Source organism: Sellimonas catena (assembly GCF_027924685.1).
Taxonomy (GTDB): domain Bacteria; phylum Bacillota; class Clostridia; order Lachnospirales; family Lachnospiraceae; genus Sellimonas; species Sellimonas catena.
Map to the genome: position 1 here is coordinate 55,126 of NZ_BSBO01000001.1, position 57,671 is coordinate 112,796.

General features: G+C 45.4%; 49 protein-coding genes, 1 pseudogene and 1 riboswitch (1 of these 51 running past the window's edge). Of the genes and pseudogenes, 2 read left to right on the plus strand and 48 right to left on the minus strand.

Annotated elements, in window-relative coordinates:
- Together Selli1_RS00335 and Selli1_RS00340 are read right to left on the minus strand one after the other, a co-directional pair.
- Positions 1 to 1,701, minus strand: the 5' portion of a protein-coding gene (locus Selli1_RS00335) for an alpha-amylase family glycosyl hydrolase (protein ID WP_281845694.1). Its footprint begins 30 nt before the window's first position; only the first 1,701 of its 1,731 coding nucleotides appear in the window; its start codon is at positions 1,699 to 1,701; its stop codon lies beyond the left edge, outside the window.
- 27 nt (positions 1,702 to 1,728) lie between these two features.
- Positions 1,729 to 2,730, minus strand: a complete 1,002-nt coding sequence (locus tag Selli1_RS00340; RefSeq protein ID WP_281872007.1) for a substrate-binding domain-containing protein — start codon at positions 2,728 to 2,730, stop codon at positions 1,729 to 1,731.
- Between the two features lie 156 nt (positions 2,731 to 2,886).
- On the opposite strand from Selli1_RS00340, the gene Selli1_RS00345 reads away from it, so the two are divergent.
- Positions 2,887 to 3,183, plus strand: a complete 297-nt coding sequence (locus Selli1_RS00345; protein ID WP_087167809.1) for a DUF1292 domain-containing protein — start codon at positions 2,887 to 2,889, stop codon at positions 3,181 to 3,183.
- Here Selli1_RS00345 and Selli1_RS00350 read toward each other — a convergent pair.
- The 18 genes from Selli1_RS00350 to Selli1_RS00435 all read right to left on the minus strand — a co-directional run bounded on the left by Selli1_RS00350 (position 3,155) and on the right by Selli1_RS00435 (position 25,019).
- Positions 3,155 to 5,023: an ATP-dependent helicase gene (locus Selli1_RS00350; protein ID WP_281872009.1), complete on the minus strand. Its 1,869-nt coding sequence runs from the start codon at positions 5,021 to 5,023 to the stop codon at positions 3,155 to 3,157. The genes Selli1_RS00345 and Selli1_RS00350 overlap by 29 nt on opposite strands.
- A 3-nt stretch (positions 5,024 to 5,026) precedes the next feature.
- A complete protein-coding gene (gene gltX, locus Selli1_RS00355; RefSeq protein ID WP_087252318.1) occupies positions 5,027 to 6,484 on the minus strand; it encodes a glutamate--tRNA ligase in 1,458 nt (485 codons plus the stop codon).
- 20 nt (positions 6,485 to 6,504) lie between these two features.
- Positions 6,505 to 6,831 carry a DUF3784 domain-containing protein gene (locus Selli1_RS00360; protein ID WP_158099210.1) on the minus strand — a complete coding sequence of 109 codons (327 nt, stop codon included), beginning with the start codon at positions 6,829 to 6,831 and terminating at the stop codon, positions 6,505 to 6,507.
- The gene (locus Selli1_RS00365; protein WP_281872010.1) at positions 6,825 to 7,316 is read right to left on the minus strand and encodes a threonine/serine exporter family protein; all 492 of its coding nucleotides are present in this window, start codon (positions 7,314 to 7,316) and stop codon (positions 6,825 to 6,827) included. Before Selli1_RS00365 ends, Selli1_RS00360 begins: the two co-directional genes overlap by 7 nt.
- On the minus strand, positions 7,313 to 8,086 hold the full coding sequence (locus tag Selli1_RS00370; RefSeq protein WP_281872011.1) for a threonine/serine exporter family protein: 774 nt from the start codon (positions 8,084 to 8,086) through the stop codon (positions 7,313 to 7,315). The genes Selli1_RS00365 and Selli1_RS00370 overlap by 4 nt, the downstream gene beginning before the upstream one ends.
- A gap of 139 nt (positions 8,087 to 8,225) precedes the next feature.
- Entirely contained in the window at positions 8,226 to 9,380 is a 1,155-nt protein-coding gene (grdD, locus tag Selli1_RS00375) for a glycine/sarcosine/betaine reductase complex component C subunit alpha (RefSeq protein WP_204863843.1), read from the minus strand.
- Between the two features lie 13 nt (positions 9,381 to 9,393).
- The gene (grdC, locus tag Selli1_RS00380) at positions 9,394 to 10,926 is read right to left on the minus strand and encodes a glycine/sarcosine/betaine reductase complex component C subunit beta (RefSeq protein ID WP_281872012.1); all 1,533 of its coding nucleotides are present in this window, start codon (positions 10,924 to 10,926) and stop codon (positions 9,394 to 9,396) included.
- A 114-nt stretch (positions 10,927 to 11,040) separates the two neighbouring features.
- Entirely contained in the window at positions 11,041 to 11,514 is a 474-nt protein-coding gene (grdA, locus tag Selli1_RS00385) for a glycine/sarcosine/betaine reductase complex selenoprotein A (protein WP_082136429.1), read from the minus strand.
- 108 nt (positions 11,515 to 11,622) lie between these two features.
- On the minus strand, positions 11,623 to 11,949 hold the full coding sequence (gene trxA, locus Selli1_RS00390) for a thioredoxin TrxA (protein ID WP_087167800.1): 327 nt from the start codon (positions 11,947 to 11,949) through the stop codon (positions 11,623 to 11,625).
- 24 nt (positions 11,950 to 11,973) lie between these two features.
- On the minus strand, positions 11,974 to 12,918 hold the full coding sequence (trxB, locus tag Selli1_RS00395) for a thioredoxin-disulfide reductase (RefSeq protein WP_087252314.1): 945 nt from the start codon (positions 12,916 to 12,918) through the stop codon (positions 11,974 to 11,976).
- 112 nt (positions 12,919 to 13,030) lie between these two features.
- Entirely contained in the window at positions 13,031 to 14,338 is a 1,308-nt protein-coding gene (grdB, locus tag Selli1_RS00400) for a glycine reductase complex selenoprotein B (RefSeq protein WP_087167798.1), read from the minus strand.
- An 18-nt stretch (positions 14,339 to 14,356) separates the two neighbouring features.
- Positions 14,357 to 15,637 carry a glycine/sarcosine/betaine reductase component B subunit gene (locus tag Selli1_RS00405; RefSeq protein WP_281872013.1) on the minus strand — a complete coding sequence of 427 codons (1,281 nt, stop codon included), beginning with the start codon at positions 15,635 to 15,637 and terminating at the stop codon, positions 14,357 to 14,359.
- A gap of 70 nt (positions 15,638 to 15,707) precedes the next feature.
- Entirely contained in the window at positions 15,708 to 16,091 is a 384-nt protein-coding gene (locus Selli1_RS00410; RefSeq protein WP_118636316.1) for a GrdX family protein, read from the minus strand.
- 113 nt (positions 16,092 to 16,204) lie between these two features.
- A riboswitch (glycine riboswitch) is annotated at positions 16,205 to 16,302 on the minus strand.
- Between the two features lie 154 nt (positions 16,303 to 16,456).
- Entirely contained in the window at positions 16,457 to 17,869 is a 1,413-nt protein-coding gene (locus Selli1_RS00415) for an alanine/glycine:cation symporter family protein (RefSeq protein ID WP_281872014.1), read from the minus strand.
- Between the two features lie 268 nt (positions 17,870 to 18,137).
- Positions 18,138 to 19,568: an adenylosuccinate lyase gene (purB, locus tag Selli1_RS00420; protein WP_281872015.1), complete on the minus strand. Its 1,431-nt coding sequence runs from the start codon at positions 19,566 to 19,568 to the stop codon at positions 18,138 to 18,140.
- 92 nt (positions 19,569 to 19,660) lie between these two features.
- On the minus strand, positions 19,661 to 20,425 hold the full coding sequence (locus tag Selli1_RS00425) for a hypothetical protein (protein ID WP_087252310.1): 765 nt from the start codon (positions 20,423 to 20,425) through the stop codon (positions 19,661 to 19,663).
- The gene (locus Selli1_RS00430; protein WP_087252309.1) at positions 20,400 to 21,695 is read right to left on the minus strand and encodes a DUF5716 family protein; all 1,296 of its coding nucleotides are present in this window, start codon (positions 21,693 to 21,695) and stop codon (positions 20,400 to 20,402) included. Before Selli1_RS00430 ends, Selli1_RS00425 begins: the two co-directional genes overlap by 26 nt.
- Before the next feature lie 15 nt (positions 21,696 to 21,710).
- Positions 21,711 to 25,019: a DUF5717 family protein gene (locus Selli1_RS00435; protein WP_281872016.1), complete on the minus strand. Its 3,309-nt coding sequence runs from the start codon at positions 25,017 to 25,019 to the stop codon at positions 21,711 to 21,713.
- Between the two features lie 135 nt (positions 25,020 to 25,154).
- Between Selli1_RS00435 and Selli1_RS00440 the strand changes: the two genes are divergently transcribed.
- Complete coding sequence (locus tag Selli1_RS00440) at positions 25,155 to 26,258, plus strand: pyridoxal phosphate-dependent aminotransferase (protein WP_281872017.1); 1,104 nt, start codon at positions 25,155 to 25,157, stop codon at positions 26,256 to 26,258.
- Positions 26,259 to 26,366: 108 nt separating this feature from the next.
- On the opposite strand, the gene Selli1_RS00445 is transcribed toward Selli1_RS00440, so the two are convergent.
- From Selli1_RS00445 to Selli1_RS00580, 28 genes and pseudogenes are all read right to left on the minus strand, one after another.
- Positions 26,367 to 26,720 (minus strand): cupin domain-containing protein, encoded by a 354-nt coding sequence (locus tag Selli1_RS00445; RefSeq protein WP_243272985.1) that lies wholly within the window; start codon positions 26,718 to 26,720, stop codon positions 26,367 to 26,369.
- A gap of 84 nt (positions 26,721 to 26,804) precedes the next feature.
- Positions 26,805 to 28,784, minus strand: a complete 1,980-nt coding sequence (locus tag Selli1_RS00450; protein WP_281872018.1) for an ABC transporter permease — start codon at positions 28,782 to 28,784, stop codon at positions 26,805 to 26,807.
- Positions 28,777 to 29,544, minus strand: a complete 768-nt coding sequence (locus Selli1_RS00455; RefSeq protein ID WP_087167789.1) for an ABC transporter ATP-binding protein — start codon at positions 29,542 to 29,544, stop codon at positions 28,777 to 28,779. The genes Selli1_RS00450 and Selli1_RS00455 overlap by 8 nt, the downstream gene beginning before the upstream one ends.
- A 133-nt stretch (positions 29,545 to 29,677) precedes the next feature.
- Positions 29,678 to 30,685 carry a sensor histidine kinase gene (locus Selli1_RS00460; protein ID WP_281872019.1) on the minus strand — a complete coding sequence of 336 codons (1,008 nt, stop codon included), beginning with the start codon at positions 30,683 to 30,685 and terminating at the stop codon, positions 29,678 to 29,680.
- A gap of 7 nt (positions 30,686 to 30,692) precedes the next feature.
- On the minus strand, positions 30,693 to 31,367 hold the full coding sequence (locus Selli1_RS00465; RefSeq protein WP_087167787.1) for a response regulator transcription factor: 675 nt from the start codon (positions 31,365 to 31,367) through the stop codon (positions 30,693 to 30,695).
- A gap of 87 nt (positions 31,368 to 31,454) precedes the next feature.
- Positions 31,455 to 34,655, minus strand: coding sequence for a carbamoyl-phosphate synthase large subunit (gene carB / locus Selli1_RS00470; protein ID WP_118636322.1), 3,201 nt, complete (start codon positions 34,653 to 34,655; stop codon positions 31,455 to 31,457).
- Complete coding sequence (locus Selli1_RS00475; protein ID WP_281845700.1) at positions 34,655 to 35,725, minus strand: carbamoyl phosphate synthase small subunit; 1,071 nt, start codon at positions 35,723 to 35,725, stop codon at positions 34,655 to 34,657. The genes carB and Selli1_RS00475 overlap by 1 nt, the downstream gene beginning before the upstream one ends.
- Positions 35,726 to 35,885: 160 nt before the next feature.
- Entirely contained in the window at positions 35,886 to 37,097 is a 1,212-nt protein-coding gene (locus Selli1_RS00480) for a transglutaminase domain-containing protein (RefSeq protein ID WP_158099209.1), read from the minus strand.
- 74 nt (positions 37,098 to 37,171) lie between these two features.
- Positions 37,172 to 38,434 (minus strand): peptidoglycan-binding protein, encoded by a 1,263-nt coding sequence (locus Selli1_RS00485; protein WP_087252398.1) that lies wholly within the window; start codon positions 38,432 to 38,434, stop codon positions 37,172 to 37,174.
- Between the two features lie 233 nt (positions 38,435 to 38,667).
- Positions 38,668 to 39,702: an RIP metalloprotease RseP gene (rseP, locus tag Selli1_RS00490; RefSeq protein ID WP_138372988.1), complete on the minus strand. Its 1,035-nt coding sequence runs from the start codon at positions 39,700 to 39,702 to the stop codon at positions 38,668 to 38,670.
- A gap of 8 nt (positions 39,703 to 39,710) precedes the next feature.
- Positions 39,711 to 40,853, minus strand: coding sequence for a 1-deoxy-D-xylulose-5-phosphate reductoisomerase (locus Selli1_RS00495; protein WP_281872020.1), 1,143 nt, complete (start codon positions 40,851 to 40,853; stop codon positions 39,711 to 39,713).
- Between the two features lie 21 nt (positions 40,854 to 40,874).
- The gene (locus tag Selli1_RS00500) at positions 40,875 to 41,714 is read right to left on the minus strand and encodes a phosphatidate cytidylyltransferase (protein ID WP_118636325.1); all 840 of its coding nucleotides are present in this window, start codon (positions 41,712 to 41,714) and stop codon (positions 40,875 to 40,877) included.
- Positions 41,707 to 42,426 (minus strand): undecaprenyl pyrophosphate synthase, encoded by a 720-nt coding sequence (locus Selli1_RS00505; RefSeq protein WP_281845943.1) that lies wholly within the window; start codon positions 42,424 to 42,426, stop codon positions 41,707 to 41,709. The genes Selli1_RS00500 and Selli1_RS00505 overlap by 8 nt, the downstream gene beginning before the upstream one ends.
- Before the next feature lie 73 nt (positions 42,427 to 42,499).
- Complete coding sequence (gene frr / locus Selli1_RS00510; RefSeq protein ID WP_087167779.1) at positions 42,500 to 43,051, minus strand: ribosome recycling factor; 552 nt, start codon at positions 43,049 to 43,051, stop codon at positions 42,500 to 42,502.
- 24 nt (positions 43,052 to 43,075) lie between these two features.
- Complete coding sequence (pyrH, locus tag Selli1_RS00515; RefSeq protein WP_087167778.1) at positions 43,076 to 43,771, minus strand: UMP kinase; 696 nt, start codon at positions 43,769 to 43,771, stop codon at positions 43,076 to 43,078.
- 127 nt (positions 43,772 to 43,898) lie between these two features.
- Complete coding sequence (locus Selli1_RS00520; protein WP_242958927.1) at positions 43,899 to 45,062, minus strand: DHHW family protein; 1,164 nt, start codon at positions 45,060 to 45,062, stop codon at positions 43,899 to 43,901.
- Between the two features lie 15 nt (positions 45,063 to 45,077).
- Entirely contained in the window at positions 45,078 to 46,469 is a 1,392-nt protein-coding gene (locus Selli1_RS00525) for an MBOAT family O-acyltransferase (RefSeq protein ID WP_281872021.1), read from the minus strand.
- 18 nt (positions 46,470 to 46,487) lie between these two features.
- Positions 46,488 to 46,982: a DUF4358 domain-containing protein gene (locus Selli1_RS00530; RefSeq protein ID WP_087167776.1), complete on the minus strand. Its 495-nt coding sequence runs from the start codon at positions 46,980 to 46,982 to the stop codon at positions 46,488 to 46,490.
- 2 nt (positions 46,983 to 46,984) lie between these two features.
- Positions 46,985 to 47,785 (minus strand): GDSL-type esterase/lipase family protein, encoded by an 801-nt coding sequence (locus Selli1_RS00535; protein WP_087167775.1) that lies wholly within the window; start codon positions 47,783 to 47,785, stop codon positions 46,985 to 46,987.
- Positions 47,786 to 47,846: 61 nt separating this feature from the next.
- Positions 47,847 to 48,932, minus strand: a complete 1,086-nt coding sequence (fliB, locus tag Selli1_RS00540; protein ID WP_087167774.1) for a flagellin lysine-N-methylase — start codon at positions 48,930 to 48,932, stop codon at positions 47,847 to 47,849.
- A 166-nt stretch (positions 48,933 to 49,098) separates the two neighbouring features.
- Positions 49,099 to 50,703 carry a phosphoenolpyruvate carboxykinase (ATP) gene (pckA, locus tag Selli1_RS00545; RefSeq protein ID WP_138372992.1) on the minus strand — a complete coding sequence of 535 codons (1,605 nt, stop codon included), beginning with the start codon at positions 50,701 to 50,703 and terminating at the stop codon, positions 49,099 to 49,101.
- 256 nt (positions 50,704 to 50,959) lie between these two features.
- Entirely contained in the window at positions 50,960 to 51,433 is a 474-nt protein-coding gene (locus tag Selli1_RS00550) for a low molecular weight protein-tyrosine-phosphatase (RefSeq protein WP_204864590.1), read from the minus strand.
- A 202-nt stretch (positions 51,434 to 51,635) separates the two neighbouring features.
- Positions 51,636 to 51,842, minus strand: a pseudogene (locus Selli1_RS00555) (tyrosine-type recombinase/integrase); the annotation flags it as partial.
- A gap of 121 nt (positions 51,843 to 51,963) precedes the next feature.
- Positions 51,964 to 53,541 (minus strand): recombinase family protein, encoded by a 1,578-nt coding sequence (locus Selli1_RS00560; RefSeq protein WP_055039874.1) that lies wholly within the window; start codon positions 53,539 to 53,541, stop codon positions 51,964 to 51,966.
- Positions 53,538 to 55,229, minus strand: coding sequence for a recombinase family protein (locus Selli1_RS00565; protein WP_109273680.1), 1,692 nt, complete (start codon positions 55,227 to 55,229; stop codon positions 53,538 to 53,540). The genes Selli1_RS00560 and Selli1_RS00565 overlap by 4 nt, the downstream gene beginning before the upstream one ends.
- A gap of 1 nt (position 55,230) precedes the next feature.
- Positions 55,231 to 56,922 carry a recombinase family protein gene (locus Selli1_RS00570; protein ID WP_055039876.1) on the minus strand — a complete coding sequence of 564 codons (1,692 nt, stop codon included), beginning with the start codon at positions 56,920 to 56,922 and terminating at the stop codon, positions 55,231 to 55,233.
- A 108-nt stretch (positions 56,923 to 57,030) separates the two neighbouring features.
- Complete coding sequence (locus Selli1_RS00575; protein ID WP_015568866.1) at positions 57,031 to 57,279, minus strand: DUF6870 family protein; 249 nt, start codon at positions 57,277 to 57,279, stop codon at positions 57,031 to 57,033.
- Positions 57,260 to 57,640 carry a type II toxin-antitoxin system PemK/MazF family toxin gene (locus tag Selli1_RS00580; RefSeq protein ID WP_015568867.1) on the minus strand — a complete coding sequence of 127 codons (381 nt, stop codon included), beginning with the start codon at positions 57,638 to 57,640 and terminating at the stop codon, positions 57,260 to 57,262. The genes Selli1_RS00575 and Selli1_RS00580 overlap by 20 nt, the downstream gene beginning before the upstream one ends.
- Between the last annotated feature and the right edge of the window lie 31 nt (positions 57,641 to 57,671).

Genomic DNA, 57,671 nt, shown 5'->3' on the forward strand with positions numbered 1-57,671 from the left:
TGCCTCCCCTGTAAATACCGCTATGGATCTCGCTTCAATCACTGCCTTGCGCTCCTGACAGACTTCACCATTGCTTTCTAAAAATCCTTCCTGGACTGTTGTGGTAAAAATCTTCCTCCAGTGTTTTCCTTTTGGCAGAGACGGCAATGCAAATGTATGATCTTCCCAGTGCATATTGTAGGCAATATAAAGATCTTTCTCCCTCTTGGTCGCGCCACTGTAAAAGACTCCAAGTTGTCTGCTTGCAATCTCATTCGGAACCTGCCATGCATTCTCTCCGTGATAAGACACATCCGGCACTCCACAGTGGGTCAGATCAATTCCCTGACATTCTTCTGCCGGGTGAAGGATCCTGTGCTCTTTCCGGAAACGGATCAGCGCTTTGACATAATCTGTCAGCCACTGCTCTTTCTCCGCCTTTTTCCAGTTTACCCAGGCAATATCATTGTCCTGACAATACACATTATTGTTTCCATTCTGAGAATTTGCGAACTCGTCTCCTGCCAGAATACACGGCGTCCCCTGAGCCATCAGAAGCAGGAAAAATGCATTGCGCATCTGCTGCTCTCTGAGTTTTACAACCGCTTTTTTTCGTGTCGGACCTTCTACCCCGCAGTTCCAGCTGTAATTGTAGTCCGGTCCATCATGATTATTCTCGCCATTTAATTCATTATGCTTTCCATCATAGGAGACAAGATCACAAAGCGTAAATCCAGTATGATCCGTAATATAATGATACTGATGGTCATTTTGACAGAGATGCTTCAAATGCCAGATGACACTCTCGATCATACCTTCGTCTCCCTTCAGGAAACGCCGCATAACTGTTTGAAACTCGTCATTTTTCACAATCAGCTTCAGATTCTTCAGATAATCATCACTCTGAATCACTTCCAGTGGAACCGTATATGGATTTACGACAAAACCGTCTGCATGAAACTCCTGCCGGTAATATCTCAGGCATTCAATCATCTTTTGTTTCGGCATGGCATCGTAAAACGGCAGGTGAAGGATTACCTCAATCCCTGCCTGATGGCATGCCTTGACCATCTCTTTTAATTCCCGGACCGGATTGGAGCTGGCGTAACGGCTCTTCGGAGCAAAACAGTAGGCCTCTCCATATCCCCAGTAATTCCTTGCAAGTCTGATGTGATCTTCAAACTCATAGACCGGCATGCACTGAATCTGATTGATGCCAAGCTCTTTCAGATACGGAATTTTTTCAATAATGCCTCCAAAAGTTCCTCTGTTTTTTACTTTAGAGCCCTGACTTTTTGTATATCCGCGCACATGAAGGCTGTAGGCGATGATATCCTCATCCGGAAGATCCAGCGGGCGGTCATTGTCCCAGTCAAAATCCGGTGCACAGAGAAGCGCCCTCACATATTCGGTCTCCAGACCGTTTTCGTCCTGTCCGGTATACTTTCTGATCCCATGGGCATACGGGTCTACATAGGGCTCGTCATCAATAAAGTACAGATACTCATCTCCATCCTTAAGACCGCTCTGGATACCGGATGAACGGATATCTCCATAAAGAATATCTTCTTCCATGCTGATCTCCCGAAATGGCTCTGTCTTTTTCCCCCGGTAGATACAAAGCCTGCAGTTCTTTCCTTTCGGAACCGCTACAGAAAAGGAAATCCCCTCCTCTGTCCATAATACTCCTGCCGGCACAGGTCGTTTTTCTCCATGTGTCATAACTTTTAATCCTTTCCGGCGGCAGTGCTACTGCCAGCCATCGACTCCGTACATTTCAACATTGCTTCTATCAATGTAAAGTACTTCCTCTAATGTCTCTTCTTCATATCTTTCCCCGTTCATAATCTGAAATGCCACTGTCACTGCAGATTTGCCAATATTGATCGGCGACTGTGCAGCAATTCCGGCAACCAGACTGTCATCCTTAGCAAGTTCCTGCTTTAACTCCGGCGAACCGTCTACACTGTAGATCATCATGTCTGTTCTGCCTGCTTCCTCGATGGCATCCAGCGCACCAAGAGCAATCTGGTCATTTCCGCACATGACCGCTGTAATATGCTCCTGCTCTTGCAGGATGGATGCCATTTGTTTCTTCGCCTCTTCACGTTCACCATATGTCTCGGCTCTCGCCACAACTTCAAAGCCTTCTCCGGCAATTGTCTCCTCAAATCCGTTAATCCTGTCAATAATTGAATTCTGTGTTATGCACTCCAGGATCACAACCTGTCCGCCATCCGGAGCAGCCTCGATCAGCTTTTCGCCGCAGATAACCCCCGCGCTCGTATTGTCAGAACCGATATAGGCATCGACATCCTCCCGGTTCTGTACCTGTGTATCAAGATTAATGATCTTAATATCTGATTCCTTTAACTCTGTTACTGCAGGCTGAATCTTCTCCCAGTCTACCGGACATAAAAAAATCGCTTCAATTCCGTCCGAAATCATCTCACGTATCTGCTGGATCTGTGTTGTGGAATCTCCCTTCGGATCTTTGGATATCAAAGTGCTGCCCGCCTCTTCAACGGCCTCCCTGATAGATGCCTCCAGCGTGTCATAATAGGGATTGTCCATGTTAATACAGGAAAAACCTAATTTATATGATTCGGTTTCAACTTCTTCTTCTTCCTCCTCTGCCGGGACCGGATTGTCTTCCGGAGTACCGCCTGCCGGTTTGGCGCAGGCCACAAGTCCCAGACTGAAAACAAGCAATAGTGCAACAATACCTGCTGCCCATCTTTTGAACTTCATATTCTTTCCTCCCGATGTTGTACTAATCAGTTTTATTGTAACTTTTCCCCGTAGGGAATGTCAATAGTTTAAACTTTCATTCATTTTTTGTTTCCCCTTGCTTTTTATGAACGGGTCTGATACAGTAAATTTATCAACACAAAGGAGAGAAAGAGTATGGAAGATCAAAATTTAACTGTCACTCTTACGCTTGATAATGACGAGGAGCTGGAATGCGATGTGCTGACTATCTTTTCTGCCGGTACACATGAATATATTGCCCTGCTTCCTCTGGATGAAAATGGGGACGCAAATGAAAACGGGGATGTATTTCTTTACCGCTACGAAGAGATTGACGGCGAGCCGAATCTTTCCAACATCGAGGATGATGATGAGTATGAAGCGGCCGCTGATGCATTTGATGAGTGGCTTGATGAGCAGGAATTTAACGAGCTTCTTGACGAGGACGAGTAAATAGTTCCTGGACAAAACGGGATGGATAAACTTCCTTCCCGTTTTTTTCTTTGACATAACAGATGGAAAGCTCTTCCTTTGCGCGCGTCATGGCAACATAAAACAGCCTTCTCTCCTCTTCGATTTCCTCTTCCACAATGGCTTTCCTGTGGGGAATACTGCCTTCCTGCGCTTCAATAATATAAACACAGCGGTATTCCAGGCCTTTGGCTCCGTGCATCGTCAGCAAAGCTGTTTTCCCCTTTGTAAATTTTTCTTCCTTTTCCATCTGACGGATCCGGTCTGTATAAACCTGTGTGAATTCAATCCACTCTTTCATGGTATCCATCTTTTTCATGCTCTGGGCAAGTTCATCTACAATCTCGGTAAGCTCTGCCTCCTCAAGCTGCATCTTCTGCGAATACTCTTTCAGATACTCCTGATATCCGGTCTTTTTCAGAAGAAACTGAAATGCCGCATATGGCGCCATTCTGGAAACTGCCTCCATATCTTCTTCGAAAGCATCAATTCTGTCCAGCATCCACTCTTTATCACAGTAAAATAATTTCAGATCCTCAAAATCTGTCCGCTCTTTCTCCAGAGCACTCCGGCTGATGTAACGGTTCGGGCGGTTGATTACCCGCAGAAAATCACTGCGGTTTCTTTCCCCCATGGCAATCCGAAAATATGCCTTCATATCTTCCGCAATAAAATGCTCAAAGAGATGGAATGCTTTTTCTTTCATAAAAAAAGGAATCCCCCGGTTCATAAAGGCGGACATTACCATAGAAGCGTCCTGTACGGTCCGGAAAATGACTGCGATCTCTTCCGGCGGCACTCCTTCTTCCAGTTTCTTTTTTGCAGCGGCTGCGACATACTCAGCCTCCTGCTCCATGTCTTTTAATTCCTGTACATGAACCGGCTTTCCCCGGTCATGGACCGCTTCAAGATCTTTGGAAAAGCGGAACTTGTTTTTCCGGATCACTTTTCCGGAAGCCTGTACAATAAACGCGCTGCTCCGGTAGTTCACGGATAGCCGGACAAGCGATGCCTGAGGAAAATCCTCCATAAACTGTTTCATGATGCCCGGTGTGGCCCCGCGAAACCCGTAAATTGCCTGATCATCATCTCCTACCACAAAAAGGTTCGCCCTCTTCCCCGCAAGTAATTTGATAATCTCGTACTGTATTTTGCTGCTGTCCTGAAACTCGTCGATCAAAATGTAAGGATATCGTTCCTGCCATTTCTTTAGGATCTGAGGCTGACGACAGAATAACTGATAACACAGCAGAAGCATATCATCAAAATCGATCCGGCCGGCCTCTTTTTTCCGCTTCTCGTAAGCATGGTAGATCTGCCGGTCTTCCGGATCATCCGTAATTCCGGAAAATCCCCCGTTATTTTTTACCTTCCCGATCATAAGAAGGACATCTTTGTCTTTCGGGCGTTTCCGGTTTTCTCTTTCCACATCCCTGACCGCTGCTTCTGCCATGGCCTTCTGTTCTTCTTCCGTCAAAATCTGATCCGGAGCAAGATGATAAATCTGACGGAGCATTCCATAATAAATGCCGTGGAATGTCCCGAAGGTCACCGGACAATGTTTCAGTCCCATCCGGGCAAGGAAACGCTCTTTCATTTCCTTTACCGCATACTTGGTGAAGGTAATAACCAGTATCTCCTCAGGCCGGATCCTGAAATGGCGGATCATCCATTCCAGACGTCCCGTAATCACAGCCGTCTTTCCGGAACCCGGTCCTGCAAGGACCATACATGGTCCTTCACGGTGGCAGACCGCCTCCCTCTGTGCCTCATTAAAATCGGAAAGCGGGGGTCTTTCTCCCCCGCTGTGCTTTTTTTCCATACTCTATTTCTCCAGTAATTCGATTGCTTTACGGATCCTGTCAAGAGATTCTTCCTTTCCGAGAACCTCCATAATCTCAGTTGCCCCGCCCGGTGTATTCTGTTTTCCGGAAACCGCTGTTCTAACCGGCCACATTACATAGCCGTTCTTGCATCCTTTCTCTGCAACATATCCTTTTAATGTTTCAAAAAGTGCATCGTTGGAATAGTCATCCTGCTTTTCCAGAACCGGAAGAAGCTCTTTTAACACTTCAAGAGATGTCTCCTCATTTGTCTTCATCTTCTTGTGAATGTACATGGACGTGTCATACTCCGGAAGTTCCTCGAAGAAATCAATCTGCTCCATGATATCCGGGAAAATTTCAATTCTGGTTTTGACAAGAGCAGCGATTTTCTTCAGATCGTAGTCTTTTGTGATAACCTTCCTGATATAAGGCTCCGCCATATCATAGAAGGTATCGAAATCCATCATCTTCATATATTCGCTGTTCATCCATTTCAGCTTCTGTACGTCAAATACGGCCGGAGATTTGCTCATATGGTGGTAATCAAATGCCTTTACAAGCTCTTCCAGACTGAAGATCTCCTGATTGTCCTGCGGGCACCATCCAAGAAGTGCAACATAGTTTACGACTGCCTCTGAGATAAAGCCCTGTTCGATCAGATCCTCATAGGAAGAATGACCGCAGCGTTTGCTCAGTTTTTTATGGTTCTCATCCGTAATCAAAGGACAGTGCACATAAACCGGCGGCTCCCATCCAAATGCCTCGTAAAGTCGGTTGTATTTTGGCGCGGAGGAAAGGTACTCGTTTCCTCTTACCACATGTGTGATATTCATCAGATGGTCATCGACCACGTTTGCAAAATTGTAGGTCGGGTATCCATCGGACTTGATCAGAATCATATCATCCAGCTCAGCATTGTTAACTGTGATATCCCCGTAAATCTCATCATGAAAGGTTGTCGTTCCTTCTGTCGGCATATTGATCCGGATAACATACGGTTTGCCTGCCGCAAGGTTCGCTTCGATCTCTTCTTTGCTCAAAGACAGACAGTGTTTATCATAAACACGGATCTCTGTCCCGCTTTCCGAGACAGTAGACTTCAGACTGTCCAGACGCTCCTTGTCACAGAAGCAATAATAGGCGTCTCCCTGCTCAATCAGCTGCTTTGCATATTTCAGGTAGAGACCGCTTTTATTTCTTTCACTCTGCACATACGGCCCATATCCGCCATCCTTGTCCGGTCCTTCATCGTGAATCAGGCCCGTCTTTTCAAGCGTCCGGTAAATAATTTCCAGAGCGCCGTCCATAAAACGCTCCTGGTCTGTATCTTCAATACGAAGCATGAAATCTCCGCCTTCGTGTTTTGCAATCAGGTAGGCATACAGCGCCGTACGAAGATTGCCGACATGCATTCTCCCTGTCGGACTTGGTGCAAATCTGGTTCTTACTTTACTCATAGTTTTCTCTCCTGCTTTCCTTATTTGTCTTTTTTGTCCTTTCCGGTAATATTGATCATATCAATAATCGCAATGCTGACAACAAACAGCAGCATCATACCGTAAACAGCATATCCCTGAAGCTTTTCCGAGTCTGAAAAATATACGATGATGAAAAAAATAATCATGACAATATCGACGCCTGCCATAGGAATGCCAAGTTTACGTCCAACCTTCTTCGGATCAAGTGTTTTTTTCACTTTATCCGGAAGGGTACGGTAGCCCGGAACCATATTCAAAGCTTTTCCGTTGATCAGCGCGATGCTGATAATTGTCATAAATCCAATTACGATCAGACTTCCTACCATTTTTCCTCTTCCTTCCTTTCCTCTTTTTGTATATAGCGGAGGGAATCCTGCTTCCATTCTCCTTTTCGTACCACTTTAAACAGCGTATCCATCAAAAAGATTGCCAACGCTATGGCGCCCGCAATCTCAAGTGTCTGAGTCAGGTAGAAACTCGCCATAGAACGGTCATTTTGAAGAACATAATTCATAATCTGATAAATACCGTTTCCCGGAACAGTCGGCAGAATTCCGCCAATCAAAAATATCGTAACCGGGGCCTTTAATGCCCTTGCAAAAATATGGGAAATCAAACCGGCAGCCAGAGCGGACCAGAAAGACGATATCACCGCGTTCCATCCCGCCTCCATACAGATCATATAGATAAATCCTGCGACTGCTCCGGAAATCCCTGCCCAGATCAAATATTTTTTCGGTGAATTAATCAGCATGGAAAAGGAAAATACCGCAATAAAAAACCCGATTGTCTTGATTCCGATTTCAATCATAAGTTTCCTCCCATGATTCCATTTCCAAATACCGCAAATGCAACTCCGACCCCGAGCGCGATCGCCGCCGCCTTTAGAAATGCTTCCAGAATTCTCGCGCATCCTGATATATAGTCACCCTGCAGTGTGTCACGCACAGCATTGGTAATTGCAACCCCCGGAACAAGCGGCATGATAGATCCGATTACGACAGTATCGAGATTAATTGCTCCTCCAAGAATAGATTTCACAATAACGGCCATCAGACCTACGCAAAAAGACGTTCCGATATCAAGAATCAAACCGTCAATTCCCGCCGTTTCTGCTCCCGCCATCACCCCTGAAAGAGCAAGGCCGACAATCACTGTTGCCAGCACATCATAGAGCGAACCGCCAAGTGAAATCGTAAATCCAACCGCCACCGCAAGCGGAATAAAAAAAGCAAGTGCACTTGGATATGGAACGGATTCTACTCTTTTCAGCTGGTCATAGGCTTCCTGAAGTTCAATTTCTCCGCCGCAGTATCGTCTGGAGATCTGATTCACCTGCTCAATCACACTTAAGTTTGTGCCTCTTTTTTCAATCCCCTGAATCAGAGTAACAGGGGCAACATTTTCACCGCTGATGCATGCTGTGATTCCCGTCAGGACGACAAGAATCTCCACCACCTCCAGATTGGAAGTCTTTAAAATGTGGTGCATCGTGTCCTCAACCCGGTAGGTTTCCGCACCACTTTCCAGCATCATTTTTCCGGCAAGCATTGCTGTATCCATTAAGAGTTTGTAGTCCATTTAGATGTCCTTTTCCTGTTATCATAGTTCCATGAGACATCATACTATTTCTTCCGGGAAAAATCAAGCCACACAGGAAAACCAGCCCGAAAAAACTTTTCCGGGCTGGTTTTGTATAGGATTTATTATAGTATATCGGCTAGTTAATGTATCCTGCTTTTTTCAGCTCTTCTTCAGCTTTCGCAAGATTTGCCTCAGATACACGGATGATCGGGCCTGTACATCCCATTCCGCTTTCAGCGTAAACTTCGATCTTCCACAGTGCGCGCACTGCATCTTCAAGATCCATAACCTCAATTCCGGCAATCTGAGCTGTCACGATTTCCTTCGGCGGCTCTTTTACTTCCTCTTCTGCTGCAGCCGGTTTTGCAACTGTCTTATATGCAGCAAGTACTTCTGTATATCCGCATTTCTTTACAGCATTGAACTCAGCTTTTGCAACATCAAATACCTTGTTGCGTACAAGTTCTGCAGCGTAGCAGATTGCATTTGCGATTACCGGAGCACCGGAAGCACGTGAAACGATCATAACGAGTTCATCGTATCCTTCCCCGATTCCCGGTCCGTATCCATATCCTGTTGCCTCGAAGCTTCCGCCTGTGTTGAAAGAGGAAAGCATCTTTACAAGAATGTTTCCTGTCAGGGAATCTGTAACAAGGATATCCGGGGATGCCTGAAGGACGTCATTTCCTCTCATTACACATCCGCCGTCTGCACGTCCGGATTCAGCAAAAGCAATATCGTATCCATTGCTCTGAAGCTCCTTCAGTGCTTTTTCTGTCTGGCGTGCGCCGTCAACATTCAGAATGCCGACTGTCGGTTTTGCGATTCCGCAAGCCTTTGCAGCAATTACGCCGTAAACAGCATTTTTAATCATACCTTCAATACGGTCGGTACTGGAAGTTCCTGTCGTATTGGCGATAAACATTTCTTTTCCTTTAGCAGGTGTTACAACGCGTCCAACAGTAGATACACCGATCGGGAACGGGAAGTGCATTGTTACAGCACCGTCGATCTCCTTGTTTTTCAGCATATCTTCCATCTTTTTATGACCTTCTTCATCGTCAGCCACTTTGATTGTTGTTACGCCTTCTGCTTCCAGAGTTCCGATGTAATATACATCTACGCCCTGCTTTGCTGCCATCACCGCTGCCTGCATGGAATTTTCTTCACCGTGTTCGCTGCCCATTCCTGTCAGAGCAATTTTCGGGCGTTTGCCGTACTGGCCGCTCTCCAGTCCCTGTGCCATTTCCATAAAGGTAGAGGCAATTACTTTTTCAATACTACTTGCCATTTTCTACACCTCACTATTCTGCCATCAGAGTTTCAGCGAATTCTTTCATAGCTTTTGCGATCAGGCCTTTTACTTCTTCTTCAGATACAGCAGATTCTGCGCTGTTTCCTTCATTTGCCTGGATTACAAAAGATACACCATCGAACAGGTTTGTCATACGTCCAAGGAAGAGACTTCCTTTTCCGATGATCATTGCTTTCTTGATCTTTCCTTCCAGAATATCTTCACGTGCAAATCCGATGTACGGAACACCTGACGGAATATGTCCCTGTGTCGGAGCCCATCCTGTCAGACCATGCTGTGCGATGAAGTCCGGAAGAGCTTTTCTGTCGATATCGCCGCGTTTTACAGCAAGCGCACCGATCATCTTGTAGTTTGCAAGCGGAACATCACCTGCTCCAGCCGGTTTTGTGATATCCGGATTCTGCATTTCCGGTGAGAATTTGTCAATATCTGTTACTTTCCAGCCTACTCTGTCAAGCGGGTCTGTTACAAGACTTCCGATAACAGCCTGAGGTGCGGAACCGGTTCCTACTGTATGACGTCCAAGAACATCCAGATTGATTTCCGGGTTTACACCATCGTTTTCTGTAACGACAACCGCAAATCCTCCAAGGCAGTCTTCCAGGATCGGAAGGCCTTTTTTCACGTGGTCTTTACCGTTCATACCAAGTTTTGCAGTACATCCACCTGCTGTAACAACAACAGTTTTATATGCTCCGGATTTTACGAGAGCAGCTGCCTCAATCAGAGCGTGGGATGGTCCTGCACAGAATCCACGGGAGTCAGATCCTGTTGCGGATACAAGTCCTGCTACTTCTGCAGCAGCTTTCGCGAAGTTACCGCCGCCTCTCTGGTTCATATCACCACATGCTTCCTCAGCACAGTCGATAACGTACTCAACGTCTTCCTTGTTGATTCCAGCATTGCGGATTGCATATAACAGAGCAAGTACGCTGGAAGCTTTGCTCATCAGGTTTTCATGCATTACATGAGCAGAGAGGTTCACGTCGATGTCGTGAGCTGTTCTTACACATCCAACGAGTTCGTTGTTGTGGTACAGTCCTTCTGCATGCTCATTTTCGATAAAGTGTTTGATTTCGTCCAGCTCATAACCTTCTTCAATCTTGGAGATGATATCCTCTGTGATGATCGGGTCAGCAGCCAGAGCATCTTTATGAGCGCTTACGAAGTTCTTGTCAAGTTTTACAACTTCGAACATATCGCAAGCCTGTACTAAAAGAAGGAACTCTTCTTCCGGCATAATTTCACCGAATTTTCCGTATCTTTCAGATCCTTCTCTTGTTTTGTCATAGTAAGGGAATTCAACCTGGGAAAGTTCTTCCGGTGTAGCGTTTCCAATGTAAACCTGGTTTGGCCAGTAGTTTACACATTCTTCATAAGAGCGTAAATGACCTCTTAATTCTTTTAAATATTCTGATTCCGGATTGACAACTCTTTCTGTTGTCTGTGTTGTTCCGTTATATACTACCATTTCAGGAGTATGTGCCAATACATAGCTGGCTCCTTTAATTACACTGTTCATTGTTAGTGTCCACCTTTCTTTACGTTATAAAAAGGAATTATGTTGTAGAAAAAGCGGTGAGGTAAGTATTTACCCCACCGCTCCTGAATCCGAAATCCGGTATTTCAGATTTTCCTATAAATACTTACAGTATTCGTCACGGATTGCAGACATTTCGTCTACGATGTCGTCAACATCAAGAACCATTTCCATCATGCCGACCTGCTCATCGTATACCGCTTCATCAAACTCTTCTTTCAGTTCTGGTTCACAAACGTGATATGTCGTGAGTCCAAGCTGGACCCCTGTCAATGGACCTGCGAATGTTGGGTCACCAGCAGTAACTGTTTCAGCTGCAAGACCAGCAGCTTCACCTTCAGCAGCACCAAGTACTACTACCAGGTTTTCTGGTCCGAATTCATCTGCGAATTCTTTAACCCTCTTCTGATTCTCAAGATCCATTGCGCCTGCGCTCGTTCAGACGAAACATTCTGTTGAAGAAAAAACAATTTCTCCACCGGCTGTCTTTACGCATTCTGCGATAGCCGGTCCCGGAACACCATCACGGTCACCAATAATAATGACTTTTTTACCTTCTAAAATTGCCATGATGTTTTTCCTCCTTCCCTTCATTTTAATAATTGGTTGATAAATATTTATTCAGGGCACCGCTTTATGCCCTCGTAAAGCCCGAAAGGGCAATTACGCAAAAGAAATTTACGCCATAGCGTAGTATTTTTTAACCATCTCTTCTACTGCTTCCGGAGTAGCGTCATCTTTTACTAACTCTTCCACTTTTTCACCATCTTTATAGATAGCAATAACCGGAAGTCCAAGGATCTTCTGGCCGATTGCAAGACGGCGTGCTTTTGTTGTATTTAAAGATGTAAATTTGATTTTGTCGCCATATTTGTCAGCATATGCATGAACATGCGGCATTAAAGCCTGGCAAGGTACGCATCCATCTCCGAAGAAATCTACGAGAACGTATCCTTCTGCCTGCAGAACTTCTGGTTCAAATGTTTTCTTATCTACTTCTAACATTGTTAAACTCCTCCTTAATACTTCTTATTCGTTTTCGTTGATATATTTTTCAGCCTGTGTAGCAGCAATTGCTCCATCTGCAGCAGCTGTTACTACCTGACGAAGGCTCTTGATACGAACATCACCTGCCACAAATACGCCAGGAATGTTTGTATGCATGTTTTCATCGGATTTGATATATCCTCTTTCGTCCATGTCGATCACGCCTTCGAAAATTTTGGAATTAGGGATTGTTCCGATAAATCCGAATACACCGAACATTCCGTCATCTTCGTCTGCTTCGATTGTAGTAAGTTCGCCAGTCTTAACGTTCTTAACTGTCATGGAAGAAAGAATACCGTCACCGTTTACTTCTTCTACAACGGTATCCCATAAGAAATGGAGTTTGTCATTCTTAAACGCCTTTTCCTGAATGGACTTCGCTGCACGAAGTTCATCACGTCTGTGGATGATTGTAACTTTTCTTGCGAATTTTGTAAGATACATCGCTTCTTCAACAGCAGAATCTCCGCCGCCTACTACGAAAACTTCAAAATCTTCAAAGAAGTTGGCATCACATGTTGCGCAGTAAGAAATACCTTTTCCCATAAATTCTTTTTCGTTTTTGCATCCAATCGGACGTGCAAAAGCGCCGGTTGCAATGATCACTGTTTTTCCAAGATATTCTGCCTTGGCACTCTTCAGCTTTTTCACATCGCCATCCAGTTCAACAGCATTGATTACGTCTGTCACACGCTCTGCGCCAAACTTCTCAGCCTGTTCTGTCATTCTTGCGATCAGAGAAGGGCCGCTTTCTCCCTCCACGATCTGTCCCGGATAGTTTTCAATTTCATCCGTGATAGCAATCTGTCCGCCGTCTTTTCCTTTTTCAATGATCAGAGTGGATAAGCGGCTTCTTCCGGCATAAAGGCCTGCTGCTAATCCGGCCGGTCCTGCTCCCAGGATGATTACGTCATAAATTTTGCTCATAACGTTTACTCCTTCTTTCCTATAATGTCTTTATCCTTACGTCCGGAAGGCTGCAGGCCTGTCCGGACGCTGAATTCCACATGACGCCAATCAAGAGGGCGTTTTCAGACTCTTATTTATCGAAAATCGTCTGATCTTCAACTTCTGTAGTAAGAGCATTTAATGCTTTTTCTACGATTTCTTTACGAAGTTTGTATTCTTCGTCTTTATCAAGTGCCGGGTTGCCAAGCGGATGAGGAATGGCAATAGCCGGAACGATTCTGTTTGCACCAACTGTCATGGAGATTGGTGTAACTGTGCAGACATGAACAACCGGAAGTCCGGCAGCTTCGATGCCTTTAACAAGCGTTGCACCGCAACGCGTACAGGTACCTCATGTAGAGGTGAGGATAACTGCGTCAACTCCATCAGCTTTCATCTTCGGAGCGAACTCTTCAGCGAATGCTTTTGCAGAAGCAACGGCTGTTCCGTTACCAACTGTTGTATAGAATTTATCATACAGTTTTCCAATCTTACCTTCTTTTTCCATTTCACGGAGAACATCCACCGGAAGTACGCGGTCCGGATCTTCGTTTGCGTATACCGGGTCGTATCCGCCATGTGCTGTCTCGAATGTTTCTTCTGTCAGATCATCTACGCCTGCAATGCTGTATTCACCGTATTTGGAAGCATTGGAGCTTTCAATATGATCCGGATTTCCCTTCGGTACAATACCACCGGATGTAACCAGTGCAATTGTTGCTTTGGAAAGATCTTTTACAGCCGGATTCGGAGCAACTCTGTCGAATGTCGGCATCGGATACTCTGTTTCAAACGGTTTGCCGGCGATCTTCTTAAGAAGCATTTCAACGGCACGTTTGGATCCGCGTTTTTCTTCGAAGAAGTTTACACGAACACCGTTCGGCATATAACCTTCCTGACAGGAAGCACCGATCTTCTCATGTTTTGCAAGTTTAAGAGCAAGCGGAGCCATGCTTCCGACTGCTTTTCTCATTCCTGCAGCAGAGTTCTTTGTAGCTACTGTGTAAACTTTGTTTTTGAACATATCAGCACCAGGGTTTTCTGTGTACATACCTGTCACTGCCGGAATACCAAGTTCTTCCTGTACAGCGTCACAGATTGTACCGCAGGCAACACCGTAACGTCCGGCATTGAATGCAGGACCTGCTACGAATACATCCGGGTTGTATTTTTTAACGATTTCAATAATTTCTGCTTTTGCTTTGTCAAGGTTTTCGTTGAAGTAAGAATCACCGCAGATGATAGTAGCAACGATTTCTGCTTCTTCTCCGAATGCCTGTTTAAATGCCATACCTGGTCCGACAACTTCGCCCTCGCGAACTTCTACCGGGTAATCAGCTTTTTCTTCTCCACCAATATTAGCGAAGAACTGATTGATATAATGAACTACTTTTAACATCTTTTTCTTCCTCCTTCACTATCTGGCGCTTAAGTAACCAAATCCTGTTTCGTTTGTTGCACCTGTAATTGCCTGGATTTCAACTTCGATTGTTCCGTCTTCACGTAAGCTGTGTTCGTTACCGCCGGCAATAGTGTTGACATAATCCAGAGTTCCGATTACTTTGTCAAGTTTCGGAAGTACGACTACCTGGTTTGCGTTACCGCCTGTTACAACTGCATCTGCTGCAACGTCAGCGTCAGCAAGTGACTGGGATTTTCCATCGCGTCCAGCATATTCGTCTGTGATGATGACAGTCTTAACGCCTTCTGCTTCAATTTTCTTACAGTTCATGATAAGGTCTGTATCCGGGTTACCGAATCCTTCCTGAGATACGATAACTGCATCCAGATCAAGAAGACGGCAAAGTTTTGCTGTCCAGTCAGAAGAACGCTGTTTGTCAGCAAGGTATACGTTTTCGTTTGTCAGGATCTGGCATACGAAGTTGATTGTCTTGCCGTGTTCTTCAAAGAGGTCATGTACAACCGGGTTGTTTTCGTGTACGTATGTAGGGTTCTTGTCACATGCAGATACACAGTTACCGGAAACGATTGCACCGTCCATTACTTCTGTCGGGTTGATGATTGTGGAAAGTGTTCTCTTTGCGTCAACGCCGTATACATATGTATCATGCAGAAGTCCCTGGCTCTGAAGCATCTGTACATATGCTACTCTCGGAAGTCCCGGAAGTTTTTCCATTCCTTCTTTGATTCCATATGTTTCATATACTTTTGTTTCATCCGGTGTGAGTTCTCTTGCGAGTTCACCAAGATATACAGCAACACGGAAACCTGCGAAACGTACAGCTGCTTCATATTCATGCTGTTTGATTCCGTCAACCGGCTCACATACAACTACAAAGTTGTTCAGTTTGGAGAATGGTGTGTAGTCAGCTCCCGGGCCTGTCATATCGATGATACCTTCCTGGAATCCGACAATCTTACCTGCTGTTACGACAGCCATTCCCTTTAATGCGTATGTTTTTCCTTCGCCGACTGTGTCAACTTTGGAAATAACTCCCGGGAAAACTCCTCCGCGTCCTTCAACCTTTACACGAGGTTCGATAACGTCTTTTACCGGTGTGATTCTTACGCTTTCTCCCGGTCTTGCGATGTCAAATTTTACGCTTTTGATGTGCTCGTCCTCAAGGACAACTTCTTTTACAGCTTCTTCGGATACATAAAGAACACCGTCTTCAATTTTAGACTCAGTGCCAAACTGGATGTCCTTGATAAAAATGTGTCCAACTTCTAATCTCACTGTAATTCCCTCCTTCTAAATAATGAAATCTATGCCCCAAAGTACCCCAGTACTTTATAGCCTTTTTCTTTTACCAGGCATCTGCCGACGGAAGTGCACTGGATATTAATGTGTAATCAATCAGCCTGAAATCTTCATAAACCTGCGGCGCATATTTATCCGATTTGAACTGAAACTTGCCGACGGAGGCAATGGCCCGTTCGATAATTTCAATTCCCATCAGGTCTGTCTCGCCGCTCTTTCGGGAAACCATTACTGATTTGTAAGGTGTTTCATTCGGCTTAACACTTCCGGAAAGCGGATGCGTTAAGAGCTTGTACCCTTTACATACTTCTTCTTTTACTTTTTTCAAAACATCTTCATATGAGCAGTCATAAAACTCCACATCATGATCCTGCCCGAGCTTTTCACGAACGAGCGGGTTGTTTGTTATAATTCTATAATCCTTCTTCATGGCTCCACCTATTAAAAAAGGACGGCTGACTTCCGCCGAAGCAGAATACAAGGCCGCCCTTCTGTCTTATGTATGTCATCCTGATATATTTGTCATACACGATTCAGAATGTGGTCCTTTCCCTGATCCTTTTGCCTGAAAGTTTCACCTTTGGTCTGTAAGGTTTGCATCTTCGGCGGTTCATTTGCGAACTCTCTCGCAGGAAAAATCATCCCACTATTCAATTGTCATATGCGCAGAATATGTCTTTCACAATTCTGTTTTGAGTATACCACATCGATTTATAGATTTCCAGCTTTTTATTCGATTTGCACATAGTTTTTTTCTATAAACCATTTCTCTTGGTCATGTTGATACGCTCTTTGTTATTTTTTCTTCTTTCTCTGAAGCTCAGGATGCTTCGGCAGGAAGTTTTTAAAGTAATCGTCGTGGGTCTTCTTGATCATGCCGCTCAATGCAAAGAGGGCGATAATGTTAGGAACAACCATCATACTGTTGAAGCAGTCTGCCATATTCCATACAAGGTCAACCTGTGCAAGAGAACCAAGTACTACGCATACACAAACGAGAACCGAATAAACCGGAACCGCTTTTGGTCCGAAGAGATACTTGATATTCGCTTCTCCGAAGAAATACCATCCGATAATGGTAGAGGAAGCGAAGAAGAACATACAGATCGCAATAAAGATCTCTCCGCCTTTTCCATAAAGAGTCGAATACGCAAACTGGCTGAGTGCCGCTGCAGAATAACCGCCTTCAACAATTTCGTATGACTTCGGAAGTGCCTGAGTTGTTACAATAACGAGAGCTGTCATTGTAAGAACGATAAACGTATCAATGAATACACCTGTCATTGCCACAAATCCCTGTTCTACCGGATGATCTACCTTTGCAACCGCATGCGCATGAGGTGTGGAACCCATACCGGCTTCGTTGGAGAACAGTCCTCGTGCAACACCTTTTGTAATCGCCTTGGAAACTGTAGCACCGATCGCACCGCCTGCGATGGCATCAGGTGCAAATGCGCCTACAATAATCTGCTCAAATGCCAGTGGAATATTTCTCCAGTTATAGATAATAATAATCAGAGAACCGACAATGTAAAGTGCCGCCATAAGCGGAACCATAAGCTCGGTAACTTTTGCAATACGTTTCATTCCGCCTGTGAAAATGAACAATGCAATAACTGCTACAACTACACCTGTGATCCACTGCGGAATACCAAATGCCGTATGGAAAGAAGATGCGATAGAGTTAGACTGAACTGCATTACCCATGAAACCAAGTGCGAAAATCAGAAGTACCGCAAAAATCGCTGCAAGTACTCTGCCGAATGTACCTTTGAATGCTGCGCGAATGTAGTAAACAGGTCCTCCTGTTATAATTCCGTCGCTGCCGACTTTCTTGTACTTCTGTGCCATAATTGCCTCGCAGTAGATCGTCGCCATGCCAAGGAATGCTGCCACCCACATCCAGAATACAGCACCTGGACCGCCGATCGCAATCGCTGTCGCAGCGCCTGCAATATTACCAGTTCCTACCTGAGCAGCAATCGCTGTCGCCAGCGCCTGGAAAGAACTCATTCCGTCTTTCCCTGCTTCTCCTTTTTTGGAAAACAATCCGCCGAATGTACGTCTCAGGCCTTCCGTGAAGCCACGAACCTGAATGAAACCGGTACGGATGGAAAACCAGATACCTCCTCCTACAAGTGCTACGATCAGGATATAGTTCGACAGATAGTCTTGAATAGTTAGTACGATGTTGTTCAATGTTTCCATAACAACCCCTCCTTTGCCCTATAGATGTTTTGAATATTTTTTCCTGATGTATCTATCATACCATTTTTAAGCTTAGTTTACAATAATTTAATGAATTTTATATATTTTTTGTTTATTTTATCCAGTTTTTATTTTATCTTTCTGCTTCAACACAAAAAAAGAAGGCGGAACCCCACTGTTTCAGGGGGTTCCAGCCTCCTTAAAATATGCATCTTAATTATAGTTTCTTTACTTTTTATGCACATTGCCAAATTTTTGTCATTTTGTTCTATACATTTATTTCCGCTTTTATTCCAAGCTCATCTTTATGCTGATCCAGTACCGGACGTACCACATTCGCAAGGAACGCCTCCACCTGCTCTTTCGCGCGTCCTGTATAGCAGGCCGGATCCATTGTCTTTTGAAGCTCTTCCAGCGTCAGGTTGAATGCAGGATCTGCCGCAATCAGTTCCAGAAGGTTATTGTCAAGACCTTTCTCTTTCACATTCTTTCCTGCTTCCATGGAAAGTTCGCGGATTCTCTCATGCAGTTCCTGACGGTCCCCGCCTGCCTTTACCGCATCCATCATGATGTTTTCTGTTGCCATGAACGGAAGTTCTGACATCAGACGCTTCTCGATGACTTTCGGATAAACGACCAGTCCGTCTACCACATTCAGGCAGAGATCCAGAATACCGTCAATGGCAAGGAATCCTTCCGGAATGGAAAGACGCTTATTTGCCGAATCATCCAGTGTTCTCTCAAACCACTGGGTAGCCGAAGTAATAGCCGGGTTCAGCGCATCGATCATCACGTATCTGGAAAGTGATGCGATTCTTTCACTTCTCATCGGGTTTCTCTTATATGCCATAGCCGAGGAGCCGATCTGATTCTTCTCAAACGGCTCTTCCACTTCCTTCAGATGCTGAAGAAGCCGGATATCGTTTGACATTTTATGTGCACTGGCAGCAATACCTGCAAGAATGTTCAGCACTCTTGTATCCACTTTTCTGGAATAAGTCTGTCCGGAAACCGGATAGCAGGCCGAGAAGCCCATTTTCTTCGCGATCATCGGATCAATTTTGTCGATCGTCTCCTGGTCTCCGTCAAAAAGTTCCAGAAAGCTTGCCTGTGTTCCGGTCGTTCCCTTGGAACCTAAAAGCTTTAATGTTCCGCTTACATACTCCAGATCTTCCAGGTCCATCAAAAATTCCTGGAGCCAGAGCGTTGCCCTCTTGCCTACCGTCGTCGGCTGCGCCGGCTGAAAATGAGTAAACGCAAGAGTCGGCTGCGCTTTATACTGATCCGCGAAGCCGGCAAGCTCATTGATTACATTGACCAGTTTCTTTCTGACCAGTTTCAATGCCTCTGCCATCACGATAATATCTGTATTATCTCCAACATAACAGGAAGTCGCTCCGAGATGGATGATTCCCTTCGCCTTCGGACACTGCTGACCATAAGCGTAGACATGGGACATAACGTCATGACGCACAAGCTTTTCCCTTTCTCTCGCAACATCGTAATTGATGTCATCCGCATGTGCCTTAAGCTCTTCGATCTGCTCGTCCGTAATAGGAAGTCCCAGTTCCTTTTCCGTTTCCGCCAAAGCGATCCAAAGTTTTCTCCACGTTCTGAATTTCATATCCGGAGAAAAAATATACTGCATTTCTTTACTTGCATACCGTTCTGATAATGGACTCTGATATCTGTCGTTCACTTTTCCATGCTCCTTTTCTTAGTTTCGGCCTGTCGGCCTTTTTGCATTCCTACTATACTACAGAACAAAGAGAAACGCAATATAATACGTTTCTATAGATAGCGGCGGTACTGATGCTTCCATTTCTCCAGGATCTCCGGCGCCGCTTCTTCTTTCATCCCGCTCTCCTTTTCTTCAATCATCTGCTCTACCCGGTCCGCCGTCCGGGAATAAGACGGATTTTCCTCGAGAAGTTTCCGGTATTCATCCTCCTGCATATATCTGGAGCAGGCATAGATATAGGCCGTCAGCATTGTCTCATCCTGACAGATCTCATATGCCTGTCTGTACATGGACGCTGCCTGCTCATAGAGAAGTTCCCTTCCGTAAGCTGCTCCAAGACATCCGTACACCTTGCCGTAAAACCGTTCTCCCGCGGATTCATCTCTCTCATCCTGCAGAATGGACAGATAGACAAGAATCGCAGATTCATATTCACCGCTTTCCAGCAGATTGTCCGCCTTATATTTTCTGCGTTCAATCTCTTTCTGATCCTTCAGTCTGTCCAGTACATTCCGGATATGTTCCATCTCCGGTTCCGAGTAAATTCTGGCATGCTCCAGAATGCGGAGCACGAACTGTTCAATGGTCCCCTTTTTCTGGATCAGATCTAGAAGTTCTCCTGCCAGTTCCCGCATATCCAGTTCCGAATACAGCCACTCGCAGATTTTTTCATTCATGATCGTATAATCAATCAGATAGAGATTATTGCAGAGATAGTAGCACAGTTCTTCTATTGTATAGATCTTTCTGTGAATGCGTGTAATCTTGTACGGTTGTGATGCTTTTTTGTTATGACAAAGAATTAAACTGCCCATTGGTACCTCCCAGATGAATTATTTTTTCTACCTTGAAGTCCGTAGCCGGGAAAAAGTCTCCAAATCCTGCATCTCTGAAGCTCAGCCGGCAGGTACGCTCGTCATCAAATTCCGTGCGGACAATCAGCTTCATGGAATATTCCTTCCGTTTCGGCATTCCCGCGAAGGAAACAGTCTCTACGTTCCACTGGCCTGTTGCAAGGGATTCGATATGAATTTCAATATCCTCAGTGTTTTCAAGGAGCACCTCCCATTCACGGGTATCTTCATACCAGTGTGTTCCGAACTCAACAATCGGATACCAGATATCCACCCCATCGATCCTCATTTTCAGGCAAATCTGCTCCATCAGCTTTGTTTCATCCAGATACGTCGGCACATCAAGAGAATTGGACCGTTTTTTCAGTCCGCAGTAGCAGGCTCCTTTGCTGTAGAGATTATTGCCGATAAAAGCCCTGCGTCCATTGCAAAGCACTTTCTGCGAATTCGGATACCAGTTGTTTTCAAATCCTTCTCCCGTCAGGTAAACAGAAGAAACATGCTTTTTATCAAACACTCCCTGAATAAAGTGCCGGAACCGTTCGTCCGCATTTCTGGCCTTGTCGACATTAAGCACAGGATAAACCGCTTTCAGCTCTTCCATCTGGGCTTCTGCAACCTTTTCCACGCTGACGAAATTCTCTTTTTCTCTCCGGTAGTCCGTATTCAGCTGCTTCAACATATACGCCTCAATCTTTTCCCGGTCACAGTAAAAGAGAGCAGACTCATACTGCCAAAGCTCTTTCGGCTGATAAAGCATATAATAACAGAAGCTTTCACGATAATCCATTGCATAGACCCGCGCTTTATCTACTCCCGCCTGCGCCCCTGCTTCTCTCAAAAATGTACGGATCTCCTGATCAATCCAGGGTACTGTAAACGAAACAAAGGTCACTTCTTTCTTGCGGAATGTCTGCAGTGTCAATTCAATAAATTTTCCAAGGAGCCATCTTGCCTCATAGACAGTCCCCTCTTTTTCAATCTGCTCATTTCTCTGCGCTTTCCGGTAAAGATCGGAAACCACCCACCCCTTGTCCATCATCGCTGCTCTCTGCGCTTCGCGCCCGAACATCCATGCTTCTTTATAATGTCCTACCATCAGCGGAATCTGGTAATTGTCAGCTGCCACTTCCAGTGTCTTGAGCTCATGCTTTTCTTCATCAAAGTAACTGATCTGACATCCGTTTTCATTCAGATCATATCCGATGATATATCCACCATTTTCCATCATGATCCCTCTCCTATTCTAGTATAACATAAATAATTCCTGTGACAGTTCCTTCTCACGGCTGTACTCATTCATGGCCTGTTTCAGGGCTTCTTTTGTAAGCTCCGACATATCATCAAGCCGTCCGTAAGTTCCGACAGCCGGTATTTCACCGTCAAGGCGGAGTACATGTTTTTCGGACACTGCCGTACTTCCATCCATCTTCAATTCCTTAAAGTAGTATTCGAGAATCTCATCGCTGTAAAGAATAAATGTCCTTACATGAATATCCTCATAAACAGCCGGCATAATTTCTTTCTGATACGGCTGTTCATCTTCCTGGTCTTTCGCTTTTCTGATCTTGTATTCAATTACAACCTGGCTTCCTTTTTTGGCCCGGTATTCAATAATGCTCTTATCATACAGCATCACCTCCTGCAGCCATGGCCTTGGATATTTCAGATAGAACTGAAAGACAGCCTGTTTTTCACAAAGTTCTCTTAAGAAACGTTTAAGCAGTTCCTCCGACGCGCTTTCCAGATCATGCTCTGAATAGTATTTTAAATATGAAATCCGGCAGATATCCGGAAGCTGCTCTCCAACAGACGCTTCCTTCTCCACAACTTTCCATACCGACTCTCCTGTCTGACGTTCCCGCATCAGATACTCCCGGGAGATATACGCAAGATACGCTCTGATCAGGCGGAAATACCCGTTTCCACTGTCATAGTAATCGCAGAAAATTTCCTCTTCTCCGAAAATATTTTCGGAAAAGACCATCTGTGTGATGATACGCTCTGCAATCTTGCCGGAAGGTACCCCCTCCTTTTTCGCCGCGCGCCACACCTGTTTCATATTCCTGGTAGCCCCACAGTAATACATGGAAAGATACGTCAGTGTCGTCCTGTCGAAATGGCCTCTCTGGAAGAGGACAAAACATACTTCCAGAAGAGTCTCCTCCTCTTCATATCCGTCTTCCTGAATTTTCTTCGTACAAAGATCAAAAATCTCCTCGTCCGCAAACAGCTCCATTCCATGTTTCTCGATATTCTCAAAGGAAAGCTCCGGAACCGGCACGGATTCTTCTTCCTGATCCGGTTTCTTTTCAAATTTTCTGCACAGTTCGACAAAACGCATCTCATAAAAAAGTCTGGTCGTTTCATATGGAATCGAATCGGTATAATGCCGTCCGTCCATGGATTCCCAGATAATTCTGGAATCTTTATCGTAGAGGAAAATCATCGCGCTGCCATCAACAACGCCGACTCTCTGGTGGATTTCCCCGTCTTCCTCAATCACCATGACAGACTTCATAAACGGGAGCTTTGTCCTGACTTCGTAAGCATGACAGATATCGTTAAGCGCTTCCAGCCTGTCTTCCGTCATATTTTCTTCCGTGCAGAATTTCTTATAGATAATCCGAAGCGGCTCATTGATATGGCGCTTCAGAAGCTGTTCCCACGCAAACGCCTCCATCTTGTCACGGTAGTAGGCGTAAATCTCTCCTGCCTCATCCTGAAACTGTATGATATTGGCATAAAGAAACGCTGTCTTTTCATAAGTAAGCGTATTCCCGTGCATAAAGTAAAGGCATACCGCTTTTGGAAGCGGATCTTTGACTCGCTCCTCCTCGATGGTCATCATATAATATTCATAGAGCTGTACGATTTTCATCTCCTGTTCTACCGCAAGCTCATACCATTTGAAATACTCGGACCGGATCTGATTTCCTTTAATCAGAAGCGTACAGATGGAAGTCAGCACCATCGGGTCCGGATAATCTGTATACAGACGTTCCAGAAGTCTGAAAAGCTGTCTGTCAAATTTCTTCTGCTGCCCTGCCAGATTCGCTGTATAGAGGGCAAGCTCCCGTGTAAACAGACCGTATCTGGATCCAAAACTCAGAACCCGAATTTCAAAATTTCCAAGTTTCTTCAGACAGACCGGATCTTCCCGGTAACATTTAAACGCCTGCAGGTACAGAAGTGTATGACCTGCTTTTTCTGCATAGAAATGCTTTTCCAGCGCGGCAAGCCTTCTTGTAATATTTCTGTATTCCGGATCAATATCAACAAGCATGCAAAGAGCGCTCCACATTTTCGGGTGCTTATTATATGCCTTCTTTATCTCATCGGTCACATGTTCTGTATGGTTTGCATTCTTTTTCAGAAGCGCCGTCAGATACAGATAATATGTTGTATTTTCCGGACGCTTCATCATGTCGAACCGTCCGTAATTATACTCTTCGATAATCCTGGCGGCCTCCTCGGTCTGACCGCTTTCCAGGTATGCATGTGCTTTTACAAGAGAACAAAATGCCGCATCCCGTCCAAGATTTTCCATTTGCCCGGCCAGCTGCACCGTATCCTCTGCCCAGCTTAACAGATCGCTCGTTCCGGTAATACAGGAAAAATATCCTTTTATAATCTGTGTCATATAAAAGGTCTGCTCATGCTTCGGAGTATGCACTCCTTCCCGTGTCACCTCGATCTCGTACGCAATCTGTTCGTACGGAGTTGTAAAAATAATCCGGCCGAAATTTCTTCCGGCATGAAGAACCTGCGGAGTAATCACATAATGGAATCCCAGCGTATTTCCGACAAAATCATCGGTTGTAAACTCCTTCTGCGTGATCTGGATAAAATTACCCTCCACAGAGGCACGGATCGGCATATAACCCCATGTATTTTTGGTAATGATTATATTCTCCCGCACCGCCTCATTCGGGCTTTCAAACTTCTTTTCGTACTCGGACAGAGAAAGGAAGAGGCATTCCTTCTGCTTGATTCCCACAAGGAACTCCTCCACTGCCTGCTCTCCAAGAGACCATTTCCGCATATTATTATAGAGCGCCACCACCCTTGGATTTTCATACCGAAGGATCTCATAAAAACTCATGGAACGGAACAGCCTGCGCGCTTCCAGGAAATCCTTCATCGCCAGGAGTTTAAAATCCTTCATGTTCTGCACCTTTCCATGGGATGTCATTAGATAAGGGCGCTCAATCACTGCTGTAAAGGAAAGCTCATATTCACCTCCGTTACAAACCACGGTAAATGTTCCGTTTTCCACGTATCCGGGCTCCAGCCCTTCTGCATCGTAGGTGAATGAAATCACAACCGGATTCCCCTCAAATCCACTCTCTTTCAGATGTATCCGGAAAGAGGAGGAATAGACAAGTCCTCTTACCGGTGCTTCTTTTCTGTTTTCAATCGTAAAACTCCCCTGAAATGTTTCCCCTTCTCCAATCAAAAGCACCAGGTTGGTCTCTGAAAACCTTACATCCGGCTGCTCCTTACTAAAATCTCCATTTGAAAAGCGTTTAATCTTATTTTTCAAGCCTTCCACCTCTTGCATTGCATTTTTTATCAGATATACTATAATTGAAATTATAACATTATTCCCTGTCATATGGCAATGCCTGTGCAAAATTTATCAAAACTTGTCAAACTTGTAACTATAAATATTAGGAGGACATACACTATGAGCCAGTCAACCGCTTTTCATGGAAGCGATCTCGAGCAGGTCGCGCAATATTACCATCTGCCGCAGGAGGAAATTATCTGTTTTTCCGCAAATGTTAATCCTCTCGGTTTTCCCGCGAAAACAGCCGGACTTGTCTGTCAGAATTTTTCCCGCCTGATGACTCATTATCCGGACCGGGAGTATACAGGTCTGAAACAGGCAATCGGTAACTACTGTCATATATCCCCGGACCATGTTCTTGTCGGCAATGGTTCTACCGAGCTGATTTCTCTGCTGATTCAGTCCTCCGGGAGAAAACGTGCCGTTCAGGTCGGTCCTTCCTACTCGGAGTACGAAAGGGAACTGAATCTTGCCGGAATCTCTTTTACAACATGGTTTCCGAAAAAGGAACACCTCTTTCAGCCTGACACGGATGATCTGCTTGACTTTCTGACGGCTCACAATGCAGACTTTCTGATTCTCTGCAATCCAAACAATCCGACCGCCCGCGCACTTGCAACCGGAGAGATTGCGGAACTTCTGGAGGGATGTATGAAAGCCGGTATTTTTGTAATGATCGATGAGACTTATGCGGAATTCGCCGACAGAGAAGTTTCTGCGATGTCTCTCGTCTCCAGATTCCCGAATCTGATGGTAATCCGGGGAATTTCCAAATTTTTCGCTGCTCCCGGACTCCGTCTCGGGTACGGTGCATCCGGAAACCGTGCTTTTCTTGATCATGTAAAGACGCACCAGAATCCGTGGAGTGTCAACAGTGTTGCAACCTTTGCCGGAGAGCATCTGTTCTGCGAGGAAGAGTTTATCGTTAAAACAAAAGCCCTCATATCAGGCGAGCGTACCCGCATGATACAAGGACTTTCTGAAATTCCTGCTCTTCGTGTCTATCCGAGTGACAGCAACTTCCTGCTTGTTGAGATTCTGGATCCTTCCCTCACGGCATCCGGTCTTTTTGACTGCCTGATCCGCCAGAAGCTGATGATCCGGGACTGTTCCTCTTTCGAGGGACTCGGAACTCAGTTTTTCCGGTTCTGCCTGATGCTTCCGGAACAGAATACCGCACTGCTCCAGGCAGTCCAAGAATTTTTCGCAAAATCGCGATAAGTCCGGGAATTCTTCTCCCGAAAGATGATTCTACAGAAAAAACCGCACTGCAGCGGAAAACGCTGCTGCAAAAGCAGCCCGCCGCATGCGGAAATCCTGTAGATTTTTTTATTTCTTTTTCAGGATGAGAGCGATAAATATGATATCCTCGTCTCCGTCATTTACAAGTCCGTGGCCCTCTCCGTCCGGGCAGAACGTCACATCACCCGCACAGATTTCGCGTTTTGTGCCGTTTTCATTGTAGATTCCCTTTCCTTTTAAAAGGTAATACGTTTCTGTTTCGCCATGATGCTCATGGTATCCAAGCTCGCATCCGGGCTTGATTGTCACCTCGCTGAACATGCCGCAGCCATCTCCAAGCTGTTCTCCTTTGATCAGTGCTTCTTTGAGAATGTATCCCGCACCGCCGGAAGCGTGCTCTGCCTTTTGAATTTCCCGTTCTTCCTTATGTGTAATCATCATCTTGCCCTCCTTTTGCTTCTTTTCCAAACTGGTTTTATCATAACACAAAGGCACTGCATTTTCAAACACAGTGCCCTTTCCCGGTTATCTGGTAACAATTTTATAATATTCTCTTGCCGTCAGTTTAAAGACAAACGCATAAATCAACGCAAAGATAAGAACCGTTCCAATTGTACATGCAACAATCAGGTTTGTGTTCGTCAGATTAAATGACGAAAGAAGTCTTCGAATCAGCTGGAATGCCGCTGCCAGATGGAGAACCGAAAGTCCAAGCGGCAGGAAAAATACCATCCTGATCTGACTGTTGACGGTTTTTTTAACCTCCCGCCGGCTCATGCCGACTTTCTGCATGATCTGATACCGGTTCCGGTCCTCAAATCCTTCGGAAATCTGCTTATAGTAGATAATCAGTACGGTTGCCATCAGGAACAGACCGCCGAGGAAAATTCCAAGGAAGAAGAAGCTTCCGTAAAACATATGGAAATCTTCTTCGTAGACGCCCCGGAGTTCCAGGTATCCTCCGATTCCGTAATCATTCTGAATCCTGTTGGTAATGGCCTCTGCTGCTGCCTCTTTTTTCTCTTCGCTTCCGGTCAGATCAAACCCATAGGAATATTCCATCGATACTTCTCCGGATTCCGGCAGGGATGAGATCAGATTGTTAATGACCGTCTGATCTTTGACGAACAGGATATAAGACTCCATTACAGGGAAGTTCTGCTTCTTTTCCATCGGAATTGCATCCGGCTCTTCTACAATGGTAAAATCCGTGTCTTCAATCCGGAAATGATCCTTTCCATAAGGCGTTTTGGAAGAAGTGTATATGACTGCTTCCTGATCCGAAAGCTCCAGATTTTCTCCCATCATCTCATTATAGTATGATACCGGAGCAATCTGTACCAGCACCCGGTTAGGGTAAAAGAGACTGCCGAACGCATAGAAGGAAAATCCATCTTTTTCTTTATCCGTCACCATGGCGACGTACTGACACCGATATCCATTTTCCTGCCGGATTCCTTGCCGGTTCAGTTCTTCTGCCACTATGGTATCCACAGTCCGGATCGTTTCCTCATTGCTCTGATCAATGGTTAGAATCAGCTCCTTTGGGAACCGGTTTCCCATTATGTTTTCCATTCCCAGATTCAGGCCGACTGTCGTTGAAAGCGTAACCAGTACCATTGTACTCAAAATACAGATATTGGCAAGTCCTACTGCATTCTGCTTCATCCGGTAAATCATGCCGGAGACAGAATGAAAATGTTTCGCCTTATAATAAAAAGATTTATTTTTTCTCAGAAGTTTTAAAAATGCTATACTTCCTGCAACAAACAACGCGTATGTTCCGATAACGACAAGGAGCACCGCTACAAAGAAGACACTGATCGCTTCAATCGGATTTTCTACGATATTGGCCAGTATATAACCTGCCGCGATTGTCACGACTCCGAAAACAGTAAGCAAAATCTTGGTTTTTGGCTCTTTTTCACCTACATTTCCGCCTCTGAGAAGTTCAATCGGATTTGCTTTACGCACCTGAATCAGATTGGATACAAATGCTACAAAAAAAATTACCGCAAAAAGAATCAGGGTCGTGCTGATACTGCTGCCCGTCACTTCATACTGAAGGGATGTTTGATATCCGATAATCTTATAGAGCAGAAGAAACATCAGTCTTCCAAGGATAATTCCGCCAAGAATTCCCGCCAGGATACTGGCGCCTCCGACCATCAAGGATTCCCAGAACATCATAATGGCAATCTCTTTCTTTCCCATTCCGAGAACATTATAAAGGCCGATCTCTTTTCTCCTCTGCTTGATCAGGAAGCTGTTTGTGTAGAAAAGAAATACACACGCGAAGATTGCAACAATGACTGTACCAAATCCGAGAATGCTTCTCATGCTGCCTGCCCCCGGCATTTCTTTAATTCCGGAATTGTCCATGATGATCGACATATCGAAAAACAGCATGATCGTGATGATGCTGGTTACCAGAAACGGAAGATACGACCGTTTGTTTTTCTTCAGGTTGGTGAATGCAAGCCGGATGTAAATCGATTTAAACATGCCGCTCACCTCCTGTGGTCAGTACCGTCAAGGTGTCTGAAATCTTCTGGTACAGCTCTTCATTTTTCATATTGCCCCGGTAAATCTGATGGAAGACTTCGCCATCTTTGATGAAAAGGACTCTGCCGGCATGGCTTGCCGCTTTCACAGAGTGGGTTACCATAAGAATGGTCTGTCCCGTCTGATTAATCCTTGAAAACTGGTTCAGCAGATCGTCCGCAGCCCTGGAATCCAGCGCACCGGTCGGCTCATCTGCAAGAATCAACTGTGGTTTGGTAATCAATGCTCTGGCCACCGCCGTCCGCTGCTTCTGTCCTCCGGATACTTCATAGGGAAACTTGGAAAGAAGCTCATAAATTCCAAGACTCTTTGCGATCGGCTCCAGCCGCTTTTCCATCTCCGGATACTTCCTTCCTGCAAGCACAAGCGGAAGGAAGATATTATCACGGATGGAAAGAGTATCCAGAAGATTAAAATCCTGGAATACAAATCCCAGATTCTGTCTCCGGAATGTTGCGATCTCCCTCTCCGGCACTGTAGAAAGATCTCTCCCTTTCAGCTTGATGCGCCCGCCTGTCGGCTTATCCAGCGCTGCAAGAATATTCAAAAGTGTCGTCTTTCCGGAACCGGACTCTCCCATGATTGCGACGTACTCTCCTTCTTCCACGGAAAAGGTCACATTTTTCAGGGCTTCTACCTGATTCCCTCCAAAACGTGTTGTATATGTTTTCTTTAGATTCTGCACTTCAAGAATCGTCATCTGCTTCTCCACCTTTCTGAAATTCTGTTCTTTTCTATGCCTTTATTATAGTCAACCCCCGATGGTCTTTTCCATCGATTCGGCTTACAATCCATCCGCAAACCTTACGATTTTGAAAGGTAGAGAATCCCGCTTATTCCACATCCAGTTCCCGGCGCCCCAGGTCCAGCGTTACTTTCGTTCCTTTATCCGGTTGGGAGGAAATCTGAATCCCGTGGTTTAATTTGTCCATCACTTTCTTGCAGAGATAAAGGCCGATTCCGGTGGACTTTTTGTCCTTTCTGCCGTTATATCCGGTATAGCCCTTCTCCATGATTCTCGGAAGATCCTCGCTGGAAATCCCGATTCCGGTATCTTCAATCACCAGATGGTCACTGTCCTTCATATAGATGGAAATCTTTCCTTTTTTCGTATACTTCAGCGCATTGGAAAGGATCTGCTCTACCACAAAGGAGAGCCATTTTTCATCTGTCAGCACCGTCTCCTTGATTTCACCCAGTTCCAGCGAGAGCTTTTGCAGGATAAACAGTCTGGAGTACTTCTTGACGGCCTGGCGCACCACTTTCCCAAGATCGCAGTTTGTCAGTACCATATCTTTGGATATGTCACCGATTCTCAGGTAGGACAACACCATCTCCACATACTGTTCCGTCTTAAACAGCTCCATCTGCAGAGAATCATAGAGTTTCCGGTCAATCTTTTCTTCTTCACTCTCCCGGCCGGACTGCAGAAGAATCCGCATGGCGGCGATCGGAGTCTTAATCTGATGCGCCCACATGCCGTAGTAATCCATCATATCATTATATTTGAGTCCATCCTCGTACAGAACCTCTTCCTTTTCATGTGCCATCTTCTCAATCAGCTGCCGGTAAAGAGCATCCATCGCTCCAGGTGATGTATAAAATATTCCGGAACAGGTATCCATCGTCTCGATCCGGCGCTTCAGTTCTTTCCACCGGCCTGCATATTTCGTCACATCCACCAGAAAACAGAGAAACGCTCCGGCCAGAGTAAACTCTGCTATATAAAAGACCTTTTCCATCGGAATATCATATAAATATCCGATCAGAAACAATGCCGCGTAAAAAAACAGAAAAACCGCCCAGGCCAGCATCCTGTCTTTCAAATATCCTTTCACCATGGTTCTCTCACTCCTTTATCATGTAACCGATTCCTTTTTTGGTCAGAATGATATCCGGCAGGCCGGCCTTATCCAGCTTTTTCCTCAGCCTTGTCATATTGACTGTCAGCGTATTGTCATCGATAAAGCTGTCGTCCTCCCAGAGTTTCGTGATAATGTCCTCCCGGGAGACAATTTTCCCCGCACGTTCCATCAGGCACTGTAAAATTTTATATTCATTTTTCGTAAGATCAATCCGCGCACCTTCATACAGAACCGAAGCGTCACTCATGTTCAGAATCAGGCCTTTATGCTCAATCACATTGATATTTCCCTGAAAAGAATAACTCCTCCGCAGCAGTGCCTGAACTTTTGCCGTCAGAACATTCAGGTCGAACGGCTTTTCTACAAAATCATCTCCGCCCATATTCATGGCCATGACGATATTCATATTGTCAGATGCCGATGACAGGAAGATGATCGGCACTTTGGAAAATTCCCGGATTCTCTGGCACCAGTGGAACCCATTGAAAAACGGCAACATGATGTCCAGAAGAATAAGGTGCGGCGAACAGGCCGCCGTCTCTTCCAGAATATTCTTGAAATCCTCCACATATTTCACCTCATATCCCCACCGGGTCAGATGGGATGCCAGGGTTTCTGCAATGGTCATATCATCTTCGATAATCAGAATTTTGTACATAACGCTTCCCTCCTGCTGTCAAATTACCAAGCGCTATGATCCGGATGGACCATAGCGCTTCTCTTTTATGTTCTGTCTTCAATTATACTACTGAACTTTTGCGATATCAATCAAAGTCAGTTCTTTGATATTGGTATTTTCAAGGCTTGTTACCAGTGCTCCTGCCGTATCCATCGCAGTCAGTACAGTCACACCTGTTTCGATGGCATTTCTGCGGATTGTAAATCCATCTCTTGCATGATCTGCTCCCTGCGGAGGAGTATCGATAACAAGGTCAATCTCATGTCCCAGGATCAGATCCAGAAGGTTCGGTGATGCCTGCTCGATCTTGTTGACAGAAATTGCTTTTACCCCTGCTTCTTTGAGGGCTTCCGCTGTTCCGGCTGTTGCAAAGATCCGGTATCCGAGAGCCTCGAATCTGCGTCCGATCTCTACCGCTTCCGGCTTGTCCTCATCCCGCACGGTCATAATCATATTCTTATATTTTGGAAGTTTGATGCCAGCTCCAAGGAAGGCTTTGTATAACGCCTCGTTAAATGTCTTCGCAATTCCAAGACATTCTCCGGTGGACTTCATTTCCGGTCCAAGGCTGATGTCTGCCCCGCGGATTTTCTCAAAAGAGAATACCGGCATCTTGATTGCGATGTATTCCGCCTCTTTCTGCAGTCCCGGAGTATATCCCATCTCACGGATCTTATGTCCGATAATGACTTTTGTTGCAAGCGGAACGATCGGGATGCCTGTCACCTTGCTGATATACGGAACGGTACGGCTGGATCTTGGATTCACCTCGATGACGTACACTTCTTCCCCGCAAACAATGAACTGAATGTTAATCATACCGATGACATTCAAAGCTCTGGCAAGTCTTCTTGTGTACTCTTCGATCTTCCGCTTTGTTACTGCGGAAATGCTCTGGGCCGGGTAAACGGAGATACTGTCTCCGGAGTGAATACCGGCTCTTTCGATATGCTCCATAATACCCGGAATCAGGATATCTTCTCCGTCGCACACCGCGTCAACCTCGATCTCTTTTCCCATCAGGTACTTGTCTACCAGAATCGGATGCTCCTGTGCGATCCGGTTGATGATTCCGATAAACTCGTCGATATCATGGTCGTTGATGGCAATCTGCATGCCCTGGCCGCCAAGAACGTAGGACGGTCTTACAAGAACCGGATAACCCAGTTCGTTTGCAACCTTTTTCGCTTCCTCTGCTGTAAAGACCGTTCCACCTGTCGGGCGCGGAATCTTACATTTTGCTAGGATTTCGTCAAAGAGTTCTCTGTCTTCCGCTGCATCTACATTTTCTGCCGAAGTACCGAAGATCGGAACTCCCATCTTCATCAGTGCCTCAGTCAGCTTGATGGCTGTCTGTCCGCCGAACTGCACAACAGCGCCGTCCGGTTTCTCAATATCTACGATGCTTTCCACATCTTCCGGTGTCAACGGCTCGAAATAAAGTTTGTCTGCGATGTCAAAGTCAGTGCTGACTGTCTCCGGGTTATTATTGACGATGATTGTCTCATAGCCTTCTTTTTTGAATGCCCAGGTACAATGTACGGAGCAGAAATCGAATTCAATTCCCTGACCGATGCGGATCGGGCCGGAGCCAAGGACAAGAACTTTCTTCTTTCCACTTGTTTTTTCTACTTCATTTTCACTGCCGAATACAGAATAATAGTACGGTGTGCTTGCAGCGAACTCTGCCGCACAGGTATCTACCATCTTGTATGCCGCACGGATTCCGTTGTCCATGCGCATCTGATGGATCTCTCCCTCGGTCTTACCGGTCAGAGATGCAATGACATGATCCGGAAATTCGATCCGTTTTGCTTCTTTTAAGAGTTCCGGTGTCAGCGGTCCGTCTTTCAGGGCTTTCTCCATCTCTACAATGATGGCGAATTTATCAATAAACCATTTGTCAATTTTTGTAATGCTGTAAAGGACATCGTAGGAAACGCCTCTTCTCAGGGCCTCTGCAATCATCCAGATCCGTCTGTCATCTACAATATGAAGCTTTTCCATCAGTTCCTCATCAGACAGATCCGAGAAATCGTAGGACATCAGGCTGTCTACATGCTGTTCCAGAGAACGGATTGCTTTCATCAGTGCGCCTTCGAAATTGTCACAGATACTCATGACTTCCCCGGTCGCTTTCATCTGTGTGGTCAGTGTTCTCTGGGCACTGATAAATTTATCAAACGGCAGACGCGGGATCTTGACAACACAGTAATCCAGCATCGGCTCAAAACTTGCATAAGTCTTTCCGGTAATGGCGTTTTTGATTTCGTCCAGAGTATAGCCAAGTGCGATCTTTGCCGCCACTTTTGCAATCGGGTATCCTGTCGCCTTGGATGCAAGTGCAGAAGAGCGGCTCACACGCGGATTGACCTCAATAACACAGTATTCAAACGTATCCGGGTGAAGAGCATACTGCACATTACACCCTCCGGTAATGTTCAGCTCGCTGATAATATTCAAAGCAGAAGTTCTCAGCATCTGATACTCTTTATCCCCCAGCGTCTGAGACGGTGCCACAACAATACTGTCTCCGGTATGAACACCGACCGGGTCGATGTTTTCCATATTACATACGGTAATGCAATTTCCATTTCCATCCCGCATCACTTCATATTCAATCTCTTTCCATCCTGCGATACAGCGCTCTACAAGTACCTGACCCACACGGGAAAGACGAAGTCCGTTTTCCAGAATCTCCACCATTTCCTCCCGGTCATGGGCAATACCACCGCCGCTTCCGCCAAGGGTATAAGCCGGACGCAGAACGACCGGATAACCGATCTCCTCTGCAAATGCCACGCCGTCCGGTACGTTTTCCACGACAAGGGATGCCGCCACCGGCTCTCCGATCTTTTCCATTGTGGCCTTGAATTCCAGACGGTCCTCCGCCTTTTTGATCGTTTCGGATGTCGTTCCGATCAGACGCACATTGTTTTCTTTTAAAAATCCTGCCTCATCCAGCTCCATGGCAAGATTCAGTCCGGCCTGGCCTCCCAGTGTCGGAAGAATACTGTCCGGCTTTTCTTTGCGGATCAGTTCTTCTACTACTTCTACCGTCAGAGGCTCGATGTAAACCCTGTCTGCAATATCCTTATCTGTCATGATGGTGGCCGGGTTTGAGTTAAGAAGTACAACTTCGATTCCCTCCTCTTTCAGGGAACGGCAGGCCTGTGTTCCTGCATAGTCAAACTCAGCTGCCTGGCCGATGACAATCGGCCCGGATCCGATTACTAATACTTTTTTAATATCCTGATTTCTTGGCATTATCTGTCCCCTCCCATCATTTCCATAAACCGGTCAAAAAGATATCCGGAGTCCTGCGGTCCAGGACATGCTTCCGGATGGAACTGTACGGTAAAGATCTTCTTTCCGGTGTATTCCATTCCTTCATTGGTTCCGTCATTGACATTGACAAACGCCGGTTTTGCGATTTCCTGACTCAAGGTTGCGTCATCAACGACATAACCATGATTCTGTGAGGAAATGTAAACACGGTTTGTGCTCAGGTCTTTCACCGGATGGTTTCCGCCGCGGTGTCCATATTTCAGCTTGTGGGTATCTCCCCCATTTGCAAGTGCCATCAACTGATGCCCGAGGCAGATCGCGAAAATCGGCACATCACTTTCATAAAACTTTCTGACTTCTTCGATAATACCGGTACATGTCTTCGGGTCTCCAGGGCCGTTGGAAAGCATGATCCCGTCCGGGTTTGCCGCCAGTACTTCCTCCGCCTTTGTATGAGCCGGATACACGGTAACCTCACAGCCCCTCTGATTCAGGGACCTGGCAATGTTGTTCTTTGCACCGTAGTCCATCAGCGCAACCTTGTAGCCGTCTCCCGGAAGCACATAAGGCTCTTTACATGTTACTTTGGAAACAACGTCTCCAACCTCATATGCCGCAATCTTCGGAAGTACCTCTTCCAGATTATAGGCAGCATTGGTTGTAATCATACCGTTCATGGTTCCCTTTTCTCTCAGGATCTTCGTAAGAGCACGGGTATCAATGCCTGCGATGCCCGGAATATCCTGCTTTTCCAGAAATTCCTGTATCGTTCCTTCGCACCGGAAATTGCTCGGCATTCTGGAGAGTTCTCTCACAATATAGCCGTCCGGCCACGCTTTTTTCGACTCCATGTCAGGAGTAATTCCATAATTTCCAATTAACGGGTAAGTCATGACAACTGCCTGTCCGGCATAAGAAGGATCCGTAAGGACCTCAAGATAACCTGTCATAGAGGTGTTAAAGACAATTTCACTGATCATCTCTCTCTTCGAGCCGATGCTTGTTCCTTCAAAGACGGTTCCGTCTTCCAAAATCAGAAATGCTTTCATAGCTTCACCTTATCCCTTCGTAGTTTCTATATGTTTGTTTGCGCAAAAAGAAAGGCGCATGAGTGTCTTTTCGATACTCGAGCGCCCTCCTTCTCAAATTGTAAAGATTTTACCATATCTCTTTTTGTTTTTCAACGCTTTTCCGGAATTTTCTTCCTTTTTATTCATACTGCCAGTAAACGGTGATCTTACACAGAACCGGATCGTCCTGATAGGAATACCGGGCACTTGAAAGGCCGTTCTGCTGTGCCAGAATCGATGCCGCATCCCGTATCAGCCCGTTCATAAGCCTGTCTCTGGACTCTTCGTAAGCTGACTGCCCTGAAAACTTGAAGACAGAAACCGGCTCTTTGGAAGAAATCTCCTCATTCAGTTGTTTTTGCATCCGGTCCTGGTCAAAACGCTGGTAATAGCATCCCTCTCTTACATAGTAATTATCGTTCACAGCAGTACAGGACGGAAATGTAACATCTGCATCCAGTTCGTGCGTCCGGAATAGTTCCTGTTCACTGCAGCAAAGATAATCGTACTGAATCTGCTGTTCTTCCGGAATCGACCCGCCGTCGGTTTGAAGGAAGACCGGATCGCCCCAGGTGGTGTCCACGTAATAATAGTTCCCGTCACACCGGACCAGATTCCATGCGTGCGGCTGTCCTCTGGTTGTCCCTGTGACATATGTGCAGAATACTCCAAGCCGTTCCAGAAGATACTGGGTCTCCCGCGCATAACCGGCGCAGACAGACTCCTTATTGACAAGCGCGCTGTAGAGATTCTGACTGTCACTTGCATTTTCCACATAGTCAACCGAACGGATAACATATTCATAGACATACCGGATTCTGTCATATTCCGGATCGCTCTGTGATACATCCGCCGCACCAAGAATGGCCTCTGCCTCCGCTTCAATCTGCGCCTGCATCTGTTCCTTCTGTTCCCCCTCGTAGGTATACTCCGGGCAAAACTCAGAATATCCTCCTCCCGGAATCTGATAAGCTGTCGTCTCCGCCGCACCGCTGCACCAAAAAATATCCGGGAAATCATTCAGAACAAATTCATAAATCTGGTTGACCCGCTTTGCATCTGTCATCTCCACGTTAATCGTTTCCGAATTATTCCGGACACCCTGAAGAACAGCCTGATACACCTGCTGTTCTTCTTCGCTTAACGTACTGTAATAAAATTTCTCCGCTACTTCTTCGGCCGGAATTTCGACTTCCTGAAATACCGGCTGTTCTGCTGAAGAAGCAGTCCTCTCTTTAACCGTTGACACAGACCCGCGGAACAAACCGGCAAGTCCTGCCGCAACTGCCAGAATCAATATGACGCACAGAACAACGCATCCTTTTAAGAATCTGTTTTCTCTTTTTCTCATGCTTTTCTCCGTAATCATCCTTTACTGTCTATTATAGAGAAATTCCTGCCCGATACGCAACCCTATTTATTCTTTTATACAAGTTCCGCAATCCTGGAAACGCCCACATAGACCTCCGAAATTTTATACCAGGTCCGGTAATCTACTTTCCCCGTCTGCGGAAGCCCGAACACTTCCTGAAACTTACGGACTGACGCTTCCGTCCTTGGACCGTAAATTCCGTCCGCATCCACTTTCGGAATCGCCGGATAGGCTCCCGCAATCACATTCAGCTGTTCCTGCATCTGCAGAACTTTGCTGCCGGAAGACCCATTTTCCAATGTGTAACCCGGCCACGATGACGGAATCCCGGAAATCTCCTGGGCGGTATTGATATACATGTCACTTCCGTAAAAATAACGCAGGATCTGGATTGCACTGTATCCCTGATCCGCCAGATCTTTGGAACCCCACTGGGTCATCCACCCCGGACAGGTCACCTGTTTTCCGTCGCAATACTGAGTCAGGATCGGCTGGCGTACGTTCGGTCTGGAAAGATAGGACGCAAACAGATCATCCACAACTACGGAAATCGTGTCGTAAATATTCCGTTGCGGAATCCACTTATGGTCAAAGGCAGTGGAGGAGGAAATCGTAAATTCAAAGCCCTGATTTCTGTACCATTCTGTGTAAACCCTGTTCAATGTAAAGGACATAATTGCAAGGACATTCGCCTTGATCGCTTCCTCCGGCCATGTCGCATATATTTCGCTGGACGCCACATTTTTAATATAATCCTTGTATCTGTCATAGTAATTCAATGCCGTAGAATCCCGCGGTGACCCATCATGTACAACAATGTACTCCGGCACTACAACACGGCTCAAAACAATCTCTCCTGATTCGTCCATCGGCTTGATTTCAGCTTCCGGAATTTTGGGCGGATAATTTCCAAACAGCGTATGTGCCGGAATCACATAGACCTCCTGACCTTCCTCACGTTCCAGAGGAAGCATCCGGATATTCTGAAGCGCAGTTACCCCCGAGAGAATCTCTGTTCCCGCGATCTGAATCGGTTCAAATCCTGGCGCTGTTACTTCCAGTGTATATTCCGAGTAAGGCTGTTCCTCCTGACGCTCATCCAGACTGTACTCTACCGGAGGGGCCGGCAACTCCAGCGTCTCCGTTTGTCCGGAAGAATCTGTGGAGACAGTCTCAATCGTCTGATCCGGCACCCCGGTATAGGTGATCCGGATACTTGCGTCCTCCACCGGGAAGGATGTAGCCTCCGATGTGATCTGTATTTTCAGCTTCCCTTTATCAATATTGTTTTCCTGCATTCCGTAAATTTCGTTCATGCCCACCTCAAAGCATTTCTTCTTTTCAAGATATGAAGGCACTTCCGAAAACATGCCTTGAAGAGAACAAAGAGTTCCGCCCGCGGAACTCTCGCGCCGAGCGCGGTCTCTGCAGCGACAAATTTCTGCTTCGTGCGAGTGTGCATCCCGCGGAGCGTTTTTATTTAACAGGGAACGAGGTTTCCTGTTAAACAGGAAAAGGCACCGCACATCCGTGCGGCACCTTCTGTAATTCAGAGAAAAATTCTCTGTATATCATTGAACATTACAAAAACCATCAACAAAAGCAGGCAAACCATTCCGACCATATGAACATAGCCTTCTTTCTCCGGCGGCACCCGTTTCCCGCGGATCACTTCTATGATCAGGAATACAAGCCTCCCACCGTCCAGTGCCGGAATCGGAAGCAGGTTCATGACACCCAGGTTGGCAGAAAGCAGAATCATAAGATTCAGCATGTTAAGAAATACAAGCGATGCTCCGCCGCTTCTGCTCTGATTGTAGGTATCCTGCACCACATCGACAATTCCTACCGGACCGGACATGCTGTCCATTCCGATCTGTCCCGTAACGAGCATCTTCAGGCTTTCGATTGTGGATGTGATCCAGTATTCAACCACGTAGAAACTGTATTTTATCGTTTCAAAAAAGCCGGTCTTTACATATCCGCCACCAGAATACCCATACCGGTACATTCCGCTTTCTTCATCCCACTGCGGCGTTAAATGAACCGTTGTCTCCACGCCGTCCCGCTCATAAGTCAGATCAATCTCCTCATTTTGGTGAAACTGATTATAAGTCGTTGCATCCCGAAACAGATGGATACTGCGTCCGTTGATTTCTTTGATAACATCCCCGGCCTGCAGTCCTGCCTCAGCCGCCGGATAATTCTCTTCCACCGAAGCTACAATCGGTTTGTCCACGCCGATCCACGCTGTAATAATGATGGCTCCGATCAGAGCCAGAATAAAATTGAATCCTGCCCCTGCTACGATGACACTGATCCGTCTCCACGGGGATTTCTGGTTGAAATTCCCGACGCTCTCCCCGTCCTCAGTTTCGTCCTCGCCCATGGCACAGAATCCGCCAAGCGGCAGAATCCGGATGGAATACTGCGTTTCTTTTCTCTGAAATCCTACGATTTTCGGCCCCATTCCGATAGAAAACTCCTGCACCTCAATCCCGTTGAGTTTGGCAAGAAGAAAATGTCCAAACTCATGGATAAAAATGATAAATCCAAAAATGATAATTGCAAGAATAATTCCCAAACTGTCTGCTACCTCCTGCTGCGAATTCTTTCATATGTTTCCTGTTCAGTCATAAGAATCTGTTCTAAGGAAGGATTCTCAATCTTCTTATGAGCCTTCATACAGTCCTCTATAATCTCCACGATTTCCAGATATGTGATCTGTCTGTCTAAGAACATGCTGACAGCCAGCTCGTTGGCTGCATTCAGCACGGTCGGCATGCTGCCTCCCTCTCTTCCTGCCTCATAGGCAAGTGCCAGCCCGTAAAAAGTATCCAGATCCGGCTTTTCAAAGTCCAGATGGGAAAGGCTCCAGAAATCCAGGCGGTCGCCCGGAAGATATCTTCGTTCCGGATAATATAGCGCGTACTGGATCGGAAGCTTCATGTCCGGTGTTCCAAGCTGTGCAATCACAGAGCCATCCTCGTACTCCACCATGGAATGGATCACCGACTGCGGCTGGACCACAACCTGAATCTCATCTACGGATACATCAAACAGCCATTTGGCTTCGATTACTTCCAGGCCTTTATTGATCATGGTGGAAGAGTCAATCGTGATCTTTCTTCCCATGGACCAGTTCGGATGCTTCAGCGCATCTTCCACGTTGACATTCAGCAGATCTTCCTGCTTTTTCCCGCGGAATGGTCCGCCGGACGCCGTCAAAAGAATCTTCTGTATTTTATTTCCGGCATTTCCCTGCAGGGATTGAAAAATCGCGCTGTGCTCACTGTCCACCGGAAGGATACGGATTGCCTTTTCCCTGGCAAGCGGAATAATCAGATGTCCCGCTGTAACAAGGGTCTCCTTATTTGCAAGTGCAATATCTTTTCCAGCTTCAATGGCGGCAATCGTCGGCCGGATACCAATCATCCCTACAACCGCCGTCACAACAATCTCCGCTTCAGGAATACAAGCCGCCTCAATCAGGCCATCCATTCCTGTGACAATTTTTACAGTTTTATCCTTAAGGCGCTCTTTTAAGTCCGCCGCACGTTCTTTTTGATAGACACAGACAACTTTCGGATGAAACTCACGAACCTGCTTTTCCAGAAGCTCTGTATTGGATCCTGCCGCCAGAGAGACGACCTCAATGTCCCCGTTCTCTCGCACCACGTCAAGCGTCTGGGTGCCGATCGAACCGGTGGATCCTAATATGGCAATTTTTTTCATGTTTCTTCTCCTGACTACTTATTAAATAAAAAAGATACTCAGATAATAAATGATCGGTGCCGTAAAGATCACGCTGTCGAACCGGTCCAGAATTCCTCCGTGTCCCGGAATCAGTTTCCCGTAATCCTTGATATTATGATTTCTTTTGATTGCAGATGCGGCCAGATCACCTACCATGGAAATCAGTCCGCCCGCTCCGCAGATCAAAGCATACAGTGCCGGCGACGCATCCGCGTCTGCGAAATGGCTCACCGCCGCAGCATAAAGCGCGCCCAGAAGCGCCGCTCCCACTACTCCGCCGACCGCTCCTTCCACCGATTTTTTGGGGCTGAGCTTTGGAGACATTTTGTGCTTTCCAATCAGCATTCCGACACAGTAAGCACAGGTATCGCATCCCCAGGAGCAAAGAAATACGAGCCATACCAGATACGCTCCCTCCTCCGGTATCATTCTTGCCCGGTAAACATATGACAGCATCACCGCCACGTAAAAAACACCAAAAAAGATGAGCATCATCTCTTCCGACACATACTTTGGATACGAAAATACATATACTGCCATCAGAACAATCAAAAATACAATAACAAGCAGGGCAAGCCCCTGTCCGTCAATATACTGCAGGATCCTGTTTTCTCCCGGGCCTTTGACCTCAAGCCGGATCAGCAGATAATATGCCGCTGCTGCTGCATAGCCGACAATTCCAGGAAGAGAGGCCTGCAGCCGGCTTACTTTATACAGTTCGCTCATTCCGATCAGACTGATTAGAAGAAGCAGCACAAACAGGATATCATTTCCTGGAATAATCGTGGCAAGCGCAATAGCCACGAGCAGTATCCCGCTTAACAGTCTTGTCTTAAACATCTGCTTCTTCCTCCTTCACTTTCCCGTATCTCCGGTCTCTATTATTATATTGCAAAATTGCTTTTTCTAATTCCTCTTTCGTAAAATCAGGCCAGAGAACATCGGTAAAATAAAATTCTGTGTAGGCCATCTGCCATAGAAGATAGTTCGAAAGGCGCAATTCCCCGCTTGTACGGATCAAAAGATCCGGGTCCGGAATTCCGTATGTATCCAGATAAGACTCAAAGAGCGGTCCATCGATCTGCTCAGGCAGCACTTTCCCCTCTTTCACATCTTCTGCCATCTTCCGCATGGCACGCAGCATTTCGTCACGGCTTCCATAATTGATTGCAATCTGGAAATTCAATCCGTCATTTTTATCCGACGCCTTCTCAAGCTCTTTGATTCTGTTGCGGATGTCATCATCCAGTCCGCTTTTATCTCCAATCACCCGTACCCGCATCCGGTTTTTCTCCGCAGTCTTCAGACAGGTTTTCATATAATTGCGCAGAAGCTTCATCAATGCATTGACTTCATCCGCAGGACGGTTCCAGTTCTCTGTGGAAAAGGCGTAAACTGTCAGGTATTTGATTCCCATTTTGTAGGCGGCCTCACAGATTCTTTCTACATTTTTACTTCCCTGTGCATGGCCGTAGTTACGAGGCATATTTTTCTTCTTCGCCCATCTTCCGTTTCCATCCAGAATAATAGCGACATGCTGAGGTATCTTCATAACACTTCCTCCTTGATAAATATAGAGCAAGGAGGCCATTCCCTCCTTGCTCCGCTTTTCCCGCCGGTTTTCCTTATACGGTCATGACTTCTTTTGTCTTTGCCTCTACTGCCTTATCGACTTCTTTGATATATTTATCCGTCACTTTCTGAAGTTCATCTTCCATATCTTTGATTGCGTCTTCTGAAACTTCTGTGCCTTTTAACTTCTTGAAGGCATCATTTCCGTCTCTTCTGATATTTCTGATGGCAACCTTTGCCTGTTCACCTTTTTTCTTCACGTCCTTGGCAAGCTCTTTACGACGGTCTTCCGTCAGTTCCGGGAACACAAGACGGATTACCTGTCCATCGTTTGTCGGATTGATTCCGATATCAGATGTCTGGATCGCTTTTGTGATCTCCTTTAACATGCTTTTCTCCCACGGCTGAATCTGAATCATCCGGGCTTCCGGAACAGAAACATTTGCCACCTGCTGGATCGGAGTCGGTACTCCATAATAATCCACCGTAAGTCTGTCCAGAATATGCGGGTTTGCTCTTCCGGCACGGATTGCCGCAAGATCGCTGTCCAGACTCTTCATTGTTTTCTGCATTTTTTCTTCGTATACCTTTAATTGTTCATGCATAGATAGTTCCTCCTGTGATCTTTCTTAAACAGTCACTTTCGTTCCTGTAAAGTTCCCGCTCATGGTATTGACAATGCTGTTCTCCTCGCTCAGCCCGAATACCAGCATCGGCATTTTGTGCTCCAGGCACATGATGGATGCAGTCAGATCGACCGCCATCAGCTTCTTATCGATAATTTCCTGAATGGAAATCTCATCGTACTTCTTCGCTTCCGGATTGACTTTCGGATCGCTGTCGTAGATTCCGTCGATCGCTTTTGCAAGCAGCATCGCATCTGCCTCAATCTCGATCGCTCTTAATACCGCACCGGTATCTGTGGAGAAATACGGATGTCCGGTTCCTCCCGCAAAGAAAATGACCTTTCCCTTATTGAGTGCCTCTACCGCCGCATCTTTTGAGAAAAGGGTTGTAAAAGCGCCGCATACGAATGGTGTGAATACTTCTGTATCCATGCCTGCGAAACGGAAAATATCGGAAACATAGATACAGTTCATTACTGTGGCAAGCATACCGATCTGGTCCGCTTTGACACGGTCAATCGTTTCACTCGTACGGCCTCTCCAGAAGTTCCCTCCTCCAGTTACAATAGCTACCTGAATTCCCTGATCGACAAGCTCTTTGACCTGATGAGCTACTCCAAGGCAGGTTGCCTCGTCGAATCCTGTCTTTTTATCACCTGCAAGAGCTTCTCCGCTCAGTTTTAGCAATACTCTTTTCATGGTTATGAACTCCTTCTCTCCGGCCTCTCGGGGCCGGCTCGTATTCTATCCTTATTATATATAGATCGCCACCCGGTGTCAATTTGCATTTTTCCAGCCGGGTCAAACTATCCGGAAATTCCGCTTCCTACTCTTCCGTCAGCGCGGCAAAAGAAGTATCCGCAAAAAACGTATCCGCACTGTAGAGATACAGCACTTCATTGATGGATTCTGTCTCCATCAGTTCCGATAAGTCCCCATAATAGTATCTCGGATCGACAACGACAATCTCCCGGTAATACGGTGCAAGAAACGGCAGGAAACAATTCGCATAGGAATCTTTCAGAACTAAAAGCCGCTTATTCTCCGTAGTCGGTGTCTTGATCTTTAACAGCCCGTGATTGCCGCCGAAAAAGACCTCATACGCATTTCTCTGATCCAGCTTATCGGTGTTGTAGAAGCTTCCGGTTTTTTTCTGATCATCTGTATACTCGACAATCGAAGACACCTGCTCCTGTGTCGTATTTTCATTCTTTTTGGGAATGAAGACGTCGATTTCCTCTTTCACACCGGTCCGGCATCCGCTTTTTGCGGAAAGCGTACCCTGAAACTGATCTGTCACAGGCATTTTCTCATATGTTACAGCTGAAGTGTCAAGCCCTGCCACCTCCGCAAACTGCTGGAAAGCAAGATAAGCCGCAGAAGTTGTCCAGTGATGGTCCGTCTTATAAAACAGCTGCTGATTCGTGTTCTTACGGAAGGTGTCCCTCAGATCGATTGTCGTCAGCCCCTTTCCGGTCAGCGTCTGATAAGCCTGATCAATACTGGAATCCTGATCCGCTGTCAAAGCCAGCGCCGGTAGCTTGTCCTCCAGAATCTCCGATGCTGTCGGTACAATCATTGCGTAATGCGTGATATCTTTATACTTCTCTTTCCAGGCCGCCATAGCCCCCAGCGTATTATTTACCGTAGTCTGGTCCGGCTTTTCAAACTTTTCGATCAGATAACCATCTTTCCCGATGTAGACTCCGTTTTCCTCTACTTTGCCAAGGAGGCGGTCAAACCCGGTCTTTAACTGGATCCAGGAATCCCGGAACACAAACTGATCGTTAAAATACTCCTGATACTGCTTTGCATAATTTCCGCTGCCGACCGCCTCTGCAGTCAGTTCCGGCTTCTGCGCAAGCTCCCTGTTCTCCGTCTCCGAGACTTTCTTCGTTCCGGAAAACAGATTCACAATGGAAAGGACCAGAATCAGGATCGCAAACATAAATCCCACGAAATACGATGCCGGTAATTTCTCTTTTTCCAAATCTGACACCTCCCCTTAAAACTGCATATAGAGAAACGGCTGATAAGAATTAAATACCAGTCCGCCGATACTGAGTAAAAACATGACAAGATACACAAGCACTGTGACAATCGTATAGCGCTCAATAAACCGCTCGGAAAGCTTCTTCAGAACCGGTCTTGCGGCCAGTACGCACAGTGCGAACAGAAGAATTCCTGTTTTTAAGTAATATCCGGCTGTCACATCGATCAATGAAGATGCTCCAAATCCAAGGAGGGAGGCAAACATTCCTGCCGCCGCATCCCAGGATGTGTTCATGAAAATCAGCCACCCAAACATGACAAGCAGCATCGTATAAGTATTGGCTGCCCATCCCGGAAGCCTGGAGACCAGATTCTTCCACACATATTTTTCACCAATCAGAATCACGGCATAATAAAGCCCCCACACCGGAAAGTTCCAGGTTGCCCCGTGCCAGATTCCGGTCAGACACCAGACAATCACAATGTTCCTCAGATGGCAGAGAACGGAGACACGGTTTCCGCCAAGCGGAATGTACACATAATCACGGAACCATCCGCTCAGGGACATATGCCATCTTCTCCAGAATTCTGTCACACTCTTTGCGATATACGGGTAATCAAAGTTTTCCTTAAATTCAAATCCAAGCATGTTTCCGACTCCGATGGCCATGTCAGAATAACCCGAGAAGTCAAAGAAAATCTGCATCGTGTAGGCAAACAGATAAATCCACGCCGTCACCATGGACATGGAGGATCCGGAGTCCTGAATCTGGGTAATCATCATGGATAACTGATCTGCCAGAAGGACTTTTTTCGCAAGACCGAGGATGAAGCGTCTCGCACCCTCTCCAAGCCTTGACATATATACGTTGTGGACATAGAGATCTTCTTTGATATCTGCATAGCGGACAATCGGTCCGGCAGACATGCAGGCAAACAATGACGCATATGCCATAAATGTAATCGGATCCCGTTCCGGTTCACATTTCTTTTTATACACATCAATCACATAGGAAAGATTTTTAAATGTATAAAAGGACAGACCGATCGGCAGCGTCAGTGCTGATGTAGAGAAGCCGGTTCCGAGCAATTCATTGACTGCGCCGCTTAAAAATCCGTAATATTTAAAAAATCCAAGAATAAATACATCCATCACAATGACAAAAACAAGGGATGGAACCGCACTGCGGCTGCGTTTCTGTTTTCTGCCGATATCGATCGCCAGCATATAATGCATCACCGCACTGAACAGCATTAATACAACATAAACCGGCTCGCCCCATGCGTAGAAAAAAATACTGGCCAGGGCAAGCACGAGATTTTTCCATTTTCCCGGCACCACATAAAACAGAATCAGGACAACCGGAAGAAATGCAAATATAAAATTCAGACTGTTTAAAAGCATGTCATTTCCCTCCACTGACTATTTTATCGCACTTTCAAAAGCAGATTTCCAGTCATCCGCCTGATCGCCCGCCATGTAAATTACATAGATCCCCTCCGACTGCGCATACGCCTTCTTCAGCTGCGCCGTCTGGGTGACTCCATATCCCTCAAAGCTCTCAATCTGGCTGTCCAGACGATTGTTTACTGCTTCCTCAAACCGTCCGGCGTCCTGAGCATTCTTTGTCTTCAGTACAAGAAGCTCATCCACTGCCATCGGCGACTCCGCCTTATAGTAGAAGTATCCCTCACAGTCCTTGCTTTCTATTCCATAATATCTGCGCAGATCCTTATCTTTCATCTCTTCGATCCCGTCAAGAAGCTTTTCACTTTCAAACTCTTTCCTGATTCCTTCCACAGAGACATCCTTTGCATACCCCTGCATGCAGAGCATTCCCAGATACACCGCCAGAAATGCCGCAAAGCATACTTTGACAATGATCCCGCTCAGATCCTTTCTCCTTTTCTTTTTCATGATCAAAGTCCCGCCTTTTCTACAATATAAGATAACCACTGTTCGTAGTATTCCTTTTTCATGTGGATTCCGTCCTGCTCATACAGGCCGCTGTCTGCCTCCACAATGAAACTGCTGTCGATGTACAGGTATCCCTCATCATCGCACATCTTCTCGATGGCCTCATTGTACTGAGGACGTTTCTCACGTCCGGCTTTCTCCTTGACTTTCTCCTCCGTCATCGGAAGAATGGAATTTACACAGATCATCGTGTCCGGAAGCGCATCTTTTATCTTCTGAATCTCAGACTGGTACTTTTCGATGAACCCGTCAATATCGGAATTATACATCTGAAGATCATTGCATCCAAACTCCATGATGACTGTGGACGGCTTCATGGAAATCACTTTCTGAACCAGCTCATCGATCTCATTGACTGAGGCACCCCTCTTATAGATGACAGATCCCTCGTCCAGAAGTCCGTACACATCCAGCGCCTCCGAAAAAGAATCCCCGACTACAACGACACCGCTGAATGCTTTCTTGATCGTCGCATTATCAAGCTCTACGACTCCATATTCATTCCGCTTGGACGTGTCAATCTCTGTCTTTTCATTGGCTCCTTCCAGATTCTCCCACTGCTTTTCCGTCTCGGATATATCCGCCTGCTCCATCTGTTCCAGCTGCTTACGGTTTTTCTCATACTGATTCGGGCGGCTCTCTTTTATCTGAACACAGACGACAATCCCGACCACAACAGCGATAACGCAACAAACTGCGATCAGGATTCTTCGTCTTAGAATTTTTTCTCTTGCACTTTTCATGAATTTATCCCCTTAGTACTATCATTTAGCTATTATTACTATTATAAGTTGTTTCTCCCTCTTACGCAACATACGGATCCGGTCCCTTCTGGAAATAAGTCTCCAGAACTGCCAGATTCTGATCCGAATGTTCAATCTCTCTGGCATACCGCCAGGCTGTCTCCCATATCTCTTCCTTTTTCATGCTTTTTCCCTGCCGGATCCATCTCGCCATACTGAGTTCATGAATCATGACAGTACTGTAAACAGCAAGACAGATCTTGGTATCGATACTGTCATCATAGACCGCCCCGCAAAAATAGGTGTAGATAAAAAACATCATCAGATTTTCACTGTACTGCTCCCATTTTCCCGGTCCAAATTTCTCACGGATCTTCTCGTAGGCCTCCTGTCCATTCTCATACAGGATTTCAAAAGCCTCGTGAATCTCCTTTTTCCAGTCTTCGCAGAGAAACTCCATTTCAAAAAGTTCTCTCAGGAAAGCGGACTTTGCTTCAAATCCGAGAGGCTCTCCCCCGCACGCTTCCTGCCGGATCTGCTCCAGCTCCTCCTCAATTCCGAAAAGTCCTCCCTCTTCCAGCGCTTTCTGGCAGACCTTTCCTGCCGTCAGGCAACGCTTCATCCGGACCTCTGCCGCCTCTTCGCGGTTTTGTATCATCCTGAACAGGATTTCCCTTATCTCATTTAAACTGGAATATAATAAGAAATCAAAAGATTCGTCCGGCTCCGGCTCGCTCTCCCCGGTCTCCTCCGTCAGAAAGGTAAGCGGCTCCTCACACTCAAGAATCATCCTCGCCGCCTCGGGACAGGAAAGGGACAATGACCACTCTCTGACGTCCTCATACTCCTCCACATGTCTCGGATACATCCTGCAGGTACTGCAAAGATACTCCTCGCCAAGCTCCTCGTATAGATCACAGAGATTCTTCTCATTCAGACAGCTGCATCTCCCGTCAAACTGCAGGAATGCTCCCTCTTCCCAATCAATGGATGTCATAAGCCGGTTTCCGAAACCACCTTCTACCCGGCTGTATTTCAAAAGAGACTCCTCATCGATCATGATCTGCCATCCGGCACAACAGGTGTCCGGGCAGCGATCTGCAATACATTGAAATTGATCATAGAAATGCGGCTTTACATACAGCATACGTTTCCCCTCTTCGTGACTTACTTCGACATCTTCTTATCTTAACGGATTTTACCTGTAATGTAAAGAACTCAGAAACAAATTCTCTCAGAAAATATGAATCTGAAAAAGGGGTGAAAAGAACCGGGTGCGACAACTGTCACACCCGGCAGATTTCTTTGCCTTCTTATACCTGCGGTCCTGCAGAAACAAGTGCTTTTCCTGCTTCGTTTCCTTCGTATTTCTGGAAGTTCTTGATGAATCTCTGAGCAAGATCCTTTGCTTTTGTCTCCCACTCGGAAACATCAGCGTATGTATCACGAGGGTCCAGAATATTTGTGTCTACACCCGGAAGTTCTGTCGGTACTTCAATATTGAAGTACGGGATCTTCTTTGTCGGTGCTTTTAAAATATCACCGCTTAAGATCGCATCGATGATACCGCGGGTATCTTTGATGGAGATACGCTTTCCTGTTCCATTCCATCCTGTGTTAACAAGGTAAGCTTTTGCTCCGCTCTGTTCCATTCTCTTTACGAGCTCTTCCGCATATTTTGTCGGATGCAGCTCCAGGAATGCCTGTCCAAAGCATGCGGAGAATGTAGGTGTCGGCTCTGTGATACCACGTTCTGTACCTGCAAGCTTTGCAGTAAATCCTGACAGGAAGTAGTACTGTGTCTGTTCCGGTGTCAGAATGGAAACCGGAGGAAGTACTCCAAACGCGTCTGCGGAAAGGAAGATAACTTCCTTTGCAGCCGGTGCTGCGGAAACCGGACGTACGATCTTTTCAATGTGGTCGATCGGGTAAGATACACGTGTATTTTCTGTTACGCTCTTATCCGCAAAATCGATCTTTCCGTCTGCATCCAGAGTTACGTTCTCAAGAAGAGCGTTTCTCTTGATTGCATTGTAGATATCCGGCTCAGATTCTTTATCCAGATTAATGACCTTCGCATAGCATCCACCTTCGAAGTTGAAGATACCATTGTCATCCCATCCGTGCTCATCATCACCGATCAGAAGACGTTTCGGATCTGTGGAAAGTGTCGTCTTACCTGTTCCGGAAAGTCCGAAGAAGATAGCTGTGTTCTCTCCGTTCATATCCGTATTTGCAGAGCAGTGCATGGAAGCAATGCCCTTTAACGGAAGGTAGTAGTTCATCATGGAGAACATACCTTTCTTCATTTCTCCGCCGTACCATGTATTTACGATAACCTGTTCACGGCTTGTGATATTGAACATAACGGCTGTTTCAGAATTCAGTCCAAGCTCTTTATAATTTTCTACTTTTGCCTTGGACGCATTATATACGATGAAGTCAGGCTCGAAATTTTCAAGCTCCTCTTTCGTAGGCTGGATGAACATATTTGTAACAAAGTGTGCCTGCCATGCTACTTCCATGATAAAACGGATTGCCATCCGTGTATCCTTGTTTGCACCGCAGAATGCATCTACAACGTAAAGCTTCTTGCCGGAAAGTTCGTCAAGCGCAATCTTCTTTACTGTTTCCCATGCTTCCTGTGTAGCAGGATGGTTGTCATTTTTGTATTCATCAGAGGTCCACCATACTGTATCTTTGGAATTCTCATCAACTACGATGAACTTGTCTTTTGGAGAACGCCCTGTGTATTCACCAGTCATGACATTGACAGCACCCAGTTCACTTACCTGTCCCTTTTCAAAACCTTCCAGACCCGGTTTGGTTTCTTCTTCGAATAATAATTCATAAGAAGGGTTATGTACAATTTCCGTCGTGCCTGTGATGCCGTATTTGCTTAAATTCATTTCTGCCATCTCACATCAAACCTCTTTTCTTTCATTATTTTACAGAAAGTAAAGCCTCTTTACTCCCTTTTACCATTATACATGATAAGTCAATGAAATCAACCAAAAAGTTTTCTTATTTAACGCAGGAAAGCGCATTTTTATCGATCTGCACAGAAATTCAGACAATTTCGATTTATTATTTAGTCATTTTTTTAACAAAGTATCGCTGCTTCCTGTACGCTTTTTTTGTATGCCTTTTCCTGTCCAACACACTGTCGATTTTCTATCTGATTCTTCCGCTCTCCATGATCTGAGCAAGGAGCGCTTCGCACCCTTCCCTCACATCCCGGTAGGTCGCATCAAAATTACCCGTGTACCATGGGTCGGCAATGTCCTCCCCTGCCCGACCGGTAAAATCCAGAAGCCGGCATACCTTGCCCTCCGGATCGCCATTTCCGATGATCCGGTTAATATTGCGGATATTCCACGAATCCATACCGATCAGGTAGTCAAACTCCTCGTACTCCTCCCGTCTCATCTGGCGGGCCCGGTGGCCTCCACATGGAATACCGACCTCACGCAGCTTCCTCTGAGTGCCCGGATGAACCGGATTGCCGATCTCCTCTCTGCTGGTGGCAGCGGAATCAATGTAAAACTGGTCCGAAAGTCCCGCCTCGGACACCAGGTATTTCATAACGTATTCAGACATTGTGCTGCGGCAAATATTACCGTGGCATACAAACAGTATTTTTATCATTTTTTTGAAACTCCTTTTTTATCTTTTAAATGCAACGATTTGCCATACTTATGCAACCAAATGTAACGATTTGCCACTTCGGCATTTTTCCCTTGAATCCGGTACTTCGAGGCATTTTCAAGCATTTTGACAACCGTTTTACAACAAATTTGTTGTAAAATTGTTGTAAAACAGCCCTTTTTTTACAACTTTGCCACCGGGGTTACCGGACCCTTTTCTGCCTTTGTACCGACTCTTCTTCACCACCAAATAACTTCTGGAACTCTTCCTGTGCATCCTCTCCGGTAAAATGAGTATAGGTATTCATAGTTACCGAAATATCCGAATGTCCCATAATGTACTGCAGAGTTTTCGGATTCATTCCGCTCTTAGCCATCTTGGAACAGAAGGTGTGTCTGCACACATGTGGATGTGTCAAGTATAGGACAAAAAAAATTTTATTTTTTTCTGCCGAGGACTATCTGACGCTTCCATCAGGTAGTCCCAGCACCTTTATTATCTTCTGGTAAGTCATTCTTGTCCTGCTCAAGTTACCTCTGTTCTGAAAAAATATCGTCAAAATTCCATTCGATTTCGATTTCATCCTGACTATGAACACGGATCACCTTGATAATCTCACGCAGCTTCTCTGTATCGAACTTCTGAATTCCCAAGAAATCTTTTAGTTTTATTTTATCAGAAAGTTCATTTTGTTCAAGAAGCTTTTTACTATTCTCCGCATCTTCTATCTTTCGTTTTATTTCCTCCAGCTGTACACTTATCTTTCCTGCTCTCTGCTTATACGAATCACGATCTATACGACCATCTTTGTAATCATCATAGAGTTTCATCTTTTCCGAGGTCAACTGTCGGCTCTGTTTTTGCAATTCTGCGGTATTGATCTCTTTGTAGTCGCATTGCCTGTTGGAAGATACTTTCTTTTCTTTTTCCAACATTGACGCTGCATACTGATGAACAAGCCCAAGGATATTCTCCTCCAGCGGTTCCCGTCGGATCACCAGACTTCGACACACAGGATCTCCATTGGTTCGAGCATCTGAGCATTTTAGCAGATGCTCCGTTTCTTTTAGTAAAGAATGCCCACAGTTGGCACATATCAGTAATGCCGGCTGTTTTTTACGCCTTTCCAGAGTAAAATTGGTGCGTGATTCCGCAACACTTCTCTTCTTTTTCGGATGCATTTCATTTGCTTTTTCAAACAATGCCCTGTCTATAATTGCCGTATGATGATTTTCCAGGCGAACCCATTCTGTTTCATCATTCAGAACTGCTTTATGACCGGTATGCATACTGCAACGTGTTTTTCCCCAGATTCTGGTTCCAATATAAATCTCATCCCGGACAATTGCCGCTACTGTCGTAGGACTCCAGTGTTTCTTTTTAATCGTGTCAAACCTCTGGAACTGCACCTGATCCCTTCTTGATAATTTCTGCTCATCACAAGTGGCAATCGCCTGTTTGTTCAATTCCCTTGTAATATCTGCAAAACTTGTTCCTTCCGCTGCCATCCGAAAAATCATTTTCACGACTTTTGCAGCCTCCGGATCAACTTCCAATCTTCCGTCTTTTCCTTTTTTATAGCCATATCTGGCATTTACCGGAAGGCGTGTACCATTTCTCGTTCTTGTCTGCAATGCTGATGAAATTTTCTTGGACAAATCCAGGCTATACATATTGTATACCAGATTCTGCAATGCTACATTCATTCCACCAGTCATTCCGCTGCTTGCTGCACTGTCATAGCTGTCATTAATCGAAATAAATCGAATCTGTAGAAGTGGGAAAATATATTCAATATAAAATCCAACTTCCAGATAGTCTCTTCCAAATCTGGAAAAGTCTTTCACAACTACACAGCCGATTTCTCCGCTTTTCATGTCATCCTGCAACTGTTGAAATCCCTGCCTTTTAAAATGAGTACCGCTGACACCGTCATCCACATATTCCAGAATATCCGACTCAGCTACACCCAGCTCATCAATTGCAAATGATTTTAACAGAATTCTCTGAGAAGTTACACTGTCGCTCTCTTTTTTGGCTCTGCCATCTACATTGTCATCTTCTGCAGACAAACGGATGTAAACAGCTGTTTTTCTAAGATCTGTCATCTTGACTGCGCCTCCTTCTCTTTCTTTAGTTTCTGTAAATCTGCAAACTGATCGTCATATACCAGCTTGATCTCATAATCATACTTACCATGGATAATAATTGAATCCACAAAGGCATCTGCCATTTCTTTTGTCAGCTTACGCTTTGACATATAAGTATGTATCACATTTCCCCAGCCTTCTTCAATGTGGTAATTCTGGGAATACCGAACCTGTGCCGCCAATACAGTGTCCAGACGGCTCTTGATATTCTCAATTTCATTGGAATAGATCCGAGAAAACTGTATGTACTCTTCTTCTGTAATCAAACGTTCTGAGTAATCTTCATATAAATCCGATTTACGCTTACTGATACGGCTCAGTTCCCGTCGAAGTTTCCCCACCTCTTTATCCAAAAGCAGGTACTGTGTCTGATTTTTGGAAGCTGTATTCATTTCCTGAATCATTTTTTCTATATCCAATACGGTTTTCATATGCGTTTGAATCAGGCGAAGAACATCGTCATCCACATATTCTTTTCTGACTCTGTGCCCTTTGCATTGCTTTCCTCCGGATTTATGGTTAGTATTGGCTCCGCAGATATAAAAGAATGTGCCATTTCTTTCTCTGGACAACGTCATGCGGTTGCCACAGCCTCCGCACCATATCTTTCCTGTATAGAAATTATGGTTTCTAATAGCTCCATTGTTCTGCTGATGTTTCTTCTTATAAGCTTCCGTATATTCCTGGATTTTAGATTGTACCTGTTGAAACAACTCTCTATCTATAATCCCTTCATGCGTGTTCTCCACATGCACCCATTCACTCTCTGGTCGATTTCTCTGTTTATTTCCCTGGAAAACACTTTGCTGATATTTTCCAAATACAGAATCACCTGTGCAATGAACATCCTGAAGAACTCGTTTCACTTCATAATTGTTCCAGGGTTTTGACTCCGGAAGCGGCTTTTCACCGGTTTTATAGAATTTTCTCTGTAAAGTCGGCGATAAAACTCCATCTTTATTGAGCTGTCTTGCAATATCACTATAGTTCCTGCCATCCATATACATAGAAAATATACTTTTCAAATGTTCTGCAGCTTCTTCATCAACGATCAGCTGATGATGGTCTTCTTCTGACTTTCTGTAACCATACGGTTCCCAGGCACTTGTAAATTTTCCTTTTTTCCAAAGAGCTTTTTTTGCGCTGCTGCTCTTTTTGGCAAGGTCTTTCGAATAGAACTCATTGATAATATTCTTCAGTGGAACTGTAAGATCCACACCCTCTCTGAAGGAATCAAAATCATCTGTCACAGCCAGGAATCTTACATGAAAAAACGGAAATACTCGTTCAATATAGTTGCTGGTTTCGACATAATTTCTTCCAAGTCTGGACAAATCTTTTACAATAACACAATTGATTTTTCCATGCTTGATATCTTCCATCATCTGTACGAATCCAGGACGGTCAAAATTTGTACCTGAATAGTCTGAGTCCTTATAAACTTCCGCAACCGAAATATCTTCCGTATCTGCTACAAAGTTTTTCATCAATTCCACCTGGGTTTCTATCGTCCCTCTTTCTAATGTTTCTTCTGTTTCCATTGAAATTCTGGCATACAATCCTGCCCGGAATGGTCTTCTCACCTCTGTCTGGACGGTTGCACTGCCGACTACTTCCGGAATGTTTTTCCTACTCTTTCGTGCCATTTTATACAACCTCCTTTACCTTGACCTGCAGATTATTATCATCATCTATTACCGTATCAACTCCCATAGCCGGTAATTGATTCAGCAATGTCTGATAACAATCATCAAAATCAAAAGTGATCTCTATATTCTTTTTATCATATACTCTGATTTTCCTGATCAGTTCTACCACCACTGTGCGGGACAGTTCTTCAATATCCTGATATTTCACAAAATAATCCAGCCAGGTATTGGCATTGTCTGCTTTTTCCAGCTCACTATCCATTTCTTTCTGGATTGCACGGATACTCTCTTCCGCATTTCTAAGCCTCTTTCCATAGGCTGCATGAAGCTCTACATAGTCTTCTTTTGATACAATGCCCTCTTTCATATCCGAATAGAGCATCATCCGTAACTCCTTACAACGTTCTGTCTCCTGTTTTTTCTTCTCCAGCCTGTCCTGCAGCTTCTTCATATTGATCTCCTGAAATGGCACAGTACCAACAAATTCCAGGACTCTTTTCAGGTGCAGGATATTCTGGATATGCTGTTTCAGCATCACCAGTACGGCATCTTCCAGATCCTTTTCCGGTATTCTATGACTAGAACAGCGTTTTGTTTCTTTATTTGCGGAACATAGATAATAAGCATATTTTTTCCCTGCCACAGTAGAAACCTTTCTTGTCATAGGTGCACCACAATCCGCACATACAGCAATTCCGGACAACAGATATACTTGCTTTTGGTCAGGCGAAGTACGTGTATCCATGCCCAGAAGTCTCTGAACAATTTCAAAATCACGGTCACTCACCAATGGCTCATGATTTTTCTCAATCCGGATCCAGTCATCTTCCGGTTTCACATAAGTCTGCTTCACTTTATGGTTCGGTGTCGTCCTTTTTCCCTGCACAAGGTTTCCGATATAAACCTCGTTTTCCAGTATCCTGCGGACGGTAACGGAACTCCAAAGTGCCTGTTCTTTCTGCCGGAAGCCTGTTTCATAATGACTGCCACTGCTGATTTTATACTCAAATGGGGAAAGAATACCCAGTTCATTTAAACGATTAGCAATCGCATCCTGACTCATTCCCTGCAGCTTCATCTTAAAAATATCCTGTACTACACTGCCTGCAGATGGATCAATCTCTAATTTATGCTTATCTGTCTTTGCCTTCCTGTATCCAAAAGCTACAAACGGAGTCACGCATTCGCCTTTTTTCCTCTTAATCTCAAGATTACTCCTGATCTTAATAGAAATGTCACGGCAATAAGCATCATTGATTAAATTCTTAAATGGGATAATAATTTCGTCTGCCTGATTCTTTCCCTTGAGACTGTCATAATTGTCATTGATGGCAATAAAACGCACACCAAGAGCCGGGAATAATCTCTCGATATACTTCCCAGAATCAATATATTCCCTTCCAAATCGTGATAAATCTTTTACCACTACGCAGTCTACAATCCCACGCCGGATATCTTCCAGCATTGCCTGGAATGCTGGGCGCTCAAAATTAGAGCCTGAGTAGCCATCATCAACTCGGACTGAAACAACTTCTATATCTTTTTTGTCTTTCAGGAAATCCAGAATCAAAGCTTTCTGGTTAGAAATGCTGTTACTTTCCAGTTTTGCTGAACTGGAAATATCGCCATCTTCTTTAGATAATCTGACATAGATGGCGGCATGATAGATTTTATTGATATTCTGATACATATCTTACCTCCTTTTATTACGCCAGAAAATCCATGTAATAAAAGGGGGCTGCATAATTTGTCCTTACCGACATTCTAACACAGTCCCCTCAATCTTGCCAGTACTTTTTCAGACACTCAGAAGCATATTCTCAAATGCCTGCTCCATAGATATACCGTTATTGGCAAATCTGACTTTTACTTTCATATTGCCGATCCGGACCAAATATGGATTTCCTACTTTATTCAGAAAAATATCTCTCCGTTCCTGAAGCGATTTATTTCTGTCTGCTTTTATCATCCGTAGATCAGTCATTTCATTGATATCTACATCACTGAAATCCTGCTCCAGATAGTTTCTATATTCCTCTGCCGTCATGCCCTTCTCCTTCCATTCCCATCTGAATCTGTACTGCTTTCAGTACCCGATCCAGGCTCCACTTGTTCACTCTTCCGCATTTCTCAATAATACATTTCGTAGAAATGCTCATAACCTGTTCAGCCAGTGCCAGGCTTCCTTTTCGGATTCCCGTCATATCATATTTGCTGATAAATACATGTGTTGGCAAATACCGCTTCTTATATATTCTTGACGTCAGCGGAACTACTGTAATGACTGAACTGTATGTATTAGCTTTGTTGTTACTTACTACGATCACCGGTCTTACTCCACCCTGAACCGAAGTTGTCGGGAACATACCGAGATCCGCCCATAAGATATCTCCTCTTCGAATCGTCACTTGTCATCTCTCCAATCCTTTTTTATTTGTA

What these genes read in the sequence shown, in the direction of transcription:
- grdC (WP_281872012.1), bottom strand. Translation starts at nt 10,926, where the DNA reads ATGAACAGTGTAATTAAAGGAGCCAGCTATGTATTGGCACATACTCCT.
- Selli1_RS00415 (WP_281872014.1), bottom strand. Translation starts at nt 17,869, where the DNA reads ATGGAAACATTGAACAACATCGTACTAACTATTCAAGACTATCTGTCG.
- Selli1_RS00560 (WP_055039874.1), bottom strand. Translation starts at nt 53,541, where the DNA reads ATGACAGATCTTAGAAAAACAGCTGTTTACATCCGTTTGTCTGCAGAA.
- Selli1_RS00425 (WP_087252310.1), bottom strand. Translation starts at nt 20,425, where the DNA reads ATGGGCAGTTTAATTCTTTGTCATAACAAAAAAGCATCACAACCGTAC.
- Selli1_RS00565 (WP_109273680.1), bottom strand. Translation starts at nt 55,229, where the DNA reads ATGGCACGAAAGAGTAGGAAAAACATTCCGGAAGTAGTCGGCAGTGCA.
- Selli1_RS00475 (WP_281845700.1), bottom strand. Translation starts at nt 35,725, where the DNA reads ATGAAAGCATTTCTGATTTTGGAAGACGGAACCGTCTTTGAAGGAACA.
- Selli1_RS00570 (WP_055039876.1), bottom strand. Translation starts at nt 56,922, where the DNA reads ATGTATCAGAATATCAATAAAATCTATCATGCCGCCATCTATGTCAGA.
- Selli1_RS00525 (WP_281872021.1), bottom strand. Translation starts at nt 46,469, where the DNA reads ATGCTTTTAAACAGTCTGAATTTTATATTTGCATTTCTTCCGGTTGTC.
- Selli1_RS00460 (WP_281872019.1), bottom strand. Translation starts at nt 30,685, where the DNA reads ATGGTGAAAGGATATTTGAAAGACAGGATGCTGGCCTGGGCGGTTTTT.
- Selli1_RS00530 (WP_087167776.1), bottom strand. Translation starts at nt 46,982, where the DNA reads ATGAAAAAGAAAAGGAGAAAGGATCTGAGCGGGATCATTGTCAAAGTA.
- Selli1_RS00575 (WP_015568866.1), bottom strand. Translation starts at nt 57,279, where the DNA reads ATGACGGCAGAGGAATATAGAAACTATCTGGAGCAGGATTTCAGTGAT.
- trxB (WP_087252314.1), bottom strand. Translation starts at nt 12,918, where the DNA reads ATGAGCAAAATTTATGACGTAATCATCCTGGGAGCAGGACCGGCCGGA.
- Selli1_RS00410 (WP_118636316.1), bottom strand. Translation starts at nt 16,091, where the DNA reads ATGAAGAAGGATTATAGAATTATAACAAACAACCCGCTCGTTCGTGAA.
- Selli1_RS00345 (WP_087167809.1), top strand. Translation starts at nt 2,887, where the DNA reads ATGGAAGATCAAAATTTAACTGTCACTCTTACGCTTGATAATGACGAG.
- Selli1_RS00495 (WP_281872020.1), bottom strand. Translation starts at nt 40,853, where the DNA reads ATGAAAAAAATTGCCATATTAGGATCCACCGGTTCGATCGGCACCCAG.
- Selli1_RS00455 (WP_087167789.1), bottom strand. Translation starts at nt 29,544, where the DNA reads ATGACGATTCTTGAAGTGCAGAATCTAAAGAAAACATATACAACACGT.
- Selli1_RS00360 (WP_158099210.1), bottom strand. Translation starts at nt 6,831, where the DNA reads ATGGTAGGAAGTCTGATCGTAATTGGATTTATGACAATTATCAGCATC.
- Selli1_RS00480 (WP_158099209.1), bottom strand. Translation starts at nt 37,097, where the DNA reads ATGAGAAAAAGAGAAAACAGATTCTTAAAAGGATGCGTTGTTCTGTGC.
- Selli1_RS00430 (WP_087252309.1), bottom strand. Translation starts at nt 21,695, where the DNA reads ATGATGGAAAATGGTGGATATATCATCGGATATGATCTGAATGAAAAC.
- gltX (WP_087252318.1), bottom strand. Translation starts at nt 6,484, where the DNA reads ATGAGTAAAGTAAGAACCAGATTTGCACCAAGTCCGACAGGGAGAATG.
- pyrH (WP_087167778.1), bottom strand. Translation starts at nt 43,771, where the DNA reads ATGAAAAGAGTATTGCTAAAACTGAGCGGAGAAGCTCTTGCAGGTGAT.
- Selli1_RS00505 (WP_281845943.1), bottom strand. Translation starts at nt 42,426, where the DNA reads ATGAAGATACCTCAGCATGTCGCTATTATTCTGGATGGAAACGGAAGA.
- grdD (WP_204863843.1), bottom strand. Translation starts at nt 9,380, where the DNA reads ATGGCAAGTAGTATTGAAAAAGTAATTGCCTCTACCTTTATGGAAATG.
- Selli1_RS00465 (WP_087167787.1), bottom strand. Translation starts at nt 31,367, where the DNA reads ATGTACAAAATTCTGATTATCGAAGATGATATGACCATTGCAGAAACC.
- trxA (WP_087167800.1), bottom strand. Translation starts at nt 11,949, where the DNA reads ATGTTAGAAGTAGATAAGAAAACATTTGAACCAGAAGTTCTGCAGGCA.
- Selli1_RS00550 (WP_204864590.1), bottom strand. Translation starts at nt 51,433, where the DNA reads ATGATAAAAATACTGTTTGTATGCCACGGTAATATTTGCCGCAGCACA.
- carB (WP_118636322.1), bottom strand. Translation starts at nt 34,655, where the DNA reads ATGCCAAGAAATCAGGATATTAAAAAAGTATTAGTAATCGGATCCGGG.
- Selli1_RS00445 (WP_243272985.1), bottom strand. Translation starts at nt 26,720, where the DNA reads ATGATGATTACACATAAGGAAGAACGGGAAATTCAAAAGGCAGAGCAC.
- Selli1_RS00500 (WP_118636325.1), bottom strand. Translation starts at nt 41,714, where the DNA reads ATGTTTAAGACAAGACTGTTAAGCGGGATACTGCTCGTGGCTATTGCG.
- Selli1_RS00370 (WP_281872011.1), bottom strand. Translation starts at nt 8,086, where the DNA reads ATGGACTACAAACTCTTAATGGATACAGCAATGCTTGCCGGAAAAATG.
- Selli1_RS00535 (WP_087167775.1), bottom strand. Translation starts at nt 47,785, where the DNA reads ATGAAAAGTGCAAGAGAAAAAATTCTAAGACGAAGAATCCTGATCGCA.
- frr (WP_087167779.1), bottom strand. Translation starts at nt 43,051, where the DNA reads ATGCATGAACAATTAAAGGTATACGAAGAAAAAATGCAGAAAACAATG.
- Selli1_RS00350 (WP_281872009.1), bottom strand. Translation starts at nt 5,023, where the DNA reads ATGGAAAAAAAGCACAGCGGGGGAGAAAGACCCCCGCTTTCCGATTTT.
- Selli1_RS00485 (WP_087252398.1), bottom strand. Translation starts at nt 38,434, where the DNA reads ATGAACGAAATTTACGGAATGCAGGAAAACAATATTGATAAAGGGAAG.
- Selli1_RS00450 (WP_281872018.1), bottom strand. Translation starts at nt 28,784, where the DNA reads ATGTTTAAATCGATTTACATCCGGCTTGCATTCACCAACCTGAAGAAA.
- pckA (WP_138372992.1), bottom strand. Translation starts at nt 50,703, where the DNA reads ATGGCAGAAATGAATTTAAGCAAATACGGCATCACAGGCACGACGGAA.
- fliB (WP_087167774.1), bottom strand. Translation starts at nt 48,932, where the DNA reads ATGCTGTATGTAAAGCCGCATTTCTATGATCAATTTCAATGTATTGCA.
- Selli1_RS00440 (WP_281872017.1), top strand. Translation starts at nt 25,155, where the DNA reads ATGAGCCAGTCAACCGCTTTTCATGGAAGCGATCTCGAGCAGGTCGCG.
- Selli1_RS00365 (WP_281872010.1), bottom strand. Translation starts at nt 7,316, where the DNA reads ATGATTGAAATCGGAATCAAGACAATCGGGTTTTTTATTGCGGTATTT.
- Selli1_RS00340 (WP_281872007.1), bottom strand. Translation starts at nt 2,730, where the DNA reads ATGAAGTTCAAAAGATGGGCAGCAGGTATTGTTGCACTATTGCTTGTT.